Raw genomic sequence first — 57,671 nt, 5'->3', positions numbered from 1 at the left:
AAATCGCCGCGCATCAGCTTGAGGCTTCCGAAGCCGACATCGTCATCGAGAATGGCGAGTTCAAGGTCACCGGTACCGACAAGTCGATCGCGCTGCCGATGGTGGCGCTGGCCGCCTACACGGCGCATAATTTGCCCGACGGCATGGAGCCCGGCCTCAAGGAGGGCGCGTTCTACGATCCCACCAACTTCACCTTCCCGGCCGGCGCCTACATCTGCGAAATCGAGGTCGATGCCGGCACCGGCAAGACTTCATTCGTCAACTTCGTCGCCGCCGACGATTTTGGCCGGATGATCAATCCGATGATCGTCGAAGGCCAGGTGCATGGCGGTCTTGCCCAGGGCATCGGGCAGGCCCTGCTGGAAGGTGCGGTTTACGACGCTAGTGGCCAGCTCTTGACCGCGTCGTTCATGGACTACACCATGCCGCGCGCGGACGATCTGCCGTCGTTCAAACTGTCCCACACCACGACGCTGTGTCCGGGCAATCCGTTGGGCGTCAAGGGTTGCGGCGAGGCCGGTGCAATCGGCGCATCCGCCGCGGTCATCAACGCCATCACCGATGCGATCGGAAACAACAGACTGGAAATGCCGGCAACACCCGACCGGGTGTGGCACGCCATTCACGGTTGAGAGGGAATACAGCCATGTACGAGACAACCTATCATCGCCCCTCCACGGTCGCGGAAGCTGCCGCCTTGTTCGCCAAGGGCGCCGAGTCAAAATATCTGGCCGGCGGCCACACGCTGATCCCGGTCATGAAACAGCGGCTGGCCTCGCCATCCGACGTGATCGACCTTGGAAAGATCAAGGAACTGGTCGGTATCGAGCTTTCAGCCGATGCGCTGGCCATCAAGGCCGCGACCACCTATTTCGACATCCTGCAGAGCGCCGACGCCAAGAAGGCGATCCCTGCGATCGTGCATCTGACGTCCGTGATTGGCGATCCCCAGGTGCGTTATCGCGGTACCATCGGCGGCTCGATCGCCAACAACGATCCGGCCGCGGATTATCCAGCCGCGGTGCTGGCGCTCGGTGCTACCGTCAAGACCAACAAGCGCTTGATAGCGGCGGATGATTTCTTCAAGGGTCTGTTCGCAACCGCGCTGGCGGACGACGAAATCATCACGGCCGTGTCGTTCCCGGTTCCGGCCAAGGCGGGTTATTCGAAAATGCGCCATCCGGCCTCGCGCTTTGCCCTGACCGGCGTGTTCGTGGTCAAGACCAAGGCGGGTGACGTCCGTGTCGCCGCCACCGGCGCCTCCCAGAACGGCGTCATGCGGGTACCGGCGATCGAGGCGGCGCTCAAGGCCAACTGGTCTGCGGGCGCGCTCGACAGCGTCAAGATTTCCGCCGACGGGCTTTTGACCGATATCCATGGATCGTCGGCCTACCGCGCCAACCTGATCAAGGTGATGGCGCAGCGCGCGGTCGCCGACGCCGGCTGATCGCTTCTTCTCGTTAAAGCAAGCGGCGCGCAACAATGCGCGCCGCTTTCTGTTTAGCCATATTCGCATCAAAAGCTGCTTGCCACCCTCCCCGCAACGCTAGACAATTTCCTCAAAACAAGCATTTCGGGAGCGCCCATGAAATTCGGGATTTTCTACGAACACCAGTTGCCGCGGCCGTGGAACGACGGCGACGAGCACCGGCTGTTTCAGGAGGCGCTCGATCAGGTCGAGCTCGCCGATAAACTCGGCATCGATTACGCCTGGGAAGTCGAGCATCATTTTCTCGAGGAGTATTCTCATTCCTCCGCGCCCGAAATATTCCTCGCGGCCTGTTCGCAGCGCACCAGCAGAATCCGCCTTGGCCACGGCATCTGCCTGATGCCGCCGAAATACAATCACCCGGCGCGGGTGGCCGAGCGGATCGCCACGCTCGATCTGGTCTCCAACGGCCGCGTCGAATTCGGCACCGGCGAGAGTGCGTCGCTGATGGAACTCGGCGGCTTCAACGTCGGTTTCGATCCGGTCGAGAAGCGACGGATGTGGAAAGAAGGCGTCGAGCAGTGTACCGACATGCTGGCGATGGACCCCTATCCCGGCTTCAAGGGCGAGTTCTTCGAGATGCCATGCCGCAACGTTGTGCCGAAGCCGCTACAGAAGCCGCATCCTCCGCTCTGGGTTGCATGCTCCAATCGCGAGACCATCAAGATGGCGGCGCGTTGCGGCATCGGGGCGCTGACTTTCGCGTTTGTCGATCCGCGCGAGGCCCGGCAATGGGTCGACGACTACTACCGCATCTTCAAAGAGGAATGCGTTCCGATCGGCCACGCGGTCAATCCCAACGTCGCGATGGTGACCGGCTTCTCGGTGCATCCCGATGAAATGGAATCGCGCCGCCGTGGCGAGGATGGCCTGCGGTTTTTCCGCTACGGCCTCGCGCATCATTATATCTTCGGCGAGCACAAACCGGGACGCACCGACATCTGGGCCAATTTCGAAAAGGCCCGGCATGCGTTGCCGCCCGCCGGGGCCGATCACGGCATCGGCACGCCGGACCAGTTGCGGACCCATCTGCGGCACTTCGAGGAGTCGGGCGTCGACCAGACCGTGTTCATCCAGCAGGGCGGGCGCAACAGACATAAGGATATCTGCGAGGCGCTGGAGCTGTTCGCCGGGGAAGTGATGCCGGAATTCAGGGCACGCGAGATCGAGTTGGAAAAGCGGAAGCAGGAAGAGCTCGCGCCTTACATCGAGAAGGCGATGACCCGCAAGCAAGCTGCCAAGCCGATGCGTGACGAAGAAATTCCGGTCTTTGTCGCGCTCGGGCGCAAGATAGCGGAAGAAGGCACCGGCACCGAACGCCAGAAGCAGAATGCCAAACTGTGGGCGGACGCCGCCAAGGTCACCTTGAGCGACCCTGGAAGCCATGGCAGCAAGACTTCCGCAACTTCATGATCTTCCTGTTTCATTGACGGAAAAACAACGTGCTCGATAAATCAGCTCCACAATCCTCCACCCGCACCTCCGGTCCGCTGGCGGGCTTTCGTATTGTCGAATTTGCCGGCATCGGGCCCGGTCCCTTTGCCTGCATGATGCTGGCGGACATGGGCGCCGAAGTAATCACGCTCGATCGCGTCGGCGCGAAGAAGAATTTGAAGTCGGTGGCGGGGCGCGGACGAAAGGTCGTCGAACTTGACTTGAAGGACAAGGCCGCGGTCGCGCGCGTGCTCGACCTCCTGGCCAATGCCGATGCGCTGGTCGAAGGCTTTCGGCCCGGCGTGATGGAGCGATTGGGGCTCGGACCCGATGTCGTGCTGGCGCGCAATCCGCGTCTGGTCTACGGCCGCATGACCGGATGGGGCCAGCAGGGTCCGCTGGCGCAGGCCGCCGGCCACGACATCAACTACATTTCGGTGACCGGCGCGCTGGCCGCGATCGGCGGCAAGGACAAGCCGGTCCCGCCGCTCAATCTGGTCGGCGATTTCGGCGGCGGCGCGCTCTACCTCTTGGTCGGCGCGCTCGCTGCGTTATTGGAAGCACAGAAATCAGGCAACGGACAGGTGGTGGATGCTGCGATGTGCGACGGCGCAGCTTCGTTGATGTCGATGTTCTTCGACATGACGGCCGCGGGCCGGTGGACCGAGCAACGCGAGAGCAACTTCCTCGACGGCGGCGCGCATTTCTATGGCGTCTATGAGTGCGGCTGCGGCCGGTTCATTTCGATCGGCTCGATCGAACCGCAATTCTACGCGTTGCTGCGCCAGCACGCCGGCCTTTCGGACGCCGATTTCGATCATCAGATGGACCGCAAGGCATGGCCGGCACTCAAGCGGAAACTGGCAGATGTTTTCAAGAGCAAGACCCGCGACGAGTGGTGCGCGATCATGGAAGGCACTGACATCTGCTTCGCCCCTATTCTGACCATGAAAGAAGCGCCGGAACATCCGCACATGAAGGCGCGCGAGACTTTCGTCACCCGCCATGGCGTCACCCAGCCAGCGCCCGCGCCTCGCTTTTCGCGCACCCCCTCGGCGATCCGTGACGCCGCATCGGTGGACATCGCCGACGTCACGCGGGAGTGGCAGAGCGGGAGGTAATTCCCTCGTCGTCCCGGCCTCCGAGCCGGGACCCATAATCCCGGGCGTTGAGGAGAAAGAGGGCGTCTACCACATCGGCCTCACGCAAGGTCACGGCGTATGGGTCCCGGCTCGGAGGCCGGGACGACATAGTTTCTTACGCCGCGTTTTCTACCTTCAGCACGCCGCGACGGATCTGGTCTTCCTCGATCGATTCGAACAGGGCCTTGAAGTTGCCTTCGCCAAAACCGTCATCGCCCTTGCGCTGGATGAATTCGAAAAAGATCGGCCCGATGGCATTGGCCGAGAAAATCTGCAGCAGCACCTTGGTATGGCCGCCTTCGACCACGCCTTCGCCGTCGATCAGGATGCCATCGCGCTTAAGCCGCGCAACGTCCTCGCCATGCCTGGGCAGGCGCGTGTCGATTTTCTCGAAATAGGCGGCGGGCGGCGGCGGCATGAACGGCAGGCCGTCGGCACGCAGCGTCTCGATGGTGCGGTAGATATCCTTCGCACCGCAGGCGATATGCTGGATACCCTCGCCGCGATAGACGTTGAGATATTCCTCGATCTGACCGGAATCGCCGGCATCCTCGTTGATCGGAATCCGGATCTTGCCGTCGGGACTGGTGAGCGCCCGCGAGAACAGGCCGGACGCGCGGCCCTCGATATCGAAAAAGCGAATCTGGCGGAAGTTGAACAGCTTCTCGTAGAAACCGGTCCAGACATCCATTCGCCCACGATGGACGTTGTGGGTGAGGTGGTCGAGATAGAACAGCCCGGCACCTTCGGGCCGCGGGTTTTCGGCACCCAACCAGTCGAATTCAGTGTCGTAAGCCGAACCCTTGGCGCCATAACGATCGACGAAATACAGCAGGCTGCCGCCGATGCCCTTGATGGCGGGAACATCGAGCGTCTTCTGCGCGGAGGAGATGTCGGCGAGTTCCGCGCCAAGCGACACCGCACGCTGATACGCCCGCTTCGCATCGACCACGCGAAACGCCATCGACGGCGCGCAGGGACCGTGCGCCGCGACGAAGTTGAAGCCGTGGGTGCCCGGTTGCTCGTTGATGAGGTAATTGATGTCACCCTGACGATAGACCGTGATCTTTTTCGTCCTGTGCCGCGCCACCGGCAGATAGCCCATCAGCTTGAACAGCGCGTGCAGTTCTTCGGGACGGGGATGCGCATATTCGACAAACTCGAAACCATCGGTGCCCATCGGGTTGTCGGCGGAAACCGTGGCGGCCGGCACGTCGTGCGGAAATGGACCCATGGCGGATCTCCTGATTTGCTCGCATGGATGATCAGCCGTTCGATGCGCAAAGTGTATGCAAACGAAGCCAATTGTGCTAGCAATATGCACAATCCGTGCATAAATATGGTATTTTACGCATGATATCAGTTGACAGCTTCGACCTCAAAATCCTGGCTGCGCTGCAGGATGACGGCCGCCTGACCAACCAGCAGCTCGCGGACATCGCCGGCCTGTCGGCGTCGCAATGCTCGCGGCGGCGCATGCGGCTGGAGGAGGACAAGGTCATATCGGGCTATCACGCCGACCTTGCCAGCGAGCCGCTCGGCTTCGGGGTCATCGCCTTCATCCACATCACGCTCGCAACCCATTCACCTGACAACGCCAAGCGGTTTCGCGCGCTGGTCAATCGCGTCGACGATATCCAGGAAGCCTATTCGCTCACCGGCGACGCCGATTATCTCCTGAAGGCGGTGCTGCGCGATCTCAGGAGCCTGTCGGATATCGTCAACAACGTGCTGATGCCGCACCAGAGCGTGGCGCATGTGCGCTCCTCGATCGTGCTCGATCGCCTGAAGGAAACGCAAAAGCTGCCGCTGAAATCCTTGCGCTGAACTGGATGGCCGAAATCGAGGGATATTCGTCATTCGGTTCAGGCGACCGATTTGCGATCATGCAATTCAGATCTACTGATTGAAGATTGACTCGATGGCACGGCAATGACGGTGGGTTCCCTCTCCCCGGTGGGAGAGGTTTTACCTGGGGGCAACTATGGCGCTGCAACTTCGACCCAATTGCGAATATTGCGATAAGGATCTTCCGCCAAACTCAACGGAAGCGCGCATCTGCAGTTATGAGTGCACGTTTTGCGCCGATTGCGTCGAGACCCAGCTGCATGACGTGTGCCCGAACTGCGGTGGCGGTTTCGCCCCGCGGCCGATCCGGCCGGCAAAGGAGTGGCGGCTCGGCGTGTCGGTCGGGAAGCACCCGCCATCGACCAAACGCGTCCATCTGTCGTTCAGCCATGACGAGATCGCCGCGCATTCGGCGAAGATAGCAGGTATTCCGCCGGAGACGCGCTAGACCTCCGGTACCGTCATTCCGCCGCCACTATCGTTCCCTCGACCTCGCCAAAGCCGACGCGGTAGCCGTCGCCCTGGCACCAGCCGCGCATGACAAGCGAATCGCCATCTTCGAGAAAGGTCCGCTTCACGCCGCCGGAGAGTTCAATCGGCTCGGTGCCGTTCCAGCTAATTTCCAGCAGGCTGCCGCGCTGGTGCTTGTCGGGACCGCTGATGGTGCCACTCCCCAGGAGATCGCCGACATTCATGGCGCAGCCGGAGGAGGCGTGATGCATCAGCTGCTGCACCGACGACCAGTACATGTATTTGAAATTGGTGCGACAGATATTGGCGGCTTGCCTAATCGACGGCGCGCGCAAGCCGACATCGAGCTGCAGGTCGTAGTTGTTTGGCTGAGCCTGCTGCAGATAGGGCAGCGGCGTTGGATCCTGGACGGGGCCGTGCACGCGGAACGGCTCCAGCGCCTCGCGTGTCACGATCCACGGGCTGATCGAGGTCGCAAACGCCTTGGCCTGGAATGGGCCAAGCGGCACGTATTCCCACTGCTGGATATCGCGCGCGCTCCAGTCGTTCAGAATAACAAAACCGAAGATCATCTCTTCGGCCTGCTTCTCGGTGAGCATCTCGCCGATCGGCGACGGTTGTCCGACCACGACGCCCATTTCCAGTTCGAAATCGAGCCGCTTGCAGGGCGCGAATGACGGCAGCTCCGCGCTCGGCGGCTTTAGTTGCCCGCGCGGCCGGCGCACCTTGGTGCCGCTGACCACAACCGTGGAGGCGCGGCCGTTATAGCCGATCGGCATATGCAGCCAGTTCGGCTGCAACGCATTGTCCTTGCCGCGAAACATGACGCCGACATTGGTGGCGTGTTCTCTGGACGAATAGAAATCGGTGTAGCCCGAGACCGCGAGCGGCAGATGCAGGGTGACGTTCGCCATCGGCACCAGCGCGCGGTCGCGCGAGGCGGCGTTGTCGCGCAGTTCAGGATTGTCATGACGCAACAGCTCGCTGATCCGCGCGCGGGTGCGCGACCACACTTTCGGCCCCAGCGCCATGAAGGGATTCAACATCGGTGCCGCGAAGACATCCAGTTGGCTGACACCCAGCCGCCCGTCCTGTCCGAGTTCCCAGAGATCGAGTACGTAATCGCCGATCGCGACGCCGACGCGGGGCGCTGTTCCGTCCCGTGCAGAGAACACGCCGTAAGGGAGATTCTGGATCGGGAAATCCGAGTTAGGGGCGACTTCGATGAAAGAGCGGAGGCCGAGATCGTTGGAATGGGGCATATTTCTCCAATCGAGTTCGTCATTTCGGGATGCGCCGCAAGGCGCAGACCTCAGATGTGCAATTGCGCATCGAGGAATCCATGCTTCTAGTCGTGGTTATGGATTCCGGGCTCGCGCGAGTGCGCGCCCGGAATGACGGAAATAGTCTCACGGCCGGTTCGGATCGAACCGCTTTTCCAGTCCTTTCCAGCAATCCGCGTAGTCATCCTGCAATGTCGATGACTTTGCGGCATGCGCCGTGACGCGCTGCGGATAGCGGGTCTCGAACATGAAGGCCATGGTGCCCGTCAGCTTGACCGGCTTCAGCTCCGAATTGCTGGCGTGATCGAAGGCTTCGCGGTCCGGGCCGTGCGGCAGCATCATGTTGTGCAGGCTGCTGCCGCCGGGCGTGAAACCTTGCGGCTTGGCGTCATAGACGCCGTAGATCAGCCCCATGAACTCCGACATGATGTTCATGTGGTACCAGGGCGGGCGGAAGGTGTTTTCCGCCACTGCCCAACGCTCCGGGAAGATCACGAAATCGATGTTCGCCGTGCCCGCGGTTTCCGACGGCGACGTCAGCACGGTGAAGATCGACGGATCGGGATGGTCGAACCCGATGGCGCCGACCGGCGAGAAGGTGCGCAGGTCGTATTTGTACGGCGCGTAGTTGCCGTGCCACGCCACCACATCGATCGGCGAATGCGGCAATCTGGTCACAAACAGCGAGCCGCCCCATTTGACGAATAATTCGCTCGGCGTGTCCTTGTCTTCATAGGCCGCGACCGGGGTGAGGAAATCGCGCGCATTGGCGAGGCAATTGGCGCCGATCGGGCCGCGCTCCGGCAGCGTGAAGGCGCCGCCGTAGTTCTCACAGAGGTAACCGCGGGCAGCACCGGCTGTGATCTCGACGCGGAATTTAACTCCGCGCGGGATCACGGTGATCTCGCCCGGCTCGACATCAATGCGGCCGAACTCGGTGACGAAACGAAGCTTGCCCTGCTGCGGCACGAACATCATCTCGCCGTCGGCGTTGTAGAAATGCTGATCGACCATCGATTGCGTAATGAGATAGACGTGCGCCGCCATGCCGGCCTGGGTGTTGGCGTCGCCAGCCGTGGTCATGGTCTGCACGCCCTGCAGGAACGTCATGTCCTGTTTCGGGATTGGCGCCGGATCCCAGCGCAATTGCGCGATCGGCAACTCATATTCATGACACGGCGCGGTGCGCCACAGTCCGGCATCGACCTTGGCGAAGCGTCCGGAATGCCGCACCGAAGGCCTGATTCGATATAGCCATGAGCGTTCATTGCTGCCGCGGGGCGCGGTGAACGGCGAGCCGGATAGCTGCTCGGCATAAAGCCCATAGGCGCAGCGCTGCGGCGAATTGCGCCCGATCGGCAGCGCGCCGGGCAGCGCCTCGGTCTCGAAGCTGTTGCCGAAGCCGGACATGTAGCCCGGCGTGATATTGACGGAGCTGCGGCTGATAACGTCCGGCGATGTACTGATATTCATGGTCATCCTCCTTGCAGGGCCGCCCACATTTCCTGGTCGCGCTTGTCGGTCCAGATCACGGGATCGTCTATTCCCGATGCTTCATCGAACGCGCGCGAGACGTTGAATGGCAGGCAGTGTTCGTAGATCGCAAAACTCGAAAACTTCGGGTCCATCACCTCGCGCGCCGCCGCCATGGTCTGCTTGAGGTTGCGGCCCTTGGCGACCGCGGTCTCGGCGGCGCCAAACAGCGTGGTGACGAAATCGCGCGTCATCGCGATGGCGTCGCGCGCGGTAGCCAGGCCCTTGAGCGCATCGCCGCGCCCCGGCGCGATCGCCTTGGGATTGAAAGCGCGAATTTCGTTCAGCGTCGTCGGCCATTCGCGCAAATGCGCGTCGCCGCAATAGCAGGCCGAATGATATTCGATCAGGTCGCCGGAAAACATCACCTCGGCATCCGGCACCCAGGCGACGATATCGCCCGAAGTGTGTCCCGCGCCGAGTTGCAGCAACTGCACCTCGCGCTTTCCGAGATAGATCGACATTGCGCCTTCGAAAGTCAGCGTCGGCCAGGTCAGGCCGGGAATGCTCTGGGCATCCTGGAACAGCCGCGGAAAGCGACCATATTCCGAATCCCAATCCTGCTGGCCGCGTTCTTCGATCAGCCGATAGGTTTCTGCGGACGCAACCACGGCCTGCGCCTTGTAGGCGGAGGCTCCGAGCACCCGCACCGCATGATAATGCGACAGCACCACATATTTGATCGGCCTGTCGGTGACGGTGCGCACCCGTTCGATCACCCTGTTGGCCATCGCCGGCGTCGCCTGGGCATCGAATACGATGCAGCCGTCATCGCCGACGATGACAGCGGAATTCGGATCGCCCTCGGCGGTGAAGGCATAGAGATCGGTGCCGATCTCAGAGAAGGTGATTTTCTTCTCCGCCATGTCGGTCGTGGATGCAAAACCCCTGGCCATCGGTTCGATTCCCTTTGCGCTTATTGCTGTTGCTGTTGTTGTTGCTGGCTGGCATCCACCATCCGCCGTCTGGCAAGCTCGATCGCCTCACGCAGCACCTCGAGATCGCCGATGTGATTGGCGAGAATCAGAACCAGCGCCGCATCGAGATCGGCGCTTTGCTCGTCGCTCAAGCCACGATGCGCTTCGACAACGGCACGAAACGCGTCATCCGGCTTGGCGAAATTCGAACTCGTGGACAGCGCCATGGGTAACCTCAATTGATGCCGGCAGCCCGCGCCAATGCGGTGTCGAGTGCGGCGCGGGTCGGATGCCGGAAACGCGCGGCGACATAGCCGTCGGGCCGCAACAGATAGGCCGTGCCCGGCTCTGCATCGTAGCGTGTCCAGACCAGATCGCCATCATTGACACCGATATGGATCACGCCGATGCCATCGGGCGGATCGACCGCAGCACCATTGGCAAACGCGAGCAGCGTGAACCGCGTTCCCGTTTGAATAAAGGCTTCGGTCAGAAATGTCGGACCGCCGGGCCGTGCGCCAAGCGGTGCATCCGGTATCGAGGCGCCGGGGACCGGACCGCCGCGCCATGCCTCGGTATCCGCGGTCGAAAGCGGCGTGTCATAGGTCGAGGGAACCGAAAGCCTTCCGCCATTGACCATGCGTTTGCCGAATTCGGTCTCCCTGGCGAGCGACAGCACCGCTTTGCGCAGCCGCGCCTCCTGGCGGGAACCGGGCGCCATGAAATCGGTCGAGCGGGTGGATTCCCGGATATTCTCGTCGGCGGCGGCACTGCGTTCAACGTGATAGGTGTCAAGCAACGCTTCCGGCGAACTCCCGTGCAATACGCGGTCGAGTTTCCATGCCAGGTTCTCGGCGTCTTCCAGCCCGGAATTGGCGCCCCGCGCGCCGAAAGGCGAGACCTGATGCGCGGCGTCGCCGGCGAACATCACCCGGCCATGGATGAATTTGTCCATCCGCCGACACTGGAATTTGTAGAGCGATATCCATTCGAAATCGAACTTGTCGTGCCCGAGCATGCGCGCAATCCGCGGCCGCACGTTTTCCGGCCGCTTCTCGACGGCGGGGTCCGCATCCGGATCGAGTTGAAGATCGATCCGCCAGATATCGTCCGGTTGCTTGTGCAACAGGGCCGACCGGCCGGCGTGAAACGGCGGATCGAACCAGAACCAGCGTTCGGTCGGAAATTCCGCCGTCATCCTGACGTCGGCGATCAGGAACTGATCCTCAAACACCTGCCCTGCGAATTCGGCGCCGGCCATCTGCCGCAACGACGATCGCGCCCCGTCGCAGGCGACGACGTAATGCGCGTGCATCGGATAGGGCCCGTCCGGCGTCTCAATGGTCAGCACCACATGGTCATTGCGCTGCTGCAGCCCGATCACCTTGTTGCGCCAGCGCAGGTCGATCGCCGGTAGCTCTCGGACGCGATCGACCAGGTAGGCTTCGGCATGGAATTGCTGCAGGTTGATGAAGGCGGGCCGCTTGTGTCCCTGCTCCGGCAGCAGGTTGAATTGATAGAGCTGCGACGCGCCGTGGAAAATCTTGCCGACGCTCCACACCACGCCCTTGTCGACCATGCGCTGGCCGGCGCCCAGCCGATCCCAGTACTCCAGCGCGCGCTTGGAAAAGCAGATCGCGCGCGATCCCTCGCCGATCCGGTCGGCGTCATCAAGCAGCACGACCGGCTGCCCGCGCTGCGCCAGATCGATCGCCAGCGACAGTCCCACCGGCCCGGCGCCGACCACCACGACCGGATGCCCGGCCGGATCAGTAACGGCGCGATCCTGATCGGGATGCCGGCGATAGCCAAACTGGGTTTTGGACTGCTGCGCCATCCGCTCACATTGCTCTGGCCAGGGTAATCCGTCCAAGCTAAGATGGTCTCATATGCAACTATCTAAACGCCTCCGGCGTTCCGGCGTCAACTGCCATTGGAGCGATTTTTGATAAAAGCGTTGGCAGGCGAAGCAGGTACCGGTTGGCGGGACGAAAACGCGTCCAAAGGAAACTCCAAACTCGATCTCTTCAGGTTTGCGCCGTTCCGGCTGAACCGGCTGGCGGCCGAGGTCAGCGCCGCGCTATCCAGCGAGTATAAAACGCGCTACGGGCTGGATATCCCGGAATGGCGCGTGTTGGCGACGCTCGGCTTCCGCAACGAGGCCTGCAGCGCGCAGTACATCGTGCATTGCACCCGCACCCATAAGTCCACCATCAGCCGGGCCGTCACCGCGCTGATGAAACGGCAACTCGTGGAGCGCGTCGAGAATGAAGACGACCGCCGCGAATTCGTCTTGCGCATGACGCGGAAGGGCAGGACGCTGTACCAGGAGTTGATTCCGCGCCTGTTGCGCAAGGAGCAGGAGATTTTGTCGTGCCTCTCGGCGGCGGAACGCAAGGAGTTGGCGCGCCTGATCGGCAAGATCGAGGACAGTCTCGATCTCGCGCGGAACAGCGAGCAAGCAGGCGGCCGGGAGGTGTATTGAACGCGGACCCCGTTTCCCTGCGCGCTTGCACGCGATGAACTGCCATGGATTGCTTCGCCTCGCGCCAATGACGCATGGCAGGCTTATTTCGCGGCCGTCACCACGATCTCCACGATGTGCGGAGGTTCGAGATCGACACCGATGCAGGCCCGCATCGGCGGATTCTTCGCATCGACCCATTCGTCCCAGGCGCGGTTCATCTCGCTTTTCCGCTTGATGTCCGTGATGTAGACGATGGCGGAGAGGATCCTGCTCTTGTCGGAACCGCACAAAGCAAGACTTTCGTCGATCCGGGCGAGCGCCTTGACGGTCTGTTCGTACATCGAGGAAGTCACGGGATCCGGCGCGACCGCCACGGTGAACACAAGGCCATCGTGAACGACGGCGCGGCTGCGGGTTGGCGTCAGGCCCGCAAAACGGTCGATCATGACTTGCTCCCTCCACCGATATGCTTCGCGATCACCGGAAAATACGCATCCGCCGACCCGGCATCGATCGCCTCCTGCAAAACCTTGCCGATCAATTCGGCGCCGCGGATCTTGATACCGGCATCATCGGCCAGTTCCAGTGCATAGGACAGATCCTTTAACGCGTACTCGGTCGAAAACGCGCGCTCTGGAAAATTACCTGTTACGATGGCCTTGATGCCGTGATTGCGCAGCGCAAAACTGTCGGCCGAGCCTTTCGACAAGGTATCCAGCAGCAAGGCCGGATCGACACCGTTGCGTTTGGCCACCGCAACCGCCTCGGCCAGTGCGTTGACGGTTTCAAACAGCACCATGTTGTTGAGGATTTTCGTTACTTGTCTCGCTCCAACGCCGCCGCAATTGGTGACGTCGGTGCCAAAGCAGCGGATCAAGGGTTCGATACGGGCGAATAATTCCGGCGTAGCACCGACCATAACGCTGAGCGTGCCATCCTGCGCGGCCTGACGGGTGCGCGCGATCGGCGCGTCAGCCCAGCGTGCGCCCTTGGCCTGCAACTGCCTGGCGAAATCGCGCGTGAGCTTCACGGATGAAGTCCCGAGATCAACCACGACCTGACCTGTCCGGATATTTTTCAGGATGCCGTCGCCTTCGAACACGCTGCGCACATGTTTGGCGCTGGGAAGGCAAAGGAACACGATTTCGCTTTTGTCGATGATTTCGGCGACCGAGCCGGCAATGGCCGCGCCTTCCGCGCGCAGCCGCGACAGTGCCGCCTGCGACAGGTCGAACGCAATCACGGCTGCGCCGCTCTTGTTGACGAGATTGCGGCAGATCGGCTCGCCCATCACGCCGAGACCGATAAAGCCGACGGTGCTGGCTGGTGACATTGTTTTCGGTTCGCCGGGGCTATTTGACGAAAGAGCGAGAAGGCTGCAGATGCAACGAATAGGCATCGGCCTTGTCGCCGGCGCGCGGATAGATCTCGGTAACCAGCGGATCGTGCCCGGGAATGACGCGGTCGGGATGGCCGGCCAGACGCTCGACGATTTCCCAGCCTACGCACATATCGCCGACGTTATAGACGATCGGAAACGGACTGCGGCGATGCAGATTGCCGTAGTAATGCGCCGCATCCGACGCCAGCACCACCGGCCCGCGCGCGGTCTCGACCCGCACCACCTGCAAGCCATCGGAATGCCCCCCGACCCGATGCACCGTTACACCCGGCGCCACCTCGCCGTCGCCGGAATGGAAGGTGACGCGCTCGCCATAGACGTGGCGGACCATCAGCGTGACGTGCTCGACCGAGAACGGATGACGCAAAGTCCCGAAGCACATGCAGCGCCCGGTGGCGAAGCTCATCTCGCGATCCTGCAGGTGGAACCGCGCCTTGGGAAAACGATCGAGATTACCGGCGTGGTCGTAATGCAGATGGGTGACGACCACATCCTTGATGTCGTCGGCGCGGACATCGAAGCGCGCCAGCGCATCGACCGGATTGAGCGTCAGCTTGCGGTTTCGCGCCTGCGCCTCGGCGGCATTGAAGCCGGTGTCGACCAGAATATCGCGGCCGCCACCCCGGATCAGCCAGACGAAGTAATCGAGATCCGAGGCCGTGCTCTCGTGAGGATCCGGCAACAGATAATTCATCTGGGGCGTGCGCGGCGACATGGTTGCGTAGCGGAGCGCGTAAATTTCGTAGACGTTTCCCATCGGCTTCACTTTTCTTGGGCGCCAGCTTCTCGGCACTGATTTTCGGGGCCTATGACCGATCGTCGCACCAAGCCACCGTCATTGACAAAGGTCAAACCCGCGCGGATGCGTTATTCTCCTATGTGATATTCATCACATTAGGTTATTGCGGCGCGAAATGCGTGACTCGGCGGCTGTCCCGTTGACCGATTTCGAGTAAGGTTCTGCGATGCACCGTCGCGGTTAATTGTCACTGTTATCAGCGGCTTTGTGACAGTTGACAGGACTCGGTAGGCCGGTTTGATAATGCGGTTTGCGTGGGGTAAGGTCGCCGCGGCGCAAGCTCGGACCGGCGCCCTGTGGGCTGGACTGCCGTCGTATGAGAATGCGCCTTGCACTGCTTCTGATCTTGATTTTTGCGGTCGCGCCCGCCGCCCCGTCGGCCGCAGCCGACCGGTTCGCCCTGGTGATCGGCAACGCGAAATATCCTGACGCCGATGCCCCGCTCAAGGAGCCGATAAACGACGCCCGCGACGTCGCCGACGAGCTCAAGCGCGACGGGTTCAACGTCGATATCGGAGAAAACCTGACCGGCGAAAACATGCGCCGCGCCTTCGATCGGCTCTACGGACACATCAAGCCCGGCTCGATTGCGCTGATTTTCTTCAGCGGATTCGGCGTGCAGTCCGGCCGCCAGAGCTACATGATCCCGGTCGATGCGCAGATCTGGACCGAACCGGACGTCCGCCGCGATGGTTTTAGCCTGGAGACGGTGCTGGGCGAAATCAACAGCCGCGGTGCCGGCGTCAAAATCGCGCTGATCGACGCCAGCAGGCGCAATCCCTTCGAGCGCCGATTCCGCAGTTTTTCGGCCGGTCTTGCCCCGGTGATCGCGCCGAACGGAACGTTGGTGATGTACTCGGCGGCGCTCAGCTCGGTCGTTTCAGACAATGGCGGCGACCACAGCCTTTTCGTGCAGGAGCTGCTCAAGGAAATTCGCGTTCCCGACCTGATGGCCGAAGAGACGCTTAATCGAACCCGCGTCGGCGTCACCCGCGCGTCCCGCCTTGAGCAGGTACCCTGGATTTCGTCGTCCTTGGCCGAGGATTTTTCGTTTATCCCGGGCGCACCGGGTTCCAGCCCGCGGCCGCCCGGTCCGGGTCCGGTGGCGTCGATCCCCGCGCCGCCCCGCGAACCACCGCCATTGCCGCCACCGTTGCCGCCACTGCCTCCAAAATCGCCGGAGGTCTCGGTCGCCCCGCCAGTCGCTCCTCCTCCGGTTGCTCCTCCACCGGTCGCTGCCCCCGTCACGCCACCGGTCACACCGGTGGACAGAAATGACACATTTGACGATGACCCGACCATCAAAAGCCTGACGGCCAAGCTCGTCGATAATCCGGACGATGCGGCCTCGCTTTACCGGCGTGGACAGGTCTATGCCAGCAAGGGAGCCTATAGCCTTGCAATCAGGGACTTCGACGACTCGCTGCGGCTCAATCCCAAGGACGTCGAAGCCTATAACAACCGGTGCTGGGCGCGCACGGTGATCGGCGACCTGCAGGCGGCCTTGAAGGATTGTAACGAGGCGCTTCGGCTGCGCCCGAACTTTGTCGACGCCCTCGACAGCCGCGGCCTGGTTAATCTGAAGAGCGGGCAGACCAAGAATGCGATTGCCGATTTCGACGCCGCGCTGAAGATCAATCCGAGGCTGACTTCGTCGCTATACGGGCGCGGCCTTGCCAAGCAACGCAATGGCGCAATGGCCGAGGGCAACCTGGACATATCCAACGCCAAAGCCATGGATCCAAATATTGCTAAGGAATTTGCGAGTTACGGGGTAAATTGACGCTAATTTGAGTGGGAATGCCGGTGTTTCCTCGAACCCGAGGCCTGCACCGGAGACAAAGGAAGAAGTAGCCAAGATTCGGAAGAACCGGCCGCGACGGATTGTCCGGCAGCTTGTTTGCAAATCGATTTGAACAGCGCGGGCAGCGCAGGAGGACTGGGAAATGTCGAAAATGTCTGGAAGGAGAACTCTTACCGCGATCCTTTCGATCGTGACGATTGGCGTGGCACTTTCCGTAGGGGTGGGAAGAGCCGTCGCCGGCGACGTCACCGAGGATCAAATCGTCAAGGCGCTGGTTCCGGTCAAGCCGGTGCTCACCAGGGGCTTGTCAGTAGGGCCCCAGGCCGATCCGGAGGCCATCGCCGCCGAAGGGCGTTTTGTTAATACCATTCGCAACCGGACGACACGCTCGCTTTCGAACACCGAGCGGGAAGAAATCGCCACCATCGTCAAGGACAAGCCGAATATCGATCTTGAAATCACCTTCGATTACAATTCAGCCGATATCAGCGCAAAATCATTGCCTGCGGTTCAGGCTCTCGGAAGAGCGCTTACCAATCCCGACCTGAAGGGATCGACCTTTCTCGTCGCGGGCCACACCGATGCTGCCGGCGGCGATGCCTTCAATCAGGACTTGTCCGAGCGGCGCGCGGATTCGATCAAGCGTTACCTGATGAGCAAGTTCAACATCGCCGGCCCCGATCTCGTGACCGTCGGATATGGCAAGACCAAGCTCAAGAACCCGAACGACCCGCTGGCTGAGGAGAACCGCCGCGTGCAGGTCGTGAATATGGAGAACAAGACCACCGCGTCCAAGTGAACGGGTGCCGGCGCTGAATAAAGTTCTGCAACCTTCATGCGTCCCGCAGCCTTGCGGGACGCATTCTTCGTCATTCAGGGATGGTGCGCTGGCACAGACCGCTGGCACAGACCCGGCTCCTCCCGACACAGGCTTGGATTGATCCGGCGATGACGCCCTCCGCATACCTCAAACCTGCGATAACAGCGGTTGCCGTGATTGCACTGGGCGGCGGATGGTACTGGTTTGAGCACCGTCCCCGCGCCGAAGACAAGGAAACACCGGGCAACGCCCTTGTTGTCGTGACCAAGTCCACCAATGCCTGTTTCTCCGACCTGGTCCGGGTCACCGGATTTGTCGTGCCCCGCCGGGAAGCGGTCGTCGGGGTCGACCAGGAGGGATCCAAGGTTTCCGATCTTCTGGTCCGTGAAGGCGACACGGTTACCGACAATCAGGAACTGGCCCGCTTGACGCCCCCACCGGCGCAGCCTGGCGCCCCCGCCGGCGGCGCGCGGTCTGCACCGACCTCGTTGCGCGCGCCGGCTGCCGGACTGGTGATCCAGGTCAACACCATCGTCGGAGCGCCGGCCTCGCCGCAGGCCGGCCCGATGTTTCGAATTTCCGTCAACAACGAAGTCGAACTCGACGCCGAAGTGCCCGCCTTCCACATGATGAAGCTCAATCCGGGGGCGATAGTGCGGATCAGCCGGGACAACGCGCCGGACCTTGTCGGGCGCGTCAGGCTGGTATCGCCGCAGATCGATCGCGCGACCCAACTCGGCCATGTCAGGATATCGCTCACCAACAACCCGTCCCTCAAGGTGGGCATGTTCGCCCGCGCCAACATCAACGCCAAACAAAGCTGCAATGGAGTGGCGGTCCCGCGTACCGCCATTGACCATCTGACCGTTCAGGTGGTCAAAGGGAACACGATCGAGACGCGAAAAGTCCGGGTTGGGCTGGTGTCCGACACCTCGACGGAAATTCTCGAAGGCCTCGACGTAGGCGAAGTCGTCGTGGCCGACGCCGGCAGTTCGCTGCATGACGGCGACCAGATCAAGACCATATTCGCCGAGGACCTCGATCGAACGCGGGGACGTTGATGGCTCTGAATATCTCGGCGTGGTCGATTCGAAACCCGCTTCCGTCCATCGTTTTTTCGATCATCCTGCTGGTTTTGGGCTGGATGAGTTTCACCAAGCTTGCGGTGACGCGCCTTCCCAGCGCCGATATCCCCGTGATTTCGGTTGCGGTGGCACAATTCGGCGCCGCCCCGGCCGAACTGGAATCGCAGGTTACCAAGACCATCGAAGACGGCGTATCCGGCGTCGAGGGTGTGCGGCACATCTCATCCTCGATCACCGACGGACTGTCGGTGACGACGATCGAGTTCGCGCTCGAAACCAACACCGACCGGGCGCTGAACGACGTCAAGGATGCGGTTACCAGCGTTCGCAGCAACCTGCCGCAAAACGTCAATGAGCCGCTGATTCAGCGCGTTGACGTGATCGGCCTGCCGATCGTCACCTATGCCGCGATCTCGCCCGGCAAGACTCCCGAACAGTTGTCTTACTTCGTCGACGACGTCGTCAAGCGCGCGCTGCAGGGCGTGCGCAACGTCGCACAGGTCGAGCGCATCGGCGGCGTCGAGCGCGAAATCCAGGTGTCGCTCGATCCCGACCGGTTGCAGGCCGCCGGCCTGACCGCTGTCAACGTCAGCCAAAGCCTGCGCGGCACCAATGTCGACCTTGCCGGTGGCCGGGCTGAGATCGGAAAGAACGATCAGGCCATCCGGACGCTGGCGGGCGCCAAGACGCTCAACGATCTCGCCGGAACCATGATTCCGCTGTTCGGCGGCGGCGAAGTGCGCCTGGACGATCTCGGGACCGTGACCGACACTATCGCCGACCGCCGGACATTCGCCCGCTTCAACGGCGAACCGGTGGTCGCGCTCGGCATCAAGCGTTCGAAGGGCGCCAGCGACGTGGTCGTCGCGGCGGCGATCCAGAAACGCATCGATGCCCTCAAGGATCAGTATCCCGATGTCGACCTCAAGCTGATCGACACGTCGGTCGACTTCACCAAGGGCAACTACGAGGCCGCGATCCGGACACTGTTCGAGGGTGCCATTCTTGCCGTCATCATCGTCCTGCTGTTCCTGCGCGACATTCGTGCCACCATCATCGCCGCGATCTCGCTACCGCTGTCGATTTTCCCGGCGTTCTGGGCGATGGACATCCTCGGGTTCTCGCTCAACCTCATCAGCTTTCTTGCCATCACGCTCTCGACCGGCATTCTGGTCGACGATGCCATCGTCGAGATTGAGAACATCGTGCGGCACATGCGGATGGGCAAGACGCCCTATCGCGCGGCTCTCGAGGCCGCCGACGAAATCGGACTGGCGGTTATCGCGATCAGCCTGACCATCATCGCGATCTTTGCACCCGCAAGCTTCATGTCCGGGATCGCCGGTCAATTCTTCAAGCAATTCGGCATCACGGTGTCGGTGCAGGTATTCTTTTCGTTGCTGGCGGCCCGCTTCGTCACGCCAATGCTGGCCGCCTATTTCATGAAGCATCACACGCACGAAGACCCGCCGCCGGGGCGCGTACTGCAAACCTATCATCGTCTGGTTACCTGGTCGGTGCAGCACTATTTCATCACCGTCGTGATCGGTTTCGGAATTTTCGCAGCCTCGATCTGGAGCATTACGCAACTGCCGCAAGGTTACCTTCCGGCCCAGGACGCCGCGCGCTCGCTGCTGGCAATGGAGCTGCCGCCCGGCTCGCAGCTCGCTTTCACCGAGAAGACCACCGAAGAAATTGTCTCGCGTCTGCGCAAGCGGCCGGAGGTCAAGAGCGTGTTCGTCGATGGTGGCCGGGTGCCGCCGGGAACGCTCGAAGTACGCCGCGCGGCGTTGATCATCAATTATACGCCGAAGGGCGAACGCAAGGTCACGCAACGCGAGCTTGAGCTTTCGATCGCCAAGGATCTCGAAAACGTTCCGGACATCCGGTACTGGTTCCTCGACGAGAATGGCCAGCGCGCCATATCGCTGGTGGTGACCGGCGTGGACAGCAACATCGTCGGTAATGTCGCCAACGAACTGGCGACGCAGATGAAGCGGATTCCGCTGATCTCCGATGTGATCTCCGAGACCTCGCTCGACCGTCCCGAACTTCGCATCCAGCCGCGGGCCGATCTGGCGGCGCGGCTCGGCGTCTCCACCGAAAGCCTGTCGCAGACGATTCGCGTCGCCACCATCGGCGACGTCGGTCCGGCGCTTGCCAAGTTCGATGCCGGCGACCGGCTGGTGCCGATCCGGGTCCAACTCGAAGATTCGGCGCGCGGCGATCTGCCGATTCTCGAGCAATTGAGGGTCCCCTTGGGCGAGCACGGCGAAAAGGGCGGCGTACCGCTTTCCGTTGTCGCCGACATCAAGCTCGATCAGGGCCCGACCAGCATCAATCGCTACGACCGGCAACGCCAGGCGACGGTTGCGGCCGATCTCGTCGGCTCGGCGGCGTTGGGTGAAGCCACCAAGAGGATCGACGAACTGCCGGTCAAGAAAAGCCTGCCGAAGGGCGTCACGGTCGCTCCTTCCGGCGATGCCGAGGCCCTCAAGGATCTGGCGAGCGGCTTTGTCACCGCGATGACTTTGGGCTTGATGATTGTTTACGCCGTTCTGGTGCTGCTGTTCGGGACGTTCCTGCAACCGATCACCATCCTGTTCTCGCTGCCGCTCTCGATCGGCGGCGCGATCGGGGCGTTGCTGCTGACCGGTAACCAGCTCACCGTTCCGGTCTATATCGGCATGCTGATGCTGATGGGCATCGTCACCAAGAACGCCATCATGCTGGTGGAATTCGCGGTCGAATCGATCCGCGAAGGCAAACCCCGCGCCGAAGCGATCATCGATGCCGGCATGAAGCGCGCCCGTCCGATCGTCATGACCACCGTTGCGATGGCGGCCGGCATGACGCCGAGCGCTCTGGCGGAAGGCGCCGGCGGCGAATTCCGCTCGCCGATGGCGCTGGCCGTGATCGGCGGCCTGATATTCTCCACCGTGCTGTCGCTGGTGTTCGTGCCGGCGATGTTCATGATGATGGACGATCTGGCCGTGCTGTTCTGGCGCTTGGGCAAGAAACTGGTGTCTTCAAACGCCGATGCCGAGCATCCGCCGGCTGATCATTCCGGCGACCATAAACCCCCGCCGAGCATCGTGCATTCGCCGGCCGCGGAGTAGCGCTCATCCGAGAATCCGCAGCATGCCGGATGCCCGGCTTTCGCGGTCGCCCCGCGAACCGCCGCAGCCCGCGCTATTCGTTGCGTGCCACCGCGGTCAGCCGGGCGATGTTCCGCAATAAAATCCGGCCGCGCTGCAAGTCCAGGATGCCGTCCTTGCGCCATTGCTGCAGCTGACGGTTGACGCTTTCGCGCGCAGCGCCGACGAATACGCCGAGCTGCTCCTGGGAAATATGCACCTCGGAGCCGAAATCGGAGGCGAGCGCGCAGAGCCGCCGCGCCAGCCGCACCGGCAGCGGCTGCAGTACCGATTCCTCCATCCGCTCGCTCTGCCAGCGAATCCGCTGGCACAGGAGCTGGATCAGCTTGATCGCCACGCGCGGCTCACGTTCGAGATGGGCGAGGAAGTCTTCCCGCCGGAGTACGAACAATTCGGTCGGCTCGCCGGCGGTCGCATCCGCGGTGCGGCTCTCGCCGTCGAGCACCGCGACCTCGCCGAACAAATCGCCCGGACCCATGAAATTCAGGGTCAGGCGGCTGCCGTCGGAGGCCCCGGTTTCGATCCGGATCTGGCCGCGGCGCACCCCATAGAGTGCGTCGCCGCTGTCGCCTTTCTGGAACAGCACCCCGCCGGCCGGAAGTTGCTGGGTGTGGCAAAGACCGGAGATTCGCTGCAATTCGTCGGCGCCGAGGTCCGCGAACATCGGATTCATCTTCAAAATAACCGCAAATTCGCTCTGTTTGCTCATTGCAATGCCTTCCGGCCGTTCGAAATCGCCAACAGGGATTGTACGAAACCCGCTTCCCTCGAAGTGTGGCATAAGTCACATAACTTTGCAGCACCCCTGCATTATTTTCGGCTGCTTTGAGCTGTTTCCCCTTTCCGGGATAAGCTTGAATGATTGGCCGCGCCCGGTCGCGGGGCCAAAATCGATGCTGCTTGCCCGGTTTGGAACGACGACATGAAAGCACTGAAAATCGCAGGCGCCGCCATCGCTGCCGTGATCATTGCGGCGGTATTGCTGCTGATCATCGGGATTCCCTCAGGCTTCCTGACGTCGACGATAAAGGACCAGGTCGAACGCGAAACCGGCTATCGGCTGACCATCAACGGCGCGACCAAAATCGGCCTCTGGCCCTCGCTGCACGTGACGTTGCACGACCTCACGCTTGAGGACCCGCAACAACGCGATACCAGCAAGCGCCTGACCGTCGGCAGCGTCGAGGCCGACGTGACGCTTGGCAGCGTATGGTCGGGTCATCCGCAAGTCACCGAGCTTGCGATCGTTCACCCGACCGTCTACGTCCCGCTGCTGCGCGAACGCACCGCCGCACCCATTGCGTCATCCCCTCCGCCGACGTCCTCCGGCAAGACCGACACGAAGGCGTTCGCCATCGATCACGTGACGGTCACCGACGGCACCGCGATGTTTTCCAACGTCCGGGACCGGGTCAACAGCCGCATCGACAGCATCAATGCCGATGTCAGGATCGGCGGCGATCGCAGGATCACGATCAACGGCAGTGCCGGCGCCGGCGACCGCCCGCTCAAGTTCGGGATCAAGGCGACGGTGCCGGCTTTGCCGCTCGAGCGGCAAAACATTCCGGTTGAACTGACCCTCGAGGACCCAAATCTGCTGCAGGCCCCGCTGTCGGCCAAGGCCGAGGTCCGGCTCAACGGTTCGGTCGCCATGATCAACGGCCTGACCGGAACGATCGGCGATGGCGCGTTCAATGGCTGGGCATCGGTCGATCTCACCAGCAAGCCGCTGGTGAAAGTCGATCTCGACTTCCAGCGGCTTGCCGTCGCGATGCCGGCAGCTGCCACCCCCGTCACGTCGCAGACTTCCCAACAGGGCTGGAGCAGTGAACCGACCGACGTCAACCGGTTGAACTATATCGACCTCCAGGTCAGGATTTCCGCCGCCGAGCTCAATATCGGCACCGCGCATTTCGCCCCGGCGGCGATCGACGCCACGCTCGCCAGCGGCGTGCTCAAGGCCGACTTCGCCAATCTCGGAGCCTATGACGGCCAGGCCAGCGGTCAACTCATCGTCGATGTATCCTCGGGCAATCCGGCCTACACGCTGCGCTGTGACCTTGCCGGGGTCGGTGCGCTGCCGCTGCTCAAGAGCGCGGCCGATTTCGACAAGCTCGACGGAAAAATGCAGGCCAAGATCGTGGCGAATTCCTCCGGCAACAGCCAGCTCGCGATCGTCTCGAATTTGAGCGGAACGGTGTTCGCTATTTTTCAGGACGGCGCGATCCGCGGCCTCAACGTCGCCCAGATGGTCCGCTCGCTGACATCCGGAACGCTGTCGGGATGGCAGGAAGGCAAGGAACAAGCCACCGATCTGGCGCAGCTCAGCGCCTCGTTCCGGATCGACAAGGGCCAGGCCACCACCACCGATCTCAACCTGGTGGGCCCGCTGGTGAAGATGACCGGCGCCGGCACCATCGACCTGATCGGCAAGCAGATGGCGTTCCGGGTCGAGCCGAAGCTCGTGATGACCACCGAGGGCCAGGGCCGCGCCAGCGACCCGGTCGGGCTCGGCGTCCCCGTCATCATCGACGGCCCCTGGGCCCAGCCGCGCATCTATCCGGAAATGAGCGGCATTTTCGACAATCCCGATGCGGCCTATGCCAAGCTCAGGGAGATGGGCAAAGGCCTGTTCGCGGGTGGCGCTCTCGGCAACCTCGGTAACCTCGGCGGCACCGGATCGGGCGGCGGCACCGACCAGTCCGGCGCGCTCAGCGGCAAGCTCGGGGAGACCCTTGGCAACCTGCTGCAGGGATTGGGCCAAAACCGCAGCCTGCCGGACAAATCCTCCGACCCGGCCGCGCCGCCAGCCGCAGCACCTCCGCCGGCGCAGAGCGACGTTGCTCCGCCGCCCTCGCAGGACAGCCAGCCGATGAACGATGTGCTGAAGCAGTTGTTCAAGCGCTAGGGCGTCCTTTTTGTTGCCACCGCTGTTGAAGCAAGGGCAGTAGGCTCCCTCTCCCCTTGTGGGAGAGGGTTGGGGTGAGGGGTCGCGGTCTATCGATAGTCTGTACCCCTCACCCGGATCGCATCTGTCGATGCGACATAGCCGAAGCCTTGCTTCGGCGTCCTTTTTCGAGAACGGCCGCCAAAGGCGGCCTACGCCTCTCCCACAAGGGGAGAGGTATCAGAACCAACGTTAACGGCCCGAAATCCCGGCTAACCACGCTGGCAGCTCCCCGGCCAAAACCCCTTGAATTGTGCTAGGAATGGCGCACGAGGGACTGGATGAGCGGATTCAAGGACAAAATCTGGCGTCTGCGCGAGGGCCTGTTTGCCAAATACGTGATCGCGCTGGTCGGCCTTGTGGTGTTCGTGCTCGCGGTCACCGGCGCGCTGGAAACCTGGATCAGCTACCGCGGCATCAAGACCACGCTGACCGGTGCGATGTCGGACAAGGCCGAGGCCACCGCGCGGCGGATCGAGCAGTCGGTCTCCGAGCTCGAGCGGCAGATCAGTTGGGTGACCCGCGCCAGTTCGGACGCGGCGCGCGCGCCGCTTGAACAGCACCGTGCCGACTACGCCCAGCTGCTCAACCAGGTGCCCGCGGTCAACCAGCTCTCGCTGATCGACGGCAGCGGCCACGAACTGTTGCGGCTGTCGCGCCTGACGATTTCGGTCGGCAGCAAGGCCGACTTTTCCCGCGACCCCAGGTTCACCGAGACCGTCGCCAGGGGCGTCAGCTATTCGCCGGCTTTTTTCCGGGACCGCCAGCCCTTCATGTCGATCGCGGTTTCGCATTCCGGGTTCAACGCCGGCGTCACCATCGCCGATATCGACCTTCATTTCCTGTCGGATTTCCTCGGCGACGCCCAGGTCGGCAAAGCCGCCTTCGCCTATGTGGTCGATTCGCGCGGCCAGGTGCTGGCGAGTTCGGCCAAGGGCCCGGCGATCGGCAAGAACATCTCGACCCTGCCGCAGGTCGCCGCACGCCTGACGGCGGCCAGCCAGGCCGCGACCTCCGGCACCGACGCCGACGGCTATTCGGTGCTGACCGCGTCCGACGGGCTGCCGAAACTCGGCTGGTACGTGTTCTTCGAACAACCGACGGCCCAGGCGCTGGCGCCGATCCGCGATCAGCTGGCGCGGATCGTGCTCCTGATCGTGCTCGGGCTGGTGGTGGCGAGCCTTGCCGGCACCGTGCTGGCCCGCCGCATGCTGATCCCGATCACGGCGCTGCGCCGCGGCGCGCGGCGCATCGGCGAGGGCGATTTCAGCCATCGCATCGACGTGCATACAAGGGATGAGCTGGAAGAGCTCGCCAACCAGTTCAACAGCATGGCCGGCCAGCTCGCCGAGACCTATTCGGGCCTTGAATCCAAGGTCGAAGAGCGCACCCGCGACCTGGCGCGGTCGGTCAACGAACTCAAGGTGCTCGAGGAAGTCGGCCGCGCCGTCTCCTCCTCGCTCGATCTCAACGCCGTGCTGCCGACGGTGGCGGCCCGCGCGCTCGAAATCACCCATGCCGATGCGGTTCTGATCTACGGCTACGACGCGGCCAAGCAGCAGTTCAACCTGTCCGAGGCCATCGGCATCGACAAGGCCGCCGAGGGCGCCCATCTCGCCATCGACTACGGCGCCAGCGTGCTCGGCGAAGCCGCCGCCAAAGGCGAGCCGATCGCGATACCCGACCTCGCCGGCGCCGCGGACAACCTGTTGCGCGATGTTGCGGTCAAGGCCGGCTTCCAGTCGGTGCTGGTGATACCGCTGGTCGACCAGCAGGGCACGCTGGGATCGCTGGTGGTGCTGCGCCGGGCCACCGGCGAATTCTCGCCGAACCTGATCGGACTGATGCGCACCTTCGCGCATCAATCGGTGCTCGCCATGCGCAACGCGCGGCTGTTCACCGAAGTGGACCAGAAGGGCCGCGAACTGGCCTCCGCCCATTCGATCGTGCAGCAACAGGCCGGCAAGCTGCAGGAACAGACCGAGCAGCTCTTGGACTGGAACAAGTCGCTGGAAGAACGGGTCGAGAAGCAGATCGGGGAGATCGAGCGCATCCGAAGGCTCGAGCGCTTCCTGCCGCCGCAGGTCGCGCAACTGATCGCCTCCTCCGACGGCCAGGATTCGCTGCTCGACAGCCACCGCCGCGAAGTGACGGTGGTGTTCTGCGACCTGCGCGGCTTTACTGCGTTCACCGAGGCCACCGAGCCCGAGGAAGCCATGAACGTGCTGCGCGAATATCATGCCGCGCTGGGCGAATTGATTTTCCGCTACGAAGGCACGCTCGACCGCTATGCCGGCGACGGAGTGATGATCCTGTTCAACGCGCCGATCAAATTTGCCGACCATACCAAGCGCGCGGTCAAGATGGCGGTCGAGATGCGCGACGCCATCGGCCTGTTGACGCAGAAGTGGCGCAACCGCGGCCACAGCCTCGGATTCGGCGTCGGCATCGCGCTCGGCTATGCGACGCTGGGCCAGATCGGATTCGAACAGCGGCTGGAATATGCCGCGATCGGCAGCGTTACCAATCTGGCCTCGCGGCTGTGCGACGAAGCCAAGGCCGGCCAGGTCGTGGTCGCCCGGCGCGTCTACGGCATCGTGGAGCAATGGGTCGATGCCAAGCCGCTCGACGACCTGCAACTGAAGGGCTTCAATCATCCGGTGCTGGCCATGGAGATCCTGCGCTGGCGCGAGGACGGCGAGGCGGCGGAGACCGCCGCACCCGATGTGCCCGAAGCCGAGCCGCGGCGCCGGAAGCAGCCGTCGTAGGAAATCTCTCACTGTCGTTCCTGCGTTCGCAGGAACGTCAAAACACACCTCCGCGATCCCGCGGCGCGATTTCGCCCGGGCTGTGCAAAGAGTCCTTCGCCTCGAAAGAGAGGGCGCAGGGAATGCCGGGCGCCCAACGCGCCCGCAGCCTGGCAGGGCAGAAAAAACAAGCCATGCCAGCAAAGTCACCACGGTCACGCCGGAAATCACCCGGCATTCCCCGCACAATGGTTTTACGGTTTACTCCGTGCTCTCCCCGGTGATCGGGCTTTCTTGTCACCGTCATCGGCGGATCACTCCGCCGACTTGACACCGGCGTCGAGGTGTCAGGACCACACGGCTTCACCGTCCGCCTCAAGCGCCGTTCGTCAAAAGCGCCCTAGCGTCCACCGCATCCCGCCCCGCGTCCGTGACGATCGCGAGCGCCCCTGCAGGGGGCGAGACAGGAATGGATATGCACCTGATTCGCGCTTCTGAAAAACAGAATATTTTTGCGAATGGGGCTTGACAGAGGTTATCGAATTGATGCGGCACTAAAAATTAGCGGCTGGGTGCAAGTCGCTAAAGCCGTCGAGCGACTGCGGATACCGTCGCGCTCAATATGCAAAGGCGCAAGCGCGCGCCTTTGCATGTCTGCGAAAACCGCCGTCAAAGCGCGGCTTCGGCCTCGGTATTCACAACCGATTCCGCCAGGGTGGTAAGGGCCGCGTCGGTAGCCTTTTCCTCCTTCAGGGTCGCCTCCAGCAGCGCCACGGCATCGATGAGATGGCGTGTCGCTCAGCGCAACAGCAGGATCAGGATGATCAGTGGAATCGGAATTCCAACCAGCCAGAGCAGGATAGGCATGCGATGTTCCTTTCAGGTGAAAGAGCAAGAGAGAGAATGCATTAGCGGCGCGCCCGGTTTCCCCAGGTGCCGTCGCGCAGTCCACCGCCCTCGGTTGCGGCGAGACTGGCGCAGAACGCACCAATCAGCAGCGAAGCGGTCAGCCAGAAGGCGAGTTGCGCCGTCGCCTTGCGGGCGGCGTCGGTATCGGCCTTCACCTGCGTCACCACGTCGCTGACGCGCTTGTCGGCATCAGCCTGAGACATGCCGGTGCGCGCCGCGACGACCTTGGAGACATAGTCACGATCGGCCGGCTTCAGATCGCCGCCGTTGCGGAAGCTGGTGGTGAACAGCCGAACCATTTCACCGCGTGCTTCGCCGGGATTGCCGGCATTCGGCGCGGCGGGCGTGTCGGAACGCAAGAGTGTATCGATATAGCCATCCATCGGTCCCATCCGGCTTGCGGCTGATGCGGTCGCCTGCCCAGCACCGGACGCTGCGCCGCCGATCAGGCTGCTCGCAGGGGAAGCCAGCAGTACGGCGCCGAGCACCGAGGCGAAGGCCCAGGCCACAAATCCATGCGCGGTATCGCGGAAGTAGACCTCGTCGCTATGGACGCCGATCCAGCGCGAGCGCAGCCGGCCGGCGATATAGCCGCCGATCGAGGAAGACAGCATCGCGATGACGACGAGATAAAGCCCGGTACCGATCTTGAAGCTCGATGCCGACACGCCGGCGCCGGCCCAGGGCGAAACCACGGAAAGGCCAAGTCCGATGCCGAACGCGATCAGAACCAGGGTCAGCGCGCAGGCGACGATCGCGCCGGCGGCGATGGCCGCCCACGAAACGCCCGCGACAGACGGCTCTCCTGAATCCGCTCCGGGTTGAATGACGACGGTATCGATCATGAGGTGCTCCCAGCTTTCCTGCGACCCGCACGGTCGCGTGCCGCAATAAGCGGCAGCGGAAACAAATGTTCCCACGGAAAAATGGAGCCTTGAAAACGGAGATTGCCGAACGGGAAGACGAGGCCATCACCTTTGGCTATCCGCGCGAGCGCGTTTTGGCAGCGGGCCGTAAGCCTTTGGCTATCCGCGACAGGCGCCGCTGTTAACGGCGGGTGATGGCCTCGCATTCCTAATCTGTTTTGCGGGATTTGGTTCCGGGTCTGGCGGATGCATCGCCTCTGACAGCCTCAGTGCGAATTCCGCCGCCCCCGCCCGCAGATGCCAAGAGCCGCTTGGCTCCATCGTACCCCTTCTGGTATCCATGCTTGCTGGAATGGAGCTGAAACGCCGATGACTAATTCCGCCGCACCGAAGTCCGCTCGCGCCCTGCTCGCCCCCGTCGCCGCAGCCCTGCTCTGCCTCGTCTCGGCGCACCCCTCCTTCGCCGCCGACGAGGCCGACGCCCCCAACGGCGCCACGGTCACCGTGCTCAAGGCGGCGAAATCGTGCTTTAAGGCCATGGTCGAGGTTTCGGGCACCGTGATCGCGCGGGACGAGACCATGGTCCGCCCCGAGCGGCAGGGCCTGAAGGTCGCGGAAATCCTCGCCGACGCCGGCGATACCGTGACGGCCGGCCAGGTGCTGGCCCGGCTCACGCTGCCCGAAGGCGGCACGGCGCAGGTGCAGGCGCCGGTGGCCGGGCTGATCGCCACGTCCTCGGCGGTGATCGGCGCCAACGCGTCGGGCAAGGGCGAGGCGCTGTTTTCCATCATCGCCCGCAACGAATTCGACCTGGTCGGCCTGGTGCCGACCGAAAGTCTCGCCAACCTAAAGGTCGGCCAGGCGGCGCATATCAAGGTGATCGGCGGCGGCGAAGTCGACGGCCGGATCCGCCGGATCGGGACCACGGTCGAGCCCAACGTCCAGCTCGGCCAGGTCTTCATCGGGGTCACCACCAACCGGCGCCTGCTGCTGAATTCGTCCGGGCGGGCGCAGATCACCACCGGCCAAAGCTGCAACGTGGCGGTGCCGCTCACCGCCATTATCTACGGCAGCGTCGGCACCGTGGTGCAGGTGGTGCGGCGGGCGCGGGTCGAGACCCGGCAGGTCGAAACCGGGCTAATGTCCGGCGGCCAGGTCGAAATCCGCAGCGGCCTCGAGGAAGGCGACATCGTGGTCGCCCGCGCCGGGGCGATCCTGCGCGAAGGCGATCCGGTGCGGCCGGTGATGGCGAACGTGGACGCGAAGTAGGGCGGGGGGTTAGGTGCGCGCCTCGTCGTTCGAGGCTCGCTGCGCTCGCACCTCAGGATGACCGGATTTGTTCCGAGCTATTTCAACAATGACGGTGAGCTCCCTCTCCCCTTGTGGGCCGAGACGAGCGAAGCTCGCTCTTAGAGGGTTGGGGTGAGGGGTTCAGGTCTACCGATAGTCCGTAACCCCTCACCCGAATTGCTTCGCAATTCGACCTCTCCCACAAGGGGAGAGGTTGCAGCGGGGGCGTCAGCCGCCGAAGTTCACGTCTTCCAGCAGCGAGGAGGATACCGAGGGCACCTGTTCGCCGTCGGAGGCGCGCGAGATGGCGACGCGGGTCTTGTTGAAGACAGACTCGGCGCTGGCGACCTGGGCGTTGAGGTTGTTGAGCAGCTCCGACACCAGCACGCTGTGCTCACCCCTGGAGTCGTCGGCGACCTTGCCCGGCGTGGCCGAGGACAGCACCAGCGCGTTGTCGGGCGCGTTGATCGGCGCGAGCCCGTGGGAGAAGGCGCGGAAGCGGCGCTCATAGGGGTTGCGGCGCGAGGCGTCGATCACCACGAGCTTGGCGCGGGCGCCCTGCTCCTTCATGGTGTCGAGCACGGATTCGATGCTGACCCCGTCGCGGCGCACGTCGGATTCCTTCCAGATCGTTGCATCGACCGGGATCATGTAGCTCTCGCGGCCGGCCTGGACGCCATAGCCGCCGAAGAACAGCAGCACCACAGATTCCGGCCTGATCTTTGACTTGAGGCGGCCGACCGCCCGGTTGATGTCGTCCTTGCTGGCGTCTTCCACCACGTCGACGTCGAAGCCGTTATGGCGCAGCGTCGCGGTCAGAGCGCGGGCATCGTTGATCGGCTGGCTCAGCGGCGCCGACGCGTCGGGGTAATGTCCGTTGCCGATCACCAGCGCAAGCCGCGAACCCCTGGCTGCGGCGCCGGTCTGCTCGGCGGTGACGGCGGCCCTCGCCGCGTCCATCGCCCGCTTGCTCATCAGCGCGGCATGGGCGCCGATCGCCAGCGACACCACGCCCACCAAGGCGGCGGCAATGGTGAGGGTGCGGTGGGAGACATGGGGCAGCGGAAGTTTCATTCGTTGATTCCTGGTCATCGTCCAAACGCGATCAGTTTGTCGCGCCAAAGGCCTTAAGGTTTGAGGGATCGCCGGACGGTGTGTGTGGGGTCCAATTGCGCTCAATTTGCGGCACTGCAGCAAACAAACCCTTAACCCGCAAGGGGCCTCCCGGGCAAGACGGAACCTCGTTTACCGAATGCGGTGTTGCCGCCGGGTTAACTCGATCGTGGTTCCATCCTGCCGCCGGCGCGCGCCCCTATTCCGTGATCTCCATCACATTTGTGTTTCCTGTCGTTTCGTGTAGTTTTTCAAGGGCTTGAAGGTTCACGGAACCTGCAACCCATTGGGATTTGCAGGTTTTCAGGGCGGCGGCGGCAGCCGGTGCCGAGTTGGCGCGGCTGGGCGGGACATGCGGCGGGAACCGCAGGTTTCGGAAACCCGAAAGAAAATCATGGGCTTTCAAACCATCGCCGGAACCGTCTACCGCGCGCTGACGGTCGGCAAGGATGGGCCGTCGCTCTACGATGTCTGCGATCCCTTGCTGCTGAACGGCAAGGGCTACGACCGGCACCTCGGCAAGTTCTACAAGACCGCGCTCGGTAACCCCGCTTTGCGCCCGCTGCTGCGGCGGACTGGCCTGGCCGAATTGCGCGACGAGCCGCGGCTGCAGCGGCTGCGCGAGGCGCTGATCCGGGCGCGCGACGACGAGACGCCGGACTGGGCCGCGATCGGCCGGCCTGTGGCGGAACTGCTCGATACCCTCGACGTGCAGCATCCCTCGCCCGGGCCAGCGACCGCGCCCGATCGCGCCCCTGACAGCGCCGGGATCGAAGCCATCATCCGCAGCTGCGGCGCGCACCTTTTGGGCTCGTTCAAGCGCAACGGCTTCATTCCGACCTACGCCGCCTTCAACCTGATCGGCGACGCCGACATCGGCGGCCGCGAACTGTCGATGGCGCTGACCGGCCTGAATTCGCGCGGCTACAAGAATTCGACGCTGCTGTTCAACCTGGCGCGGGTCTTCATCGCGCGCTCGCCGGCGCGCGCGCTGATCAACCCGCCCTGGACCGGCATCGCCGAGCCGATGTGGCAGCCGATGCAGATCCGCCATCGCTCGGCCTATTACGACGCGTTCTTCACCGAAGCCTTGCTGAGCTTTGTCGAAACCGGGCTCGCCTCGCCGGACCAGGCCAGCGCATCGCGCCGCGCGATCGCGGCGATGGTGGATTTCTGCCTCAATACAAGCCGCGAAGAGGTGCGCGCCCAGGACGGCTCGACCGTCAGCGTCATCACCGCGCTGGCGCCGCTGCCACATCCGCGCTTTTCGAGGTTCTTCGCCCACATCAAGCAGGATCTCGGCTTCGGCGTCTACGTGCCGGACTGCGACACCACCGCCTGCTCGTTCTCGGCGGCAACCCAAGCCGGCTCCGACGATCCGATCCTCGACCAGCCGCTGCTCGACTTCTATGCCGGCTACCAGGTCGGCGGCGGCGCCAACGAGCCGCTGGTCACGGTGCCGCTCAACGACAACATCGATTACGAAGGCGGCGTCGTCACCTGGATCGACAACCTCAGGGGCGAACGTCCGTTCGGCAACGACCTCGACCCCACGCTCAATCTCGACATCCTCGAAGTCAGCTTCCGCAACCACGCGCGATGGAAGATCGTCGAGACCCCGGCGCGGCTCGACACTATCAGCCGCATCATCGGCTTTCAGAAGCGCCTGGTCGCATCGGGCGCGTTCAGCGATCCGCGCTCGCATATCTATTATTTGCCGGAGCTGTACTGCGCCTATTTCGGCCGCTGCTACGCCGCGTTCATCGCGATGCCTTTAGCGGCGCAGCAGGCGATCGACCCCGACGGCGCGTTCGATTTCATCCGGACCAAGGTGCTGGCTTACGTGCAGACCGAACTGATCGCGGCCGAGATGAACGTGTTCGACGCCGCCCTGGCGCTGATCGCACTGGGCCATCTCGGCGCCGAGCCCGCGAGCTTCACCCCGGCGCTGCATTGCATCGTCCGCCATCTCGGCGAAGGCGGCCATCATGGGCCGTTCCGGGCCTATGAATGGAACAAGATGAAGACCCCGACCCGCATCCTGGTCGGCGGTCCCGAAGTGACCTCGGCCTTCGTACTGATGGGCCTGGCGCTGGCGCGGCGGGTCATGCTGCGGGGGGCGTAGATATCGTAAGGATCGCTTTGCTTTACCCTTCCCTGGAGGGGGATGGTAGGCAAGCTATCGCGTTAAGTTGACAGCGGCCACGGCGCCGGGCGCTGGCACGCCAGCCAAATCCGCACCACAATCCGGCGGCATAATTACAAGACTACGCATTCGAATCCGGTCCCTTTTCATGATCATGAGATTCCTCTTGGTGAGATTCCGCATCAGATTTCTCCTGGCGATGGCGACGCTGCTGGTGCCGGCCATCGCCGAAGCCGCCGACATCACCGGGGTCCCGAAAATCCGCGACGGCGATCAGATCCAGATCGGCAGCACCCGGATCCGTCTCGGCGGCATCGACGCGCCGTCGATGGACCAGCTTTGCCTCAACCACACCGGCGAGCGTTGGACCTGCGGCGTCGCCGCGCGCGACGAACTGGTCAAGCATGCCGACAACAAGTCCTGGACCTGTCATGTGCAGCGAACCGACCGCCGCGGACGCGTGGTGGCGCGCTGCGAGGTCGACGGCGAAGACATCCAGAAGTGGATGGTGAAGAGCGGGTGGGCGCTGTCCTATGTGCGGTTTTCCCATGATTACGACGCCGACGAGAGCGCCGCGCGCGAGGCCAAGGCCGGGATGTGGCAGGGCGCCTTCATCGCACCGTGGGACTGGCGGGTCCGCAACAAGAAGACCGTCATTCTCGGCGCCACCAAGCCGCCGCCGAATTCCCACGCGATCCTGCTGGCTTCCGCGTCGGGATCGGTGGCGCCCTCGCCCGACTGCACCATCAAGGGCAACGTCAATGGCGCTGGCGAATGCATCTATCACAAGCCCACCAGCCGATGGTATGCGCAGATCAAGATGCAAATCAGCAAGGGCACGCGCTGGTTCTGCTCGGTCGAGGAGGCCGAAGCCGCCGGCTGCCGCGAGACCCGGCGCTGACCGCCGGCGGATGTGCCAGTTTCGCAGATGGATTTGTGAGAGCGCGGCGTCGTGACCGATATTCCAGACGGCTTGCAGGATAGCGGGGAATCGCCGGCGCAGAAGCACGGCCGGATCAGGCGCTACGCGCTGCTCTCGCTGGTGATCATCGGCGCCTACACGCTGCTGGCTTATCTGGTGCTGCCGGGCTTCTGGACCCATCACGAACACCAGAAGGGCCTCGCCACGCTGCCGATGGTGACGCTGACGGCGCAGGGCATCGCCGGCGATCCGATCAATGTCGGGCTCGTCGGCAACGACAAGGACGTGCTGTGCGCCATGCAGGCCGCCGGCTGGCTTCCGGCCGACCCGGTGACGCTGCGATCCTCGATCGAGATCGCCGGCAGTGTCTTGCTGGACCGGCCCTACCCCGACGCCCCGGTCAGCAATCTCTATTATCTGAAGCGGCGCGAGGATCTCGCGTTCGAAAAGCCCGACGGCAATAGCGCCGATCACCGCCATCATGTGCGGTTCTGGAAGGCGCTGGAGGAAGGCGAGGAGAAGCGCCCGGTCTGGCTCGGCGCGGTGACCTTCGACCGCAGCGTCGGCGTCAGCCACTATACCGGCGCCGTCACCCACCATATCGACGCGGACATCGACGCCGAACGGCTGCGGCTTGCCACTGATCTGGAAACCGCCGGGATGGTGGACGCCAAATATCAGGTGACCGGCATCGGGCCGACATTCGCCGGGCGCAACGGCGGCGGCGATCTCTATGATACCGACGGCGAGGTGTGGATTCTGCGGCTGGTCGAGGCCTGCCGGAAGCGCGCCGGCCCGGCCGAGGTTCTCCCAAGCCCGCCCGCGACCGAGATCAAGGATCAACTCTGGCAAGGGCTCGCCGGCACGCTGCGAAAATAGACCGCCAACAGCTTGAATTTCCCGCTATTCTCCTGCATCCCATCCCCTCGAACCCATCCAAAGGAACAAGAAAATGACCGTTCGCGCGGGCCGAGAGTTTCTGGCAATCCCCGGGCCCACCACAATGCCCGACGAAGTGCTGCGGGCGATGCATCGCCCCGCGCTCGACATCTATTCCGATGAGTTGATCGGCATGACCGACAGCCTGCTGCGCGATCTGTCGCGGCTGTTCGCCACCAAGGGCCATTCCTACATCTACATCGCCAACGGCCACGGCGCCTGGGAAGGCGCGCTGAGCAATGTGCTGTCGCGCGGCGACAAGGTCCTGGTGCTGGAAAGCGGCCGGTTTGCGATCGGCTGGGGCAACGCTGCGGCGGCCATGGGCGCCGAGGTCGAAGTGCTCAAGGGCGACTGGCGCCGCGCCATCCGGCCGGCCGAAGTTGAGGCCCGCCTGCGGCAGGACAAGGGCCACGCCATCAAGGCGATTCTCGCGGTCCAGGTCGACACCGCCTCGGGCGCGATCAACGACATCGAGGCCATCGGCAAGGCGATCAAGGCGGCGGGGCACCCTGCGCTGTTCATGGTCGATGCCGTGGCCTCGCTCGGCTGCATGCCGTTCGAGATGGATGCGTGGGGCGTCGATGTTGGGATGTCCGGATCGCAGAAGGGCCTGATGTCGCCGCCCGGCCTCGGTTTCGTCGCGGCCAACGACCGCGCCCGCGCGGTGCACAAGACCGCGAACCTGCGCACGCCGTATTGGGACTGGACCGAGCGCGAAGGCTCCGAGCATTACCGGAAATATGCCGGCACCGCCCCGGTGCACCTGTTGTTCGCGCTGCGCCAGGCCATCGACATGCTGTTCGACGAGCAGCTTGAAAACGTCTTCCTGCGCCATCGCCTGCTGGCCGAAGCGGTGCGCCGCGCGGTCGCGGTCTGGGCCGAGGGCCAGGTCCTCAACTTCAACATCGCGGAGCCCAACGAACGCTCGAATACCGTGACCACCGTGGTGATGGCCAACGGCTACGATCCGTCCGTGCTGCAGCGCTACTGCAAGGAGAAATGCGGCGTGGTGCTCGGGGTCGGGATCGGCGATCTCGCCGGACAGGCGTTCCGGATCGCCCATATGGGCCACGTCAATGCCCCGATGATTTTGGGCACGCTGGGCGTGATCGAAGTCGGACTCAATGCGCTCGCTATCCCGCATGGCCGCGGCGGCACCGAAGCGGCGATCGAGTGGTTGGGCGAAAGTGTAAGTGCGTGATCCCAATACCGCCTCTCCCCTTGTGGGAGAGGCATAGGCCGCTTTAGCGGCCGTTCTTGAAGAAGAACGCCGAAGCGAAGCTTCGGCTACGTCGCATCGCCAGATGCGATCCGGGTGAGGGGTTACAGACTATCGATAGACCTGAACCCCTCACCCCAACCCTCTAAGAGCGAGCTTCGCTCGTCTCGGCCCACAAAGGGAGAGGGAGCTCACCGCCGTTGCCGAAACATCGAACCAATGCGTCAATCCAATCAAAGTCTATGGCGCCAAGTCTATCCGCTACCCCGGCATTCGTGCTTATATTGATCCAGCGATAAATAAGACAGCCGACAACGGCGCTATTTGGGGAGAGTTGATTGGCGTCCGTTGAATTGCGTAACCTGACCAAGCGGTTTGGATCGCTGACGGTGGTCGACAACGTCTCGCTGCGGATCGACCACGGGCAGCTGGTCTGCCTGCTCGGCCCCTCCGGCTGCGGCAAAACCACCACGCTGCGGCTGATTGCCGGATTCCTGGAACCATCCGGCGGCGAAATCCGCGTCGGCGACCGGCTGGTATCCTCGCAGGCCCGCACCTTGCCGCCCGAGCAGCGCAAGATGTCGATGATCTTCCAGAGCTACGCGCTGTGGCCGCACATGACGGTCGCCGAGAATATCGTCTACGGGCTGCGCCTGCGGAAGATCGATCGCGCCACCATCGCCAAAAAGCTCGACGTGATCCTCAAAGCCACCAAGCTCGAAATCCTCGCGCAGCGCTATCCCGGCGAACTGTCGGGCGGACAGCAGCAGCGCGTGGCGCTGGCGCGGGCGCTGATCGTCGAACCGGAAACGCTGCTGCTGGATGAGCCCTTGTCCAATCTCGACGCCAACCTGCGCGAGGAGATGCGTTTCGAAATCCGCCGCCTGCACGACGAATACCGCTACACGACAGTTTACGTCACCCACGACCAGTCGGAGGCGATGACCACCGCCGACCTGATCGCGGTGATGAACGCCGGCGTCATCGACCAGCTCGGCTCGCCCGAGGATATCTACGCCCGGCCCGAATCCGAATTCGTCGCGCGCTTCATCGGCGCCAGCAACGTGATCAAGGGCGAGGCCCGCGACGACAACCACGTCGCGTTCGCGGGCGCGACCCTGCAGGTGGTGGGTGCGAAGCTGACCGCCGGTCAGAATGCCGCAGTCGCGATCCGCCAGCACGACATCGAGCTTTCGACCGCAGCACCTTCGGCATCGCAAAACGTGGTCAAGGCCACCGTGACGCGGCAGGTTTTTCTCGGCGCCAGCCGCGACTACATGGTCGAAACAGCCGACGGCACGACGCTGCGCGCCATTACGGCGACGGAAAACGCCGTGCCCAAAGGCGCCCAGGTCTGGTTGACGCTGCCGCCGGAACGTTGCCGGGCGCTGAGCCGCTAACAAAAGTGAGCCGGAGGACACGATGAAGACGCGAAAATTGTCGAGACGCGACATTCTCAAAAGTTCGACCGCGCTCGCGCTTGGAACCGTGTTCGCATCGCCCGCGCGTGCCGAGGCGCCGCCGGCCGAAGCGATCACGCCGCAACTGATCGAAGCGGCAGGCAAGGAAGGCAAGGTGATCCTGTACTCGTCGATGGATCTCCCCGTTGGCGAGAAGCTCGGCAAGGCTTTTGAGGCCAAATATCCCGGCATCGCCGTGCAGATCGAACGCTCCGGATCGGAGCGGCTGTTCCAGCGGGTGGCGCAGGAATTCGGCTCCGACATCCACGCCGCTGATGTGATCAACAGCTCGGATGCCTCGCACTTCATCTCCTGGAAGAAAAACGGCTGGATGGCGCCGTTCGTGAGCGAGGACATCGCGCAGTATTTTCTGCCGCAGTTTCGCGATCCCGACGGCATGTCGGCGACCTCGCGGATCTATCTGTCGTCGATCGCCTACAACACCAACCTGGTGAAACCGGACGACGCGCCGAAAAGCTTTGCCGACCTGCTCGACCCGAAATGGGCCGGCAAGATGGTCAAGGCCCATCCCGCCTATAGCGGCACCATCATGACCGCGACCTTCCAGATCGTCCGCGAACTCGGGTGGGAATATCTGGAGAAGCTGTCGAAGCAGCGCGTCATGCAGGTGCAGTCGTCGACCGATCCACCGAAGAAGCTGTCGCTCGGCGAGCGCGCCGTGATGGCCGATGGCAACGAATACGGCGTCGTGCTGCTGAAGGAGGCCGGCCAGCCGGTCGAGCCGGTCTATCCGAGCGAAGGCGCGCCGACGGTCTCGGGGCCGACCGGCATATTCGCCACCGCGCCGCATCCCAACGCCGCGCGGCTGTTCCAGGCCTGGCTGCATACCCGCGAGACCCAGCAATTCTTCAGCGATTACACCGCGCAATATTCGGCGCATGCGCAGGTGGTGCCGAAGCCCGGCCGGCGCAAGCTTTCCGACCTCAAGCTGATGAAGGAAGACGCCGCCGGCGTCGAGAAAATGGCGGAAGAGATCAAGACCCGCTATGCCAAGCTGTTCCATGTGTGACGGATGAAAATAGCCCGGAGCGACTCGTCGATTGAACATCGAATGGCAGCGATCAGGCACGCTCTGCTCTCTCCCCCCTTGTGGGGGAGAGCTGGAGAGGGGGGTGGCTGCGAATTCGGTGCTTGTAGCTCACCCCCCTCCCTAACCCTCCCCCACAAGGGGGGAGGGAACGTATCATCACGGCAGTGCGCGCGAGCCACATGACCATCACCGGCAGCATCGACCCCGCCAAGGCCAGGATCGACTGGACCAAGCCGGTGCTGTGGCTGTTTGCGGCGTGCCTAGTGGTGCTGATCGTGATGCCGCTGTCGTGGCTGGCGTTCTACAGCGTGACCGACCGCGACCATCACCCGACCCTGCAGAATTTCGTCACCCTGTTCACCGACCCGGATTTTCTCGATCCGCTGCTGACCACCGCGATCATCGCGACCTTGTCCGCCACCATTTGCTGCATCGTCGCAGCCCCGATGGGATGGCTGGTGTCACGCACCGACATGCCCGGGCGGCAGTTCATCCGCTCGCTCGTTACCGCCTCGTTCGTGACGCCGCCGTTTCTCGGCGCGGTCGCCTGGGAGTTGCTGGCAGCGCCCAACAGCGGACTGCTCAACCAGTTGTTCCGCACCCTGACCGGCGCCGAGCCCGACCAACATTTGTTCAACATCTATTCGATGACCGGAATCATTTTCGTGATTTCCTGTTACACCTTCCCCTTCGTGTTCGTCCTGCTCGCCAACGCGCTGGACAACATGCCGGGCGAACTCGAAGATGCCTCGGCCATTCTCGGTGGCAAGACCTGGACCACGGCGCGGCGCGTTACGATCCCGCTGGCGCTGCCGGCGCTGGTCGCCGGCGCATTGATCGCCTTTCTGCAGGCGATGACTTTGTTCGGCTCACCGGCAATCCTGGCGCTGCCGGCCGGCTTTCATACCATGACCACGAAAATCTGGAGCCTGTTCCAGTATCCGCCGAAGCTTGAACTGGCCGCCGCCGCCGCGGTGCCGCTGTTGCTGTTGACAATTCTTTTGCTGCAGGCGCAGAAATTCATCCTGGGCCGCCGCGGCTATTCCGTCGTCGGCGGCAAATATGGCGCGCCGCGCCGGGTCGAACTGAACAAATGGCGCTGGGCGGCGCTGGCGTTCTGCCTCGTGATGCTGCTCAATCCGGTGTTCCTGCCGTATTTCGCGCTGCTCAACGCCGCGTTCTCGCCGAATGCGACGACCTTCGTGACGCCGGCCACGCTCACCTTGCACAACGTCATCTTCGTGTTCACCGAGTTGTCTTCGACGCAACTCGCCCTGAAGAACACGGTGATCCTCGGCACCTCGACCGCGACCATCGGCACACTCCTTGCGCTGGTCATCGCCTATGTCACGACACGCCGCGTGATCGCGGGCTCCCGCGTGCTCGGTTTCCTCGCCACCGCGCCGGTCGCCGTTCCCGGGATCGTGCTCGGTGTCGGACTGTTCCTGAGTTACACCAGGCCGCCCTTCGTGCTGTACGGCACGTTGTGGATCCTGCTGATTGCGTTTCTCACCATCAACCTGCCGTCGGCCTATCAGCAATTGCAGGCCGCGTTCGCCACCATCCATCCCGAACTCGAGGACGCCAGCCGCATTCTCGGCGCCACCCGGCTGCAATCGCTGCGCCAGATCACCGCGCCCTTGCTGCGCACCGGCGTGATCGCGACCTGGTGCTTCATCTTCATCGGCGTGATGCGCGAACTGTCCGCCGCAATCGTGCTGTTCACCTCGCAGACCAAGGTGCTCAGTGTGCTGATCTACGATCTCAATGAAAGCGGCGATCTCGCCGCGATCTCGGTATTGGGCATTGCCATGCTGGTGATCACCTTTGCGGTGGTGTTTGCCGTCAACCAGATTCCCGGGTTCGGCACCGGCGCTACCGCGCGCTTGCGCAATGGGTAGCTTCGCGTGACACAGCCAACAAACAAGGTATCGCGGACAGCACCCGCCGCGCCGCGCCGCCCGCACAGTTTCAAGACGCATGGCATCACGGTTACCGACGACTATGCGTGGCTGAAGGATGAGAACTGGCGGGAGGTGCTGCGCGACCCGTCGTTGCTCGACGCCGATATCCGAAAATACCTGGAAGCCGAGAACGACTACGCCGAAAGCCTGCTCGGCCATACCGACGGCCTGCAACGGATGCTGGTTGCCGAAATGCGCGGTCGGATCAAGGAAGACGATTCCAGCGTGCCTTCGCCGGATGGCCCGTTCGCCTATTTCCGGAAATTCCGCGAGGGCGGCCAGCACGAGATGTTCGGCCGCAGCCTGCGCGATGGCGGCGCCGCCGAAATCGTGCTCGACGGCGACGAACTCGCGGCCGAGCATGACTATTTCAGGTTCGGCGGCAGCAGGCATTCTCCGGACCACAGGCTGGTGGCCTGGAGCGCAGACACCAAGGGTTCGGAATATTTCTCGATTCAAGTCCGCGACTGGGCCGACCGCGCCGACCGTGACGACCTCGTCGAGGAAACCGACGGCGACGTGGTGTGGAGCGCCGACGCCAAGGCGTTCTTCTATATCAAGCTCGACGACAATCACCGCCCCCTGCAGGTCTGGCGTCATCGCCTGGGCACGCCGCAGGCGGACGACGTTCTGGTTTACCAGGAAATGGATCCGGGCTGGTTCACCCATATCCATGAAAGCACCAGCGGACGATTTTGCGTCATCGCCGGCTCGGACCATGAAACATCCGAGCAACGGCTGATCGATCTGGCCGATCCGGATGCCCGGCCGCGCCTGGTCGCGGCACGCGAGCAAGGCGTGCAGTATTCCGTCGGAGACCGCGGCGACGAGCTGTTCATTCTCACCAATGCCGACGGCGCCATCGATTTCAAGATCGTGACCGCGCCGCTCAACGCGCCCGGGCGGGCCAACTGGCGCGATCTGATCCCGTATCGCGAGGGCGTCTACATCGCCGATTTCGAGCTCTATAGCGGTCACCTGGTGCGGCTGGAGCGCGCCAATGCCTTGCCCGCCATTGTCATTCGCGATCTAGCCACCGGCGGCGAACACGCCATCGCTTTCGATGAGGCGGCCTATTGGCTCGGCACCATCGGCGGCTATGAATTCGACACCACGAATTTGCGCTTCTCATATTCGTCGATGACGACGCCGTCGGAAGTCTACGATTACGACATGAGGAGCCGCACGCGCGTTCTGCGCAAGCGCCAGGAAATTCCTTCCGGCCATAACCCTGCCGACTACGTCACCACCCGGATCATGGCGGCCTCGCATGACGGCGCGCAGGTGCCAGTGTCGATCCTCCACCGCAAAGCGTTGGTGCGCGATGGAACGACACCGCTGCTGCTGTATGGCTATGGTTCCTACGGTGAAGCCATGCCGGCGTCGTTTTCCGCCAACCGGCTGTCGCTGGTCGATCGCGGCTTCGTCTATGCCATCGCCCATGTCAGGGGCGGCTCCGACAAGGGCTGGGGCTGGTATCTCGACGGCAAGCGCGAGAAGAAGACCAACAGTTTCGACGACTTTGCGGCTTGCGGCCGCGCGCTGATCGAAGCCGGGTATACCGGCGCCAGGCGCATCGTCGGCCATGGCGCCAGCGCCGGCGGCATGCTGATGGGCGCGGTCGCCAACCGCGCCGGCGAGTTGTTCGCCGGCATCGTCGCCGAGGTGCCGTTCGTCGACGTGCTCAACACCATGCTCGACGACACCCTGCCGCTGACGCCGCCGGAATGGCCGGAATGGGGCAACCCGATCGAGAGCGAGGCCGATTTCCGCACCATCTTGTCGTATTCGCCCTACGACAACATTGGAGCGCAGGAGTATCCGGCGATCCTCGCCATGGGCGGGTTGACCGATCCGCGCGTGACCTATTGGGAGCCGGCGAAATGGATCGCGCGGCTGCGCGCGACCATGACCTCGGGCGGGCCGGTGTTGTTGCGCACCAATATGGGCGCCGGTCACGGCGGCGCCTCGGGCCGCTTCAACCGCCTCGACGAAGTCGCGATTGCGTACGCGTTCGCGCTGTGGGCGGTGGGGATGGCGGAGACGTGAATACTCCCTCGCCCCGCGCTTGTCCGCCGAAGCCCGCCTTCGGGCGAAGGCGGATGCGGGGCGAGGTGAAGCCAGCCGCAAAGCTGCGAGGAACAGCCATGCCGAAGTACGCCAAGACCGACTTTCCCGTTTCCAACGTCCGCCGCTTCATCGAGCCGGGACCGATCGTGCTGGTCAGTTCCGCGCACAAGGGCGCAACCAATATCATGACCATGGGCTGGCACATGATCATGGAATTCGAGCCCTCCCTGATCGGCTGCTACATCTGGACCCAGAACCACAGCTTCGAGATGATCCGCAACAGCAAGCAATGCGTGATCAATCTTCCAACCGAAGAGCTCGCAGCTACGGTGGTCAAGATCGGCAACAGCTCCGGGCGCGACATCGACAAGTTCACCGAGTTTGGGCTATCGCCAACGCCCGGCTCTCACGTTCGCGCGCCGCTGATCGAGGAATGCTTTGCCAATTTCGAATGCCGGCTGGTGGATTCGAGCCTGATCCGCAAATACAGCCTGTTCGTGTTCGAGGTGGTGAAGGCACATGTCGCGACCGAGCCGAAATACCCGAAGACGATCCATTACCGCGGCGACGGCGAGTTCATGATCTCCGGCGCCAACACGCGCAGATATCGCAGGCTGTTCAAGCCGCGGATGCTGGATAATTAGGTTTCCTCGTGGTCCCGGCGAATGCCGGGACGACGCACATAAACAATCACCGCCCCATCTTTCGCCACGCCGCGAAATCGGTCAGCGTCGTTTCATCGGTCGCCGGGCGTTACGAGCGCCCACGGCCCCGCAGGTTCAGAAACGTCTCAAGAAATCGTCCCGAGACGACGAACCTGAACCACCAAAATGTCTTCCGCCGCGTTGTCATCTGTCCATCCTCGATGCCGGAAATGGTCCCAGCCGCATCGAGGGATAGCGCCAAACCCGGCAAGCGGATGTGACGTGCTTCACACTCGGGAGATAAATGCCGGGAGCTTTGAACCGTCATGCACGAAGCAAAAAGCCCGCCGGTTTTAGCCGGCGGGCTTTCGATCTTGTCGCGTCAAAGGCGCGTTCGATTGAGAGATCCCGGTACATCCGCGGGTAACCTCACACCGAAGGCGTCAGACCGCGCGGAGGTTTTCCGCGCTGGTCTTGCCGCGCATGCTGTCGACCTTCGATTCGAATGAAAGCTTCTGGCCTTCATTGAGCGAACCCATGCCGGCACGCTCGACGGCACTGATGTGCACGAACACGTCGTTGCCGCCATCATCCGGCTGAATGAAGCCGAAGCCCTTTGTCGTGTTGAACCACTTAACTGTTCCGGTTGTCATTTTAACTTCTCCAGGAGGCGCAGATGCGCGCCGTGCCCGCACGACCTTCGCGCGGGCTTAAATCCGATTTAAGCGATGTCTTGGGGAAGTGAGCCGGTTCGGCGCGATCAACAAGGCAAATCGATTGTTCGAATGAGCGGCGTGTACACCGCCCTGGCTCACATAGCAAGCGATAAGCCCGTCCGGGCGGAATACCCGGCAAAGGGACCAAACCAAAGCCGCAGGCTGGATCAGCCGAGCCGGCTGATCTGTTCCTCGGTCACCACGCGCTCGATATTCTCGGTCTTGCTCTTGATGCGGTAACGCGGACGTCCGTCCGCCTCGATCGGCAGGCAGGTGACGATGGTATAGACGCTTCGTTGCTTGACGACGGCGCGACCCTGCGGCCCCTGAAGCTGGTGGTGGACATCGTCGTTGATCGCAAAATTATGGGCCATCGCTCGGGGTCTTTCGGTTGAAGTGGGGCTTTTAGTGGGAAAGGCCCGGAAACGCAACAAAATTCGGTGGTTAGCAGGGCCTCAGGGCGGCTATTTCGGAAGAAAACAGCCGGCCGTGGCGATCCATTGGCGCTGGTTTCACGCTCGACCCGCCCGGATGATAGGCTGAGGACCGGTAGAAAGGCCAAGCCGCGCAACAAAGCGAGGGTGAACCGATGAAGCGCATCGTGATCCTGATCGACGGCACCTGGAACAAGGAGGGCGAAGGCGCCGATACCAATGTCGCCAGGCTCGACGCCGGAAAGCAGGTGACGACAGCTTCGCTGATACTGCCCATCGCCACAGGCGGGATTGTCCAGAGAGTGCACTACCATGACGGCGTAGGCGCGGATGGCCCCTGGCTGCGGCGCATTTTGGGTGGCGCGCTCGGGTTGGGGCTCAAGAAAATCGTCCAGCAAGCCTACGAGACGCTCGCCGATGATTACGAGCCAGGCGACGAGATTTACATTTTCGGGTTTTCGCGCGGGGCTTATGCGGCTCGTGCGCTCGCCGGTCTCATCGGTGCCTCCGGGATACAGCGTCGGCCGGACAGCCAGGTATTCGAGATCGCCTGGAGCCACTATCGCGTGAAGCCCGACATACGAACCGGCAGCCAGCCCGCCGGTGCCGGCGACAAGGCGGCCATGACCAACTACCGGTCGTCGATCGATGCATTCCACCAGGACACTCCCATTAAATGCATTGGAGTGTGGGATACCGTCGGTTCTTACGGCGTGCCGGCTGGCATCGGGTTGGCCCCGCTGGCGAGGTTCATAACCCTTTACTTTCTCGGATTCCACGACACCCGTTTTGGTAATCATATCGACGTCGGACTGCATGCGATCGCCATCGACGAGCATCGTCGTCCATTCGTTCCGACGTTTTGGACCATTCCGAAGGGACAGCAACCCAATGGCCGGGTAGAGCAGACCTGGTTTGCCGGGGCTCATGCCAATGTCGGCGGCAGTTATGCCGACAGGGGATTGTCCGACAGGGCGCTGATCTGGATGATCGCTCGCGTTCAGGCTCTGACGGGTCTGGAATTCGATACGGAAGCCGCGCGCGCCACCACTGTGCCTAACATCGACGGTAGCGTGGTGGACTCGACGCGCGGCTATTGGCTGCTGGACCATTGGTGGCCGCATTATCGGGTAATGCTGTCGCCGGACGCGATCGAACACGGATACCTGTTCAGCAGCCGGAATCCGCAGGAAGACCATATCAACGAACGCATCCATTGGAGCGCAGCCGACAAATGCGGCCGGCCGTGCACCGTCTACGGCATTCCGAATACCCGATATGGTCCTCCGAATTATCCGGCGCAGGTCCCGCCGGAAAGAATTACGGCGATAACGCCGGAGGAACAGAACATCTCCGCCAATTAGAGCCGGATGAATTTTGATTGAAACAGTCCTATCGCGTGTTCGGTCCACCTCCCCAGCGGGGAGAGGTAGTCGGGCCTGCGGACAGATCGATTCGAACTAAATGGCAGCTTCAGTTCATGCGATCAGGCGGAAGCGATGGTCGTCGTCCCTGGCCATGTCGTTGACCAGATTGATCTCCCAGGTCAGGTACTCGCGCATCGCGTCCTCGCGGTTCTGGCCGCGCTCGCGGGGCGACAGGAAGATATCGTCGGCCTGGTCGGCCATCCGGGTCGCGCCGGTCTCAAGAGGCAATCCTGCCTGAACCCAGGCTTGCGTGCCGCCGGCAAGGGTCATCACCGGCGTGGACGCGACGGCCTGCAACTCAGCCGCCGCCAGTGCGGCAAGCGCGCCGTCCGGCGACGTCAGCACAATCGGCTGACGGGACGGAAGTGTCGCCAGCGCCGCGCCAAGGCGCGACCGGATCGCAAACCAGGCCCCGGGAATATGGCCCTGCGCGTAGCGCTTGCTCAGTTCGAGATCGATCACTGTCGCTTCGCCCGCGGCCAAACGAGCGCGCAGATCCATCGCATCGATATGCGGCGCCGAGGCCGCTTCGAGACCGAGAACGCGCGGCATGTGCGGCCCGGTTTCCCAATCGCCATCGGCGGGGCCTACGGCCAGAACCGCGATATCGAGCCAACCCATTTGTTTCAGCCACGACGCGGTCATGGTGGCGCGGACGCCGTTGTCGTCGACCAGCACGACGCGGGCGCCCCAGGTGGCCAGGTACGAGTCGGTTTCCTGCACAAGCTGGCCGCCCGGCGCCGAGCGTGCGCCGCGCAAATGACCGGCTTGGTATTCCTCGGGCGAACGCACGTCCAGAACATACAGGCTGCGCTGCGCCGCCTCGGCGCGCCAGGACTCCAGCGTGCGCTTGTCGATGCGCGCGATGCCGCAGCGCGCCGCAACCCGCAGGGCAGCCTCGCTTGCGGACTGCAGTCCCCGCGCACTGACTTCGGGGGGCTTTCGCGTAGCACCGTGCACAACCTCGAGGCCGGCGAGATGCCAGGCCATGGTGCCGTCCTTGAGCGACACCACCTTGTTGCGCACGCCGGCATTGATCAGCGATTGCGCCCCGATGATGCTGCGGGTCCGTCCGCCGCAATTGACGATGACCGTGGTATCGGGCGACGGCATGAGATCGACGAAACGATAGACCAACTCCGCGCCGGGCACGCTGACAGCCGTCGGAATGCTGTTGTTGTGATACTCCTCGTAACACCGGCTGTCGTAGATCGCGATGTTGGCGTTGCCATCGATCAACGCCTGAAGCTCCCGGACAGATATCCACGGCGTGCCGGCCTCGTGCTCGACGACCTCGGCAAATGCCTTGCTGGGCACGTGCACGCCGCTGTAGACGCGAAAGCCCGCAGCCTCCCACGCCGCGATTCCGCCCTCCAGCGAAGCGACGTCCCGATAGCCGAGCGCGGACATCCGCTCCGCGGCGCGCGCGGCCAGCCCTTCCCCGTCATCGCACCAGACCATGCGTGCGCTGCGTCGCGGCACCAGATCGTCGACCAGCAATTCCAGCCGGCTGAGCGGAACGCAGGATGCCATCAAAAGATGACGGCTGCCGAACGGCAGTTCCTCGCGCGCGTCGAGCAGGGCCAGCTCGCCGCCATCGTGCAATTGGCCTTTCAGTGCTCGTGCATCGATGCGTTTGGTCTTGTTGCCCGGCATGTCTCCGACCTCTCGCACCACGCGACCGCCGCCGCGTTTCCCGATGGCCCGGCTTGCCGCTATCAGGCCGCCTTGATTTTCGACCGCTGGACGTGATCCAGGTTGGTGCCTTCAATACGCACCAGCTTGGTGAGCCCATCCCGCTTCGGCGAGTGGATCACACCGACGTCATAGAAGTGGCTATCGCCGGGTTTCAGCACATAGGTTTTGACCGGCTCGACCAGACTGGGCTCATCGCCCTCGCCTTTCTCGACGACACGCCAGTCGGTCATCTCGGTGTCGCCCACCGCCAGGCCGTAGATCGCCCAACTGGAGCCGTGATCATGCGGCGCGCCGTGCGCGGCTTTCTCGTAGACATGGCCGCAAACGCAGAATCCCAGATCCGGATCCTCGTACAGGACCTTGCGCGGGTGGCACTGCTCGGCGGTCAGGTGCCTGGCGACAAACTCCCGGTCGAGCAGCGCCTTCGAGACGAGTTTGCACACCGATTGCTTGCCGGCGACCCCGGAATCCGCCTCAAGGACTTCGCGAATGTCAGCGCTCAATTGCTCAAGGGTATAGGCCATGGCTCCCTCCGTCGTGTTTATCCACGTGTTGCCCGCGGCTGGCTGGTATTATGCAATGATTGGCGAACGGAGAGCAATATGTTGATTCGGATCGGGACCACGACACGAACCTGATGACGGGTCGCGGAAGGACAGGTGAGTGACGCGTTCGCCGGTTTGATCGAAATCACATTCACCGAGTTGACGGCTGGTACGCATATTGGTTATCGATCAAAGGAAGCTGTTTCGCCGAGATATCGCCGGTTAGCTCAAAGCTTTCGTCGCAATGTGAAGGGATCGGTCCCCAATGCTGAGATTGTCTTTGCGTCAAATGCTTGTTGCACTGACGCTTATGGCACCGGCTCTGGCGATGTCGCCCGCCGAGCAGCGTGGCAAGAAATATGCGCTGACAAACTGCGCGCGGTGCCACTCGGTCGATCGAACGACCCCCAGCCCGCTCAAGATCGCGCCGCCGTTCCGAACCCTGCACAATCGCTATCCGGTCGAGACGCTCGCTGAAGCGTTTGCCGAGGGCATCTATACGGGCCATCCGGCGATGCCGGCTTTTGAACTTGATCCCGACCAGATTCATGACCTGCTGTCATATCTAAAGACGCTGGAATGATTTTTCGAGCTGCTACTGCAGTGCCTGCGCGGTCCAGGCGATCATAGCCTTCGCAATTCGACCAAACGCAACGTCAAATGCGGCGACGGCTGCCGGCGGATCGATGTTGTCGAATTTCTGGCTTTCCTCGAACAGACGCGACGCGATGACTTTGCCGTCCTTGTCGACAATTCTCGCTGACAATCCAATTTCAGCGGTCGGCGCTGAATCCGTCACAACCCGGAAACGCCTGACATCGATGAGAAGCTGAAAGTCCGCCTGTCCGATATCCGCCGTCCGCAACGGTGCATGAGCGATGTCGTAGTTCTCGAAGCTCTCAATCAATCTGGCCTGGAGCAACTTCGGAACTGCATCGGCCCACAGGAAATCCGCAAATCCCGCAACGTCCCCGGTCGGCGAGAACAGCATTCGCTGCGTCTCGAGCATCGCAACCGCCGTCGGTTCCGGCAGGGCCAATTGTCCCTTGATAGGCTTGCCGGGGGCCGCGAAGCCCTGCGCCGCATGCAGATCGTAAGTGATTTTCCGTTCCGGCGTCCCGCCGCCGGTCATCTTTTCGAGTCCGGCGACGATACTGTCGAGTTTGCCGGTATTTCGCGCCAGGCCCTCCGAGAAGACCTGCAGATTGGCGATGGTGTTCTTCAACGGCTCCGCATTTTCGGCCAGTACGGAATCGACCCGCCGCAACGCACTGCGGGCAGCCTGGGTCATGCCCTCACCCGCGCCGGGCTCGGCAACCAGCGTGGTCACCGGGCCTGAATTCGCAAGCAACGTGCCGCCTTCGAGCGCGATAACGGGAACGCCGGTCAGGCCCTGGAACTCAAGGCCAACCTTGGTGTCCGAACGCACCGGGGTCGTCGAGGCCACCGAGATCGTCGCATTGACGCGACGCGGACTGTCCGGTGCGAGGCCGAGATCCGTTACCTCGCCGACGCGAATGCCATTGAACAGCACGGCGGCGCCGACCAACAGCCCGGGCACCGAGCCTTCGAACTGGATGTGGTAGCTCGCGCGCGGACCGAGTCCGCCGGTATTGTGGAGCCAGTAGACGAAACCGAACACGGCGACAATGGCCGCCAGAACGAATGCGCCGACAACGACGAAAGGTGCACGGGTTTCCATCTCTTAACTCGCTTTTGGTTGCAGCATCAGGGAGCGCTTGCCGTGGAAGTAGGCCCGCACCCAGGGATGCTCGGATTGAAGCAGTTCGCGCATCGGTCCGATGGCGACGATCTTGCCATCCGCGAGTGCCGCGACGCGATCGCAGACGGTATTCAGGCTGGCGAGGTCATGGGTAACCATGAACACCGTTAGCCCGAGGGTTTTCTGCAATGTCTTGATCAGGACGTCGAAATCGCCCGCCGCGATCGGATCCAGCCCCGAGGTTGGCTCGTCGAGAAACACGATCGCGGGATCGAGCGCGAGCGCGCGGGCCAGCGCCACGCGCTTGGTCATGCCGCCCGACAATTCGGAAGGAAACTTGTCGCCATCTTCCGGCGCCAGCCCCACCATTTCGAGCTTGGCGGTTGCGATCTCATCCATCAGCGCCTGCGACAGCACCAGATTTTCGCGCAGCGGAAACTGGACATTCTGTCTCACGGTGAGTGATGAAAACAGCGCGCCCTGCTGGAACAGAATGCCCCATCTGCCCGCGGCCATCTGGGTGACCCGATCCTGGGTGATAGCAGCGCCCATGACTTCGATCACTCCGCTCCGACGCGGAATCAGCCCAATGATGGTTCGCATCAAGACCGACTTGCCGCCGCCGGAAGCCCCGACCAGGCCAAGGATCTCGCCCCTGCGGACATCCAGCGACAGATGGTCGATCACGACGTGCGTGCCGAAGCCGACCACAAGATCACGGACGCTAATCGCGAACTGCGGGGCAGATTCCTGCATCGTCACATTCCGATCGATGCAAAGAAGACCGCGAACAGCCCGTCGAGAACGATCACCAGAAAGATCGATTTCACCACCGAGGTCGTCGTCTGCTTGCCGAGCGACTCGGCGCTTCCCTTCACACGCAAGCCTTCGCTGCAGGCGACGATGCCGATCACCAGCGCCATGAAAGGCGCCTTGATCATGCCGACCTCGAAGTGGGTGACGGATACGGCGTCATGCAGCCGCGCAATATAGATCGCCGGCCCCATGCCGCCATAGAATTGTGCCACCAGACCGCCGCCATAGAGCGCGGCAATCGAGCCGATGAAGCTCAGGATCGGCAGCGCGAAAACCAGCGCGACAATGCGGGGGAGAATCAGCACTTCAACGGGGTCAAGGCCCATGGTCGACAGCGCGTCGATTTCCTCGCGCATTTTCATCGAGCCAAGCTCGGCGGTGTAGGCGCTCCCCGAGCGGCCGGCGACCATGATCGCAACGATCAAGACGCCCAGTTCGCGCAGCACCAGAATGCCGACCATGTCGACGACGTAGGAATCGGCGCCGAATTTGCGGAAATGGAAGAAGCCCTGCTGCGCGATGATGGCGCCGATCAGGAAGGTGATCAGCACCACGATCGGTATAGCCTGCCAGCCGACCTTGTAGAGCTGATAGACCAGAGACGTTAGCCGCAGCGATCGTGGTCTGCGCAGCAGGCTGGCGAGCGCCAGAAAAAGCGACCCCAGCATCTGCAGAAACACGGTGACGTCTTCGCTCGCGCTGACCGCGGAGCGGCCGACATCGTTCACCTTGACCACAACAGGGCTAAGCGCGGGCGGCGGCACGGGATTGTGACGATTGACCTGACGGACCTCCTCGATCAGACCGGCATAGTTATCGGCGACGCCGACCACTTCGGTGCGATGACCGGCGGATGTCGCGCGGCGTGATATTTTCTCGAGCAGCCAGGCACCGATCGTATCGAGCTCGCGCACGCCGGCCAAATCCAGCCTCACGGTCTTCGAGCGGTCAAGCTGCGCCGACACGGCGCCGGAGAGCGCCTCCAGGGCCGTGACATTGGCCGCAGTCCAAGACCCGGCCGGACGCAGTTCAAGCACGTCGCCTGATGGCGTGGCCATTAACTGAGGAGCAGTTGTCAAATTGGTATTCCCCTTCAATGGAATAGACGCCTTTTAAACCGGGACGACCCATTGCGATTGACCTGCCTCAAGAACGGTAAAATCGGCGGCCGGCCGGTTGACGCAAATCAATTCCGCTACAGCGGACTGACGTAACATTCCAATCAAATGATGCGGCAGAGGCAAGACCGATGTTCGATTCAAGCGAATTAAGAGATGAGCTGCATACGCTCAAGGGTGACGTCGCGCGTCTCCTGAACACCACAAAAGAGGGCATTTTCGACGCCTCGAAGAGCCGCGCCGATGATCTCGCCGATCAGATCAAGGCCGCGCTGAATGATCTCAGCGAGACCTTGAACGAGCAGGAAGACCACCTCGACAATCTCATCGCGGATCGGCCGATTACCTCGCTCGCTTCCGCCTTCGCGCTCGGCGTCGTTATCGGCTTCATGTTGAGGAAACACTAGGATGAACACGGAGAATATCCTCAAGCACTTACGTGTGCTGTGGCGCACCGACAGGATTATCGCCGATCTCAGGATGCGTCATCTGCTGTTTGGTCTGGGGCTGAGAGCATTTGCGGCGTTGATCGCAGCGTTCGGCCTGCTCATGCTGGAGCTTTCGGCCTATTTCGCACTAGTCCAGGTCTGGAGCGCCATATCCGCCGCGGCCATTCTCGGCGCGATCAACTTCGCAATTGCCGCGGTTCTCTTCGTGATCGCCGCGAGGCCGCCGGCGGGGCGCGAACTCGAACTCGCGACCGAAATCCACTCTTCCGCAATCGATGCACTGCAGCTCGAAGCGCGGGCGCTGCAGTCGCAGGTTTCCGGAATGATCCATCATCCGTTAAACGGCGTACTGCCTTTGCTGATCGTGCCGCTGATTACGATCATCATCAGGAGCTTGAAGAAGCCGGCAACCCCGGCGGCTGCGACAGCACCCGCCACCGAGCAGAAATGAAGCGAGACCGACATGCAGACAGCCAATCCGAAGCCGATCCTGAATACCTCGCTGCCGACGCAGTTTCGGCAGATCCGGATCGAGCTCGCGCGCGAACCCGGCCACCCCGAGGGCGACCGCGCCGTCGCCTACGTCATCGTCGCGCCGCTGGATGCGGATGACCGGATTGATGCGGAGCTGTGGCGGAAGCATCGCGACGCATGTCGGATCGCCCGATTGCGGCCGGACCGGGAAGATGACCACGGCCGTCTCGTTCATCGCCAGGGCGGCGGCTGGGCCTTTCATTACGAAAAAGCGCCGGACGAAATCGGATTTCACTTCGCGGATGAACGTTTCGTATCCGGCGAATATGTTTCGATCAACGAGGACGGCAAGCTGCACACCTATCGCGTAGCGTCGGTAAATCACCTGTAGTCACTCGGGATGTCCTATGCGCACTTTTCTCAAATGCCTGCTGCTGTTCGCTTCGATCTTCGCAGCCGCTTATGTGGCTCGCATGTTCATCGTCCCGGACGCGGCCCCGATCGCAGAGGGTAAAGAGTCGAACTGGCAGATTCAAGTCGCCTTCTTTCTGATGATGGTGCAAAATATCGGTTTGTTCGGAATGGTCCTCGTCGCGCTTGTGGCACTTCCGAGCCGGGCCAAAAACCCGGTCGTACGATGAATGCGCACTGAAGATCGGCGATTCGGCGGCGACGTTTCTTTGCTGTCCTCAAGTATTCTTTAGTTCCAGCGTCACGTCGCAAAGCGCCTGGTCTGCCGCGTCGGACTTTACCGCGAAACCGAGATCGCGACACATATTCAGCATCACCGAGTTTTCCTGAAGCACCTGACCCGATATGCGTTTCAATCCCTCGGATGTGGCATATTCGACGATCAGCTGCATGAGCGCCCAGCCCAGTCCCCTGCCCTTGAGATCGGACCTGAGCAGGATTGCGTATTCGCCGTTCTCGTAGATCGAATCCGAGTGAATCCGAACCACGCCAACCAGTTCGTTGGTGGCTTCGTCGAACGCGACAAAGGCCATCGCACGCGCGTAGTCCAGCTGCGTCAAACGGGCGATGAACTCATGGGAAAACTCCTTCATCGGCGCGAAGAAACGTAACCGCAGATCCTGGCTGCTGACGTGACGCAGGAATTCATGGATCTGCGGTTCGTCCTCGGGGCGGATCGGGCGCGCAAAAACCCGCCAGCCATCCTTCACCTCGATGTGCCGCTGCCATTGCGACGGGTAGGGCCGGACCGCGAAGTTGGCAGGACCCGAGCCTGCGAACTTTCGCTTGGTTTGCCCGACGGCAACGCGCGCATCCACCGCCAGCACGCCGGTTTGATCCGCCAGCAACGGATTGATGTCGAGCTCGCGGATTTCCGGAATATCTGCCGCCATCTGCGCCAGCTTGACCAGAACCATCTCGACGGAATCAGGCTTGACCGCCGGCACGTCCCGGTAGGCGCGCAGCAGCCGCGAGACGCGGGTGCGCTCGACGAGGTCGCGAGCCAGTTGCAGGTCGAGCGGCGGAAGCGCCAGCGCCTTGTCGTTGATGATCTCGACGGCCGTGCCGCCGTGTCCGAATACGACCACAGTACCAAAGGTGGGGTCATCGGCCAGACCAAGAATCAACTCACGCGCCTTCGGCCGCACCACCATCGCCTGCACCACGACACCGGCAATCCGCGCCTCCGGACGCAGCGCTTTCGCCCGTGCGAGGATACCGGCCGTCGCACCGCGCACGGCGTCAACGCTGGTAAGATTGAGAACGACACCGCCGATATCGGATTTATGGACAATGTCTCGCGACATGATCTTGAGGACTACCGTTGCGCCCTGAGCAAAAAGCGCGGATGCGTGCGCAACGGCTTGCTCGGCGTCGGCGGCCGCGAACGTCGGCACCATCGGGATTTGATAGGCATCGAACAGCCGCGCGATCTCAACGGGGTCGAGCCACTGGCGGCCCTCGGACAGCGCCGCAGTAACGATTTGCCGGGCAGCATCGGAATCGGGAGCAGATTCGCTCGGCAACGCCGGGGGGACTCGGGCCAGCGTCGCCGTAACCTCGCGATGCCCTACCAAATGCATGAAGCCGCGCACTGCATCGTCTTCGGTTGGGTAATTCGGAATCCGAGCGCCGCTCAGCAGATCGATGATTTTCGGATCCGCGCCGACCCAAACCGCGAGCACTGGTTTGAGCCGCCCAAGATGCTGCTGGCGGTACTTGCAGACGATGTCGGTGACGGTAGCTGCGATCTCATCGGCCGGCGCGATTGCGGTCTGAACGTTCATTACCAGGATCGCGTCATTGCCCGCGTCGGCCAGCAACACCTCAAGTGCCGCGGCATAGCGCGCCGCGTCGGCGTCGGCGACGATGTCCAGGGGGTTTGATCCGGACCAGGTGTTCGGCAGGACCGCATCGAGCTTCTTGCGGGTGGCAGGCTCGATCGCCGCCGGGATTCCGTCGAGTTCGACCAGACGATCGATCGCCAAAACGCCGATGCCACCGCCGTTCGTCAAAATCGCCAGCCGCTTTCCCGGCGGCGATTCGACGCGCCCCAGCGTCTCGGCGCAGTCGAACAACTCGCGGAGATCCGATACCCGCAGGATGCCGGCGCGACGGAACGCGGCGTCATAGACCGCGTCCGATCCGGCCAGCGCGCCGGTATGGGTCGCGGCAGCCTTTGCTCCCTGCGCCATGCGGCCGGATTTGACCACGACGACAGGCTTGACCCTTGCGGCGGCACGCGCCGCGGACATGAACTTGCGAGCGTCCTTGATCGCTTCGACATAGAGCAGGATCGCGCGCGTGCCGCCGTCAAGCGCAAAGTAGTCCAGCAGATCGGCGATATCGACGTCGAGCTGGTCGCCGATCGAAACGATCCCGGAGAACCCCACCTCGCGCTGCGCCGCCCAATCCACCATGCCCGCAGCGATCGCACCGGATTGAGAAATCAACGCCAGATTTCCCGCAGACGGCATATGCGCGGCGAAGCTCGCATTGAGGGCCGCACCGGGCATCATGATACCAAGGCAATTTGGCCCGATCAGCCGCATTCCATATTGATGGGCGGCGCGCTCGGCGGCTTCCGCCAGCGATCCCGCACCATGGCCAAGCCCGGCGGAGACGATAAGGGCACCTGCGGTGCCGAGACTTCCCGCCTCGTCGATGAGACCTGCGACTGCTGCGGTCGGCGCCGTGATCACGATGAGTTCGGGGACAAAAGGCAATCGACTCAAGCTGCCGACCGTGGCGACGCCGTCGATCTCGGCGTAATGCGTATTCACCAAACCGAATTCGCCCTTGAACTTCGCCTTGCGAATGTTCCCGAGAATGGGCCGCCCCACCGAACCAGGCCGCGGGCTCGCTCCGACCAGCGCGACCGACCGGGGCGCAAGCAGACTTTTGAGTCGGTAGGTGGACATCAGGTCAATGGTCCGGATGGCGCAGACCGCGCATGGGGCTACCGGCGTACGAACCCGGCCGCTAGTGCGACATTAGCACCCAACATGGTGGCCGTGCGATGACGGTCTTGGTGGCGCCGCCCCACATGATTTCATTTAGCCGCGAGTGACGATAGGCGCCCATCACCAGCACGCTGATCGTATTGGCCTTGACGTAGGCCTCGAAGACCTTTCCGACCGAGCTGCGGTCGACTTTCACCGTTTCGAACGTCGCCTTGACTCCATGTTCCGCCAGATGACTTACCAGCGCTGCCCCGGATGCCAGTTCTGCCGTTGTTTTGTCGTCGGTTGCAGTAATAACGCGCACCTTGCGTGCCGACTGAAGTATCGGCAGTGCATCGGCAACGGCGCGTGCGGCCGGCGCCGTATGGTCCCAGGCAATCACGGCGTCGTCGAACGCCACCGGCAATTCGCTCGCAAATTCCTCCGGGCACATCAGGATCGGCCTGCCCGATTCGAATATCAACCGCTCAACCGTCCGTTCCGACCGGTCATCATCAGTTTTCACGAGGACGAGGGACAGGTCCCTGAGTCGTGCGCATTCTGCGAGATTCCCCGGGACGTCCGCAACAGCGAGCCGGCTGAGGGTTTGTTCGTTGCGAACCCCAAACCGGATCGCAGCGTTGTCAAACGCCTTCAGCAGACCACGCGCGTCCGACACGCTGCGCACGGCCTCGACCGCCGCCGTATTGTCGAGGTCATCCGAGATCATCACCTTCGGCCGGACCAGAATATCTTCCTCAACCGCCAACGCGCTGACCCGGGCGCCAAAGCCGCCGGCCACCGCTACGCATTTTTCGATCGCGGCAATCGCCGCCGTGTCGGGCTCACCGACGAGCGGCATGAAGATATCCTTAATCGCCATCTGTGCTCTCCTTCGGTCTCAACGATAAGTGTTTGC

Annotated in this window: 50 protein-coding genes and 1 pseudogene (1 of these 51 running past the window's edge); 29 read left to right on the top strand and 22 right to left on the bottom strand. The window is 62.8% G+C overall.

The annotated features are described in order from the left end of the window. The 4 genes from E7813_RS23265 to E7813_RS23250 all read left to right on the top strand — a co-directional run. A protein-coding gene (locus tag E7813_RS23265) for a xanthine dehydrogenase family protein molybdopterin-binding subunit (RefSeq protein WP_291577627.1) crosses the window boundary here: on the top strand, nt 1-632 show its final stretch. Its footprint begins 1,708 nt before the window's first position; 632 of the gene's 2,340 nt are visible here — the last part of the coding sequence; its start codon lies beyond the left edge, outside the window; the stop codon is at nt 630-632. A 14-nt stretch (nt 633-646) separates the two neighbouring features. Continuing rightward, the gene (locus E7813_RS23260) at nt 647-1,447 is read left to right on the top strand and encodes a xanthine dehydrogenase family protein subunit M (protein ID WP_291577626.1); all 801 of its coding nucleotides are present in this window, start codon (nt 647-649) and stop codon (nt 1,445-1,447) included. Between the two features lie 138 nt (nt 1,448-1,585). Next, complete coding sequence (locus tag E7813_RS23255; protein ID WP_291577625.1) at nt 1,586-2,902, top strand: LLM class flavin-dependent oxidoreductase; 1,317 nt, start codon at nt 1,586-1,588, stop codon at nt 2,900-2,902. A gap of 29 nt (nt 2,903-2,931) precedes the next feature. Continuing rightward, nucleotides 2,932-4,044 (top strand): CaiB/BaiF CoA-transferase family protein, encoded by a 1,113-nt coding sequence (locus tag E7813_RS23250; protein WP_291577624.1) that lies wholly within the window; start codon nt 2,932-2,934, stop codon nt 4,042-4,044. Between the two features lie 136 nt (nt 4,045-4,180). Here E7813_RS23250 and hppD read toward each other — a convergent pair whose 3' ends face one another. Further along, nucleotides 4,181-5,299, bottom strand: a complete 1,119-nt coding sequence (gene hppD / locus E7813_RS23245; RefSeq protein WP_291577623.1) for a 4-hydroxyphenylpyruvate dioxygenase — start codon at nt 5,297-5,299, stop codon at nt 4,181-4,183. A gap of 119 nt (nt 5,300-5,418) precedes the next feature. Between hppD and E7813_RS23240 the strand changes: the two genes are divergently transcribed. Together E7813_RS23240 and E7813_RS23235 are read left to right on the top strand one after the other, a co-directional pair. Beyond that, nucleotides 5,419-5,892, top strand: a complete 474-nt coding sequence (locus E7813_RS23240; protein WP_291577622.1) for an Lrp/AsnC family transcriptional regulator — start codon at nt 5,419-5,421, stop codon at nt 5,890-5,892. A 157-nt stretch (nt 5,893-6,049) separates the two neighbouring features. After that, the gene (locus E7813_RS23235; RefSeq protein ID WP_291577621.1) at nt 6,050-6,361 is read left to right on the top strand and encodes a DUF1272 domain-containing protein; all 312 of its coding nucleotides are present in this window, start codon (nt 6,050-6,052) and stop codon (nt 6,359-6,361) included. Between the two features lie 13 nt (nt 6,362-6,374). Here the strand turns inward: E7813_RS23235 and fahA are convergent, their stop codons facing one another. The 5 genes from fahA to E7813_RS23210 all read right to left on the bottom strand — a co-directional run bounded on the left by fahA (nt 6,375) and on the right by E7813_RS23210 (nt 11,954). Continuing rightward, nucleotides 6,375-7,646, bottom strand: a complete 1,272-nt coding sequence (fahA, locus tag E7813_RS23230) for a fumarylacetoacetase (protein WP_291577620.1) — start codon at nt 7,644-7,646, stop codon at nt 6,375-6,377. A gap of 147 nt (nt 7,647-7,793) precedes the next feature. Next, a complete protein-coding gene (gene hmgA / locus E7813_RS23225; protein ID WP_291577619.1) occupies nt 7,794-9,140 on the bottom strand; it encodes a homogentisate 1,2-dioxygenase in 1,347 nt (448 codons plus the stop codon). Between the two features lie 2 nt (nt 9,141-9,142). After that, entirely contained in the window at nt 9,143-10,096 is a 954-nt protein-coding gene (locus E7813_RS23220) for an MBL fold metallo-hydrolase (RefSeq protein WP_291577618.1), read from the bottom strand. A 20-nt stretch (nt 10,097-10,116) separates the two neighbouring features. Then, nucleotides 10,117-10,344 (bottom strand): DUF2783 domain-containing protein, encoded by a 228-nt coding sequence (locus tag E7813_RS23215; protein ID WP_291577617.1) that lies wholly within the window; start codon nt 10,342-10,344, stop codon nt 10,117-10,119. Between the two features lie 8 nt (nt 10,345-10,352). Next, nucleotides 10,353-11,954: an FAD-dependent oxidoreductase gene (locus tag E7813_RS23210; protein WP_291577616.1), complete on the bottom strand. Its 1,602-nt coding sequence runs from the start codon at nt 11,952-11,954 to the stop codon at nt 10,353-10,355. Between the two features lie 120 nt (nt 11,955-12,074). On the opposite strand from E7813_RS23210, the gene E7813_RS23205 reads away from it, so the two are divergent. Further along, nucleotides 12,075-12,602, top strand: coding sequence for a MarR family transcriptional regulator (locus tag E7813_RS23205; RefSeq protein WP_291577615.1), 528 nt, complete (start codon nt 12,075-12,077; stop codon nt 12,600-12,602). Between the two features lie 83 nt (nt 12,603-12,685). Here the strand turns inward: E7813_RS23205 and E7813_RS23200 are convergent, their stop codons facing one another. The 3 genes from E7813_RS23200 to E7813_RS23190 are packed head-to-tail and all read right to left on the bottom strand — an operon-like array spanning nt 12,686 to nt 14,743. Next, entirely contained in the window at nt 12,686-13,030 is a 345-nt protein-coding gene (locus E7813_RS23200) for a RidA family protein (RefSeq protein WP_291577614.1), read from the bottom strand. Then, nucleotides 13,027-13,917, bottom strand: coding sequence for an NAD(P)-dependent oxidoreductase (locus E7813_RS23195; protein WP_291577613.1), 891 nt, complete (start codon nt 13,915-13,917; stop codon nt 13,027-13,029). The genes E7813_RS23200 and E7813_RS23195 overlap by 4 nt, the downstream gene beginning before the upstream one ends. Nucleotides 13,918-13,936: 19 nt before the next feature. Beyond that, entirely contained in the window at nt 13,937-14,743 is an 807-nt protein-coding gene (locus tag E7813_RS23190) for an N-acyl homoserine lactonase family protein (RefSeq protein WP_291577612.1), read from the bottom strand. A gap of 358 nt (nt 14,744-15,101) precedes the next feature. Between E7813_RS23190 and E7813_RS23185 the strand changes: the two genes are divergently transcribed. The 4 genes from E7813_RS23185 (at nt 15,102) to E7813_RS23170 (ending at nt 21,613) form a co-directional block, all read left to right on the top strand. Further along, entirely contained in the window at nt 15,102-16,568 is a 1,467-nt protein-coding gene (locus E7813_RS23185) for a caspase family protein (RefSeq protein ID WP_291577611.1), read from the top strand. Nucleotides 16,569-16,740: 172 nt separating this feature from the next. Next, nucleotides 16,741-17,388, top strand: coding sequence for an OmpA family protein (locus E7813_RS23180; RefSeq protein WP_291577631.1), 648 nt, complete (start codon nt 16,741-16,743; stop codon nt 17,386-17,388). Between the two features lie 149 nt (nt 17,389-17,537). After that, nucleotides 17,538-18,470, top strand: a complete 933-nt coding sequence (locus E7813_RS23175) for an efflux RND transporter periplasmic adaptor subunit (protein ID WP_291577610.1) — start codon at nt 17,538-17,540, stop codon at nt 18,468-18,470. Further along, on the top strand, nt 18,470-21,613 hold the full coding sequence (locus tag E7813_RS23170; RefSeq protein ID WP_291577609.1) for an efflux RND transporter permease subunit: 3,144 nt from the start codon (nt 18,470-18,472) through the stop codon (nt 21,611-21,613). Before E7813_RS23175 ends, E7813_RS23170 begins: the two co-directional genes overlap by 1 nt. A gap of 73 nt (nt 21,614-21,686) precedes the next feature. Here E7813_RS23170 and E7813_RS23165 read toward each other — a convergent pair whose 3' ends face one another. After that, the gene (locus E7813_RS23165) at nt 21,687-22,361 is read right to left on the bottom strand and encodes a Crp/Fnr family transcriptional regulator (RefSeq protein ID WP_291577608.1); all 675 of its coding nucleotides are present in this window, start codon (nt 22,359-22,361) and stop codon (nt 21,687-21,689) included. Between the two features lie 213 nt (nt 22,362-22,574). Between E7813_RS23165 and E7813_RS23160 the strand changes: the two genes are divergently transcribed. Both E7813_RS23160 and E7813_RS23155 read left to right on the top strand, forming a co-directional pair. After that, a complete protein-coding gene (locus E7813_RS23160) occupies nt 22,575-24,560 on the top strand; it encodes an AsmA family protein (RefSeq protein WP_291577607.1) in 1,986 nt (661 codons plus the stop codon). Between the two features lie 320 nt (nt 24,561-24,880). Beyond that, entirely contained in the window at nt 24,881-27,367 is a 2,487-nt protein-coding gene (locus E7813_RS23155) for an adenylate/guanylate cyclase domain-containing protein (protein ID WP_291577606.1), read from the top strand. A 648-nt stretch (nt 27,368-28,015) separates the two neighbouring features. On the opposite strand, the pseudogene E7813_RS23150 reads toward E7813_RS23155, so the two are convergent. Both E7813_RS23150 and E7813_RS23145 read right to left on the bottom strand, forming a co-directional pair. Next, nucleotides 28,016-28,132 (bottom strand): annotated as a pseudogene (locus E7813_RS23150) (DUF892 family protein); the annotation flags it as partial. Nucleotides 28,133-28,254: 122 nt separating this feature from the next. Next, on the bottom strand, nt 28,255-29,100 hold the full coding sequence (locus E7813_RS23145) for a hypothetical protein (RefSeq protein ID WP_291577605.1): 846 nt from the start codon (nt 29,098-29,100) through the stop codon (nt 28,255-28,257). A gap of 390 nt (nt 29,101-29,490) precedes the next feature. Between E7813_RS23145 and E7813_RS23140 the strand changes: the two genes are divergently transcribed. Then, entirely contained in the window at nt 29,491-30,390 is a 900-nt protein-coding gene (locus E7813_RS23140; RefSeq protein WP_291577604.1) for an HlyD family efflux transporter periplasmic adaptor subunit, read from the top strand. A 249-nt stretch (nt 30,391-30,639) separates the two neighbouring features. On the opposite strand, the gene E7813_RS23135 is transcribed toward E7813_RS23140, so the two are convergent. Beyond that, nucleotides 30,640-31,485 carry a caspase family protein gene (locus tag E7813_RS23135; RefSeq protein WP_291577603.1) on the bottom strand — a complete coding sequence of 282 codons (846 nt, stop codon included), beginning with the start codon at nt 31,483-31,485 and terminating at the stop codon, nt 30,640-30,642. Nucleotides 31,486-31,918: 433 nt separating this feature from the next. On the opposite strand from E7813_RS23135, the gene E7813_RS23130 reads away from it, so the two are divergent. The 9 genes from E7813_RS23130 to E7813_RS23090 all read left to right on the top strand — a co-directional run bounded on the left by E7813_RS23130 (nt 31,919) and on the right by E7813_RS23090 (nt 43,939). Next, nucleotides 31,919-33,649, top strand: a complete 1,731-nt coding sequence (locus E7813_RS23130) for a hypothetical protein (protein ID WP_291577630.1) — start codon at nt 31,919-31,921, stop codon at nt 33,647-33,649. A gap of 169 nt (nt 33,650-33,818) precedes the next feature. Beyond that, nucleotides 33,819-34,571 (top strand): thermonuclease family protein, encoded by a 753-nt coding sequence (locus tag E7813_RS23125; protein ID WP_291577602.1) that lies wholly within the window; start codon nt 33,819-33,821, stop codon nt 34,569-34,571. 60 nt (nt 34,572-34,631) lie between these two features. Then, entirely contained in the window at nt 34,632-35,471 is an 840-nt protein-coding gene (locus E7813_RS23120; RefSeq protein WP_291577629.1) for an LssY C-terminal domain-containing protein, read from the top strand. A gap of 73 nt (nt 35,472-35,544) precedes the next feature. After that, on the top strand, nt 35,545-36,732 hold the full coding sequence (locus tag E7813_RS23115) for an aminotransferase class V-fold PLP-dependent enzyme (RefSeq protein WP_291577601.1): 1,188 nt from the start codon (nt 35,545-35,547) through the stop codon (nt 36,730-36,732). Nucleotides 36,733-37,088: 356 nt separating this feature from the next. Beyond that, complete coding sequence (locus tag E7813_RS23110; RefSeq protein WP_291577600.1) at nt 37,089-38,150, top strand: ABC transporter ATP-binding protein; 1,062 nt, start codon at nt 37,089-37,091, stop codon at nt 38,148-38,150. Nucleotides 38,151-38,172: 22 nt separating this feature from the next. Continuing rightward, nucleotides 38,173-39,240: an extracellular solute-binding protein gene (locus tag E7813_RS23105; protein ID WP_291577599.1), complete on the top strand. Its 1,068-nt coding sequence runs from the start codon at nt 38,173-38,175 to the stop codon at nt 39,238-39,240. 185 nt (nt 39,241-39,425) lie between these two features. After that, nucleotides 39,426-41,162: an iron ABC transporter permease gene (locus E7813_RS23100; RefSeq protein WP_291577596.1), complete on the top strand. Its 1,737-nt coding sequence runs from the start codon at nt 39,426-39,428 to the stop codon at nt 41,160-41,162. A 6-nt stretch (nt 41,163-41,168) separates the two neighbouring features. After that, nucleotides 41,169-43,274 (top strand): S9 family peptidase, encoded by a 2,106-nt coding sequence (locus E7813_RS23095; RefSeq protein WP_291577595.1) that lies wholly within the window; start codon nt 41,169-41,171, stop codon nt 43,272-43,274. A gap of 98 nt (nt 43,275-43,372) precedes the next feature. Then, the gene (locus tag E7813_RS23090) at nt 43,373-43,939 is read left to right on the top strand and encodes a flavin reductase family protein (protein ID WP_291577594.1); all 567 of its coding nucleotides are present in this window, start codon (nt 43,373-43,375) and stop codon (nt 43,937-43,939) included. 443 nt (nt 43,940-44,382) lie between these two features. On the opposite strand, the gene E7813_RS23085 is transcribed toward E7813_RS23090, so the two are convergent. Next, nucleotides 44,383-44,592, bottom strand: coding sequence for a cold-shock protein (locus E7813_RS23085; RefSeq protein ID WP_291577593.1), 210 nt, complete (start codon nt 44,590-44,592; stop codon nt 44,383-44,385). A gap of 230 nt (nt 44,593-44,822) precedes the next feature. Beyond that, the gene (locus tag E7813_RS23080; protein WP_291577592.1) at nt 44,823-45,029 is read right to left on the bottom strand and encodes a hypothetical protein; all 207 of its coding nucleotides are present in this window, start codon (nt 45,027-45,029) and stop codon (nt 44,823-44,825) included. A 215-nt stretch (nt 45,030-45,244) separates the two neighbouring features. Between E7813_RS23080 and E7813_RS23075 the strand changes: the two genes are divergently transcribed. Further along, nucleotides 45,245-46,453: a DUF2235 domain-containing protein gene (locus E7813_RS23075; protein ID WP_291577591.1), complete on the top strand. Its 1,209-nt coding sequence runs from the start codon at nt 45,245-45,247 to the stop codon at nt 46,451-46,453. A 114-nt stretch (nt 46,454-46,567) separates the two neighbouring features. Here the strand turns inward: E7813_RS23075 and E7813_RS23070 are convergent, their stop codons facing one another. Beyond that, nucleotides 46,568-48,172 (bottom strand): rhodanese-like domain-containing protein, encoded by a 1,605-nt coding sequence (locus E7813_RS23070; protein ID WP_291577590.1) that lies wholly within the window; start codon nt 48,170-48,172, stop codon nt 46,568-46,570. A 62-nt stretch (nt 48,173-48,234) separates the two neighbouring features. Continuing rightward, entirely contained in the window at nt 48,235-48,738 is a 504-nt protein-coding gene (locus tag E7813_RS23065) for a hypothetical protein (RefSeq protein WP_291577589.1), read from the bottom strand. Nucleotides 48,739-49,024: 286 nt separating this feature from the next. On the opposite strand from E7813_RS23065, the gene E7813_RS23060 reads away from it, so the two are divergent. After that, a complete protein-coding gene (locus E7813_RS23060; protein WP_291577588.1) occupies nt 49,025-49,342 on the top strand; it encodes a cytochrome c in 318 nt (105 codons plus the stop codon). Between the two features lie 12 nt (nt 49,343-49,354). On the opposite strand, the gene E7813_RS23055 is transcribed toward E7813_RS23060, so the two are convergent. From E7813_RS23055 to E7813_RS23045, 3 genes are read right to left on the bottom strand one after another with little or no spacing between them, the layout of a single operon-like run. After that, complete coding sequence (locus tag E7813_RS23055) at nt 49,355-50,461, bottom strand: MlaD family protein (RefSeq protein WP_291577587.1); 1,107 nt, start codon at nt 50,459-50,461, stop codon at nt 49,355-49,357. A 3-nt stretch (nt 50,462-50,464) separates the two neighbouring features. Next, on the bottom strand, nt 50,465-51,238 hold the full coding sequence (locus E7813_RS23050; protein WP_291577586.1) for an ATP-binding cassette domain-containing protein: 774 nt from the start codon (nt 51,236-51,238) through the stop codon (nt 50,465-50,467). Nucleotides 51,239-51,240: 2 nt separating this feature from the next. Then, nucleotides 51,241-52,377, bottom strand: coding sequence for an MlaE family lipid ABC transporter permease subunit (locus E7813_RS23045; protein WP_291577585.1), 1,137 nt, complete (start codon nt 52,375-52,377; stop codon nt 51,241-51,243). A gap of 170 nt (nt 52,378-52,547) precedes the next feature. On the opposite strand from E7813_RS23045, the gene E7813_RS23040 reads away from it, so the two are divergent. From E7813_RS23040 to E7813_RS23025, 4 genes are read left to right on the top strand one after another with little or no spacing between them, the layout of a single operon-like run. Next, complete coding sequence (locus tag E7813_RS23040) at nt 52,548-52,823, top strand: hypothetical protein (RefSeq protein WP_291577584.1); 276 nt, start codon at nt 52,548-52,550, stop codon at nt 52,821-52,823. 1 nt (nt 52,824) lies between these two features. Then, the gene (locus E7813_RS23035; RefSeq protein WP_291577583.1) at nt 52,825-53,316 is read left to right on the top strand and encodes a phage holin family protein; all 492 of its coding nucleotides are present in this window, start codon (nt 52,825-52,827) and stop codon (nt 53,314-53,316) included. 12 nt (nt 53,317-53,328) lie between these two features. After that, nucleotides 53,329-53,730 (top strand): hypothetical protein, encoded by a 402-nt coding sequence (locus E7813_RS23030; RefSeq protein WP_291577582.1) that lies wholly within the window; start codon nt 53,329-53,331, stop codon nt 53,728-53,730. Nucleotides 53,731-53,746: 16 nt separating this feature from the next. After that, nucleotides 53,747-53,980, top strand: a complete 234-nt coding sequence (locus E7813_RS23025) for a hypothetical protein (protein ID WP_291577581.1) — start codon at nt 53,747-53,749, stop codon at nt 53,978-53,980. A 48-nt stretch (nt 53,981-54,028) separates the two neighbouring features. Here the strand turns inward: E7813_RS23025 and E7813_RS23020 are convergent, their stop codons facing one another. Both E7813_RS23020 and E7813_RS23015 read right to left on the bottom strand, forming a co-directional pair. Next, nucleotides 54,029-56,731, bottom strand: coding sequence for a bifunctional acetate--CoA ligase family protein/GNAT family N-acetyltransferase (locus tag E7813_RS23020; protein WP_291577580.1), 2,703 nt, complete (start codon nt 56,729-56,731; stop codon nt 54,029-54,031). Between the two features lie 61 nt (nt 56,732-56,792). Then, nucleotides 56,793-57,635 carry a universal stress protein gene (locus tag E7813_RS23015; RefSeq protein ID WP_291577579.1) on the bottom strand — a complete coding sequence of 281 codons (843 nt, stop codon included), beginning with the start codon at nt 57,633-57,635 and terminating at the stop codon, nt 56,793-56,795. Between the last annotated feature and the right edge of the window lie 36 nt (nt 57,636-57,671).

The organism is Bradyrhizobium sp. (assembly GCF_004799405.1).
In the GTDB taxonomy this organism is placed as follows: domain Bacteria; phylum Pseudomonadota; class Alphaproteobacteria; order Rhizobiales; family Xanthobacteraceae; genus Bradyrhizobium.
This window is presented reverse-complemented; position numbering and strand designations above follow the sequence as displayed.

Coding starts and splice junctions, on each gene's coding strand:
- E7813_RS23145 (WP_291577605.1), bottom strand. CDS start 29,100: ATGATCGATACCGTCGTCATTCAACCCGGAGCGGATTCAGGAGAGCCG.
- E7813_RS23090 (WP_291577594.1), top strand. CDS start 43,373: ATGCCGAAGTACGCCAAGACCGACTTTCCCGTTTCCAACGTCCGCCGC.
- E7813_RS23170 (WP_291577609.1), top strand. CDS start 18,470: ATGGCTCTGAATATCTCGGCGTGGTCGATTCGAAACCCGCTTCCGTCC.
- E7813_RS23175 (WP_291577610.1), top strand. CDS start 17,538: ATGACGCCCTCCGCATACCTCAAACCTGCGATAACAGCGGTTGCCGTG.
- E7813_RS23115 (WP_291577601.1), top strand. CDS start 35,545: ATGACCGTTCGCGCGGGCCGAGAGTTTCTGGCAATCCCCGGGCCCACC.
- E7813_RS23060 (WP_291577588.1), top strand. CDS start 49,025: ATGCTGAGATTGTCTTTGCGTCAAATGCTTGTTGCACTGACGCTTATG.
- E7813_RS23035 (WP_291577583.1), top strand. CDS start 52,825: ATGAACACGGAGAATATCCTCAAGCACTTACGTGTGCTGTGGCGCACC.
- E7813_RS23215 (WP_291577617.1), bottom strand. CDS start 10,344: ATGGCGCTGTCCACGAGTTCGAATTTCGCCAAGCCGGATGACGCGTTT.
- E7813_RS23195 (WP_291577613.1), bottom strand. CDS start 13,917: ATGTCACCAGCCAGCACCGTCGGCTTTATCGGTCTCGGCGTGATGGGC.
- E7813_RS23130 (WP_291577630.1), top strand. CDS start 31,919: ATGGGCTTTCAAACCATCGCCGGAACCGTCTACCGCGCGCTGACGGTC.
- E7813_RS23085 (WP_291577593.1), bottom strand. CDS start 44,592: ATGACAACCGGAACAGTTAAGTGGTTCAACACGACAAAGGGCTTCGGC.
- E7813_RS23105 (WP_291577599.1), top strand. CDS start 38,173: ATGAAGACGCGAAAATTGTCGAGACGCGACATTCTCAAAAGTTCGACC.
- E7813_RS23050 (WP_291577586.1), bottom strand. CDS start 51,238: ATGCAGGAATCTGCCCCGCAGTTCGCGATTAGCGTCCGTGATCTTGTG.
- E7813_RS23200 (WP_291577614.1), bottom strand. CDS start 13,030: ATGATCGACCGTTTTGCGGGCCTGACGCCAACCCGCAGCCGCGCCGTC.
- E7813_RS23190 (WP_291577612.1), bottom strand. CDS start 14,743: ATGGGAAACGTCTACGAAATTTACGCGCTCCGCTACGCAACCATGTCG.
- hppD (WP_291577623.1), bottom strand. CDS start 5,299: ATGGGTCCATTTCCGCACGACGTGCCGGCCGCCACGGTTTCCGCCGAC.
- E7813_RS23140 (WP_291577604.1), top strand. CDS start 29,491: ATGACTAATTCCGCCGCACCGAAGTCCGCTCGCGCCCTGCTCGCCCCC.
- E7813_RS23155 (WP_291577606.1), top strand. CDS start 24,881: ATGAGCGGATTCAAGGACAAAATCTGGCGTCTGCGCGAGGGCCTGTTT.
- fahA (WP_291577620.1), bottom strand. CDS start 7,646: ATGCCCCATTCCAACGATCTCGGCCTCCGCTCTTTCATCGAAGTCGCC.
- E7813_RS23260 (WP_291577626.1), top strand. CDS start 647: ATGTACGAGACAACCTATCATCGCCCCTCCACGGTCGCGGAAGCTGCC.
- E7813_RS23055 (WP_291577587.1), bottom strand. CDS start 50,461: ATGGAAACCCGTGCACCTTTCGTCGTTGTCGGCGCATTCGTTCTGGCG.
- E7813_RS23220 (WP_291577618.1), bottom strand. CDS start 10,096: ATGGCCAGGGGTTTTGCATCCACGACCGACATGGCGGAGAAGAAAATC.
- E7813_RS23075 (WP_291577591.1), top strand. CDS start 45,245: ATGAAGCGCATCGTGATCCTGATCGACGGCACCTGGAACAAGGAGGGC.
- E7813_RS23210 (WP_291577616.1), bottom strand. CDS start 11,954: ATGGCGCAGCAGTCCAAAACCCAGTTTGGCTATCGCCGGCATCCCGAT.
- E7813_RS23065 (WP_291577589.1), bottom strand. CDS start 48,738: ATGGCCTATACCCTTGAGCAATTGAGCGCTGACATTCGCGAAGTCCTT.
- hmgA (WP_291577619.1), bottom strand. CDS start 9,140: ATGAATATCAGTACATCGCCGGACGTTATCAGCCGCAGCTCCGTCAAT.
- E7813_RS23235 (WP_291577621.1), top strand. CDS start 6,050: ATGGCGCTGCAACTTCGACCCAATTGCGAATATTGCGATAAGGATCTT.
- E7813_RS23030 (WP_291577582.1), top strand. CDS start 53,329: ATGCAGACAGCCAATCCGAAGCCGATCCTGAATACCTCGCTGCCGACG.
- E7813_RS23070 (WP_291577590.1), bottom strand. CDS start 48,172: ATGCCGGGCAACAAGACCAAACGCATCGATGCACGAGCACTGAAAGGC.
- E7813_RS23240 (WP_291577622.1), top strand. CDS start 5,419: ATGATATCAGTTGACAGCTTCGACCTCAAAATCCTGGCTGCGCTGCAG.
- E7813_RS23040 (WP_291577584.1), top strand. CDS start 52,548: ATGTTCGATTCAAGCGAATTAAGAGATGAGCTGCATACGCTCAAGGGT.
- E7813_RS23165 (WP_291577608.1), bottom strand. CDS start 22,361: ATGAGCAAACAGAGCGAATTTGCGGTTATTTTGAAGATGAATCCGATG.
- E7813_RS23185 (WP_291577611.1), top strand. CDS start 15,102: ATGAGAATGCGCCTTGCACTGCTTCTGATCTTGATTTTTGCGGTCGCG.
- E7813_RS23135 (WP_291577603.1), bottom strand. CDS start 31,485: ATGAAACTTCCGCTGCCCCATGTCTCCCACCGCACCCTCACCATTGCC.
- E7813_RS23180 (WP_291577631.1), top strand. CDS start 16,741: ATGTCTGGAAGGAGAACTCTTACCGCGATCCTTTCGATCGTGACGATT.
- E7813_RS23015 (WP_291577579.1), bottom strand. CDS start 57,635: ATGGCGATTAAGGATATCTTCATGCCGCTCGTCGGTGAGCCCGACACG.
- E7813_RS23020 (WP_291577580.1), bottom strand. CDS start 56,731: ATGTCCACCTACCGACTCAAAAGTCTGCTTGCGCCCCGGTCGGTCGCG.
- E7813_RS23125 (WP_291577602.1), top strand. CDS start 33,819: ATGATCATGAGATTCCTCTTGGTGAGATTCCGCATCAGATTTCTCCTG.
- E7813_RS23025 (WP_291577581.1), top strand. CDS start 53,747: ATGCGCACTTTTCTCAAATGCCTGCTGCTGTTCGCTTCGATCTTCGCA.
- E7813_RS23160 (WP_291577607.1), top strand. CDS start 22,575: ATGAAAGCACTGAAAATCGCAGGCGCCGCCATCGCTGCCGTGATCATT.
- E7813_RS23080 (WP_291577592.1), bottom strand. CDS start 45,029: ATGGCCCATAATTTTGCGATCAACGACGATGTCCACCACCAGCTTCAG.
- E7813_RS23255 (WP_291577625.1), top strand. CDS start 1,586: ATGAAATTCGGGATTTTCTACGAACACCAGTTGCCGCGGCCGTGGAAC.